This is a genomic window from Microcoleus sp. PH2017_09_SFU_O_A (assembly GCF_020738625.1).
GTDB lineage: Bacteria > Cyanobacteriota > Cyanobacteriia > Cyanobacteriales > Microcoleaceae > Microcoleus.
Genome location: NZ_JAEQCF010000068.1, coordinates 447 through 49605 on the forward strand (window position 1 = coordinate 447; position 49159 = coordinate 49605).

Annotated in this window: 40 protein-coding genes; 15 read left to right on the top strand and 25 right to left on the bottom strand. The window is 46.1% G+C overall.

From position 1 onward, the window contains the following. The 4 genes from JGK16_RS23315 to JGK16_RS23330 all read right to left on the bottom strand — a co-directional run. A partial coding sequence (locus JGK16_RS23315; RefSeq protein ID WP_293203430.1) for a DUF4347 domain-containing protein occupies positions 1-2322 on the bottom strand: 2322 nt, incomplete at its 3' end. 999 nt (positions 2323-3321) lie between these two features. Then, positions 3322-3861, bottom strand: coding sequence for a hypothetical protein (locus tag JGK16_RS23320; RefSeq protein ID WP_293190475.1), 540 nt, complete (start codon positions 3859-3861; stop codon positions 3322-3324). Positions 3862-3874: 13 nt separating this feature from the next. Further along, on the bottom strand, positions 3875-4045 hold the full coding sequence (locus JGK16_RS23325; protein ID WP_293179102.1) for a hypothetical protein: 171 nt from the start codon (positions 4043-4045) through the stop codon (positions 3875-3877). Between the two features lie 216 nt (positions 4046-4261). After that, positions 4262-5758, bottom strand: coding sequence for a hypothetical protein (locus tag JGK16_RS23330; RefSeq protein WP_293190476.1), 1497 nt, complete (start codon positions 5756-5758; stop codon positions 4262-4264). A 74-nt stretch (positions 5759-5832) separates the two neighbouring features. On the opposite strand from JGK16_RS23330, the gene JGK16_RS23335 reads away from it, so the two are divergent. From JGK16_RS23335 to JGK16_RS23355, 5 genes are all read left to right on the top strand, one after another. After that, positions 5833-7494, top strand: coding sequence for a glycosyltransferase family 39 protein (locus JGK16_RS23335; RefSeq protein WP_293190477.1), 1662 nt, complete (start codon positions 5833-5835; stop codon positions 7492-7494). A gap of 516 nt (positions 7495-8010) precedes the next feature. Continuing rightward, positions 8011-8622, top strand: a complete 612-nt coding sequence (locus JGK16_RS23340) for a Uma2 family endonuclease (RefSeq protein ID WP_293179094.1) — start codon at positions 8011-8013, stop codon at positions 8620-8622. A gap of 170 nt (positions 8623-8792) precedes the next feature. Then, positions 8793-8993, top strand: a complete 201-nt coding sequence (locus JGK16_RS23345; protein ID WP_106148181.1) for a hypothetical protein — start codon at positions 8793-8795, stop codon at positions 8991-8993. Positions 8994-9095: 102 nt separating this feature from the next. Next, positions 9096-9371: a type II toxin-antitoxin system HigB family toxin gene (locus JGK16_RS23350; RefSeq protein ID WP_293203431.1), complete on the top strand. Its 276-nt coding sequence runs from the start codon at positions 9096-9098 to the stop codon at positions 9369-9371. Beyond that, positions 9355-9759 (top strand): transcriptional regulator, encoded by a 405-nt coding sequence (locus JGK16_RS23355; protein ID WP_293179086.1) that lies wholly within the window; start codon positions 9355-9357, stop codon positions 9757-9759. The genes JGK16_RS23350 and JGK16_RS23355 overlap by 17 nt, the downstream gene beginning before the upstream one ends. 131 nt (positions 9760-9890) lie before the next feature. Here JGK16_RS23355 and JGK16_RS23360 read toward each other — a convergent pair whose 3' ends face one another. The 5 genes from JGK16_RS23360 to JGK16_RS23380 all read right to left on the bottom strand — a co-directional run bounded on the left by JGK16_RS23360 (position 9891) and on the right by JGK16_RS23380 (position 12265). Then, positions 9891-10289, bottom strand: a complete 399-nt coding sequence (locus JGK16_RS23360) for an HNH endonuclease signature motif containing protein (protein WP_293179079.1) — start codon at positions 10287-10289, stop codon at positions 9891-9893. A 3-nt stretch (positions 10290-10292) separates the two neighbouring features. Beyond that, positions 10293-10769, bottom strand: a complete 477-nt coding sequence (locus JGK16_RS23365; RefSeq protein ID WP_293179076.1) for a hypothetical protein — start codon at positions 10767-10769, stop codon at positions 10293-10295. Continuing rightward, complete coding sequence (locus tag JGK16_RS23370; protein ID WP_293190478.1) at positions 10766-11062, bottom strand: hypothetical protein; 297 nt, start codon at positions 11060-11062, stop codon at positions 10766-10768. The genes JGK16_RS23365 and JGK16_RS23370 overlap by 4 nt, the downstream gene beginning before the upstream one ends. Further along, on the bottom strand, positions 11062-11472 hold the full coding sequence (locus tag JGK16_RS23375; protein ID WP_293190479.1) for a hypothetical protein: 411 nt from the start codon (positions 11470-11472) through the stop codon (positions 11062-11064). Before JGK16_RS23375 ends, JGK16_RS23370 begins: the two co-directional genes overlap by 1 nt. Positions 11473-11731: 259 nt before the next feature. Continuing rightward, a complete protein-coding gene (locus JGK16_RS23380) occupies positions 11732-12265 on the bottom strand; it encodes a hypothetical protein (RefSeq protein WP_293190480.1) in 534 nt (177 codons plus the stop codon). A 12-nt stretch (positions 12266-12277) separates the two neighbouring features. Here JGK16_RS23380 and JGK16_RS23385 point away from each other — a divergent pair, with 12 nt between their 5' ends. After that, positions 12278-12433 carry a hypothetical protein gene (locus tag JGK16_RS23385; protein ID WP_293190481.1) on the top strand — a complete coding sequence of 52 codons (156 nt, stop codon included), beginning with the start codon at positions 12278-12280 and terminating at the stop codon, positions 12431-12433. Here JGK16_RS23385 and JGK16_RS23390 read toward each other — a convergent pair. Then, a complete protein-coding gene (locus JGK16_RS23390) occupies positions 12392-16852 on the bottom strand; it encodes a hypothetical protein (protein WP_293190482.1) in 4461 nt (1486 codons plus the stop codon). The genes JGK16_RS23385 and JGK16_RS23390 overlap by 42 nt on opposite strands. A gap of 376 nt (positions 16853-17228) precedes the next feature. On the opposite strand from JGK16_RS23390, the gene JGK16_RS23395 reads away from it, so the two are divergent. Beyond that, positions 17229-18893, top strand: coding sequence for an AAA family ATPase (locus JGK16_RS23395; protein ID WP_293190483.1), 1665 nt, complete (start codon positions 17229-17231; stop codon positions 18891-18893). 395 nt (positions 18894-19288) lie between these two features. On the opposite strand, the gene JGK16_RS23400 is transcribed toward JGK16_RS23395, so the two are convergent. The 3 genes from JGK16_RS23400 to JGK16_RS23405 form a co-directional block, all read right to left on the bottom strand. Continuing rightward, complete coding sequence (locus tag JGK16_RS23400) at positions 19289-22255, bottom strand: response regulator (RefSeq protein ID WP_366517173.1); 2967 nt, start codon at positions 22253-22255, stop codon at positions 19289-19291. Position 22256: 1 nt separating this feature from the next. Continuing rightward, positions 22257-23804: a CHASE4 domain-containing protein gene (locus JGK16_RS32815; protein WP_366517174.1), complete on the bottom strand. Its 1548-nt coding sequence runs from the start codon at positions 23802-23804 to the stop codon at positions 22257-22259. 844 nt (positions 23805-24648) lie between these two features. Then, on the bottom strand, positions 24649-27750 hold the full coding sequence (locus tag JGK16_RS23405) for an MFS transporter (RefSeq protein ID WP_293190485.1): 3102 nt from the start codon (positions 27748-27750) through the stop codon (positions 24649-24651). A gap of 440 nt (positions 27751-28190) precedes the next feature. On the opposite strand from JGK16_RS23405, the gene JGK16_RS23410 reads away from it, so the two are divergent. Beyond that, on the top strand, positions 28191-29564 hold the full coding sequence (locus JGK16_RS23410; RefSeq protein ID WP_293190486.1) for a 2-polyprenyl-6-methoxyphenol hydroxylase-like oxidoreductase: 1374 nt from the start codon (positions 28191-28193) through the stop codon (positions 29562-29564). 16 nt (positions 29565-29580) lie between these two features. Here JGK16_RS23410 and JGK16_RS23415 read toward each other — a convergent pair whose 3' ends face one another. Together JGK16_RS23415 and JGK16_RS23420 are read right to left on the bottom strand one after the other, a co-directional pair. Then, complete coding sequence (locus tag JGK16_RS23415) at positions 29581-30435, bottom strand: glycerol acyltransferase (RefSeq protein WP_293190487.1); 855 nt, start codon at positions 30433-30435, stop codon at positions 29581-29583. A gap of 207 nt (positions 30436-30642) precedes the next feature. Then, positions 30643-32025: an NB-ARC domain-containing protein gene (locus JGK16_RS23420; protein ID WP_293190488.1), complete on the bottom strand. Its 1383-nt coding sequence runs from the start codon at positions 32023-32025 to the stop codon at positions 30643-30645. Between the two features lie 289 nt (positions 32026-32314). Between JGK16_RS23420 and JGK16_RS23425 the strand changes: the two genes are divergently transcribed. Then, positions 32315-34591 (top strand): VWA domain-containing protein, encoded by a 2277-nt coding sequence (locus tag JGK16_RS23425; RefSeq protein WP_293190489.1) that lies wholly within the window; start codon positions 32315-32317, stop codon positions 34589-34591. Between the two features lie 209 nt (positions 34592-34800). On the opposite strand, the gene JGK16_RS23430 is transcribed toward JGK16_RS23425, so the two are convergent. The 3 genes from JGK16_RS23430 to JGK16_RS23440 all read right to left on the bottom strand — a co-directional run bounded on the left by JGK16_RS23430 (position 34801) and on the right by JGK16_RS23440 (position 35734). Beyond that, positions 34801-35103: a PIN domain-containing protein gene (locus JGK16_RS23430; RefSeq protein ID WP_366517175.1), complete on the bottom strand. Its 303-nt coding sequence runs from the start codon at positions 35101-35103 to the stop codon at positions 34801-34803. A gap of 84 nt (positions 35104-35187) precedes the next feature. Then, positions 35188-35418, bottom strand: a complete 231-nt coding sequence (locus tag JGK16_RS23435) for a type II toxin-antitoxin system Phd/YefM family antitoxin (protein WP_293179028.1) — start codon at positions 35416-35418, stop codon at positions 35188-35190. A gap of 73 nt (positions 35419-35491) precedes the next feature. Beyond that, a complete protein-coding gene (locus tag JGK16_RS23440) occupies positions 35492-35734 on the bottom strand; it encodes a type II toxin-antitoxin system prevent-host-death family antitoxin (RefSeq protein WP_293190490.1) in 243 nt (80 codons plus the stop codon). Between the two features lie 58 nt (positions 35735-35792). Here JGK16_RS23440 and JGK16_RS23445 point away from each other — a divergent pair, with 58 nt between their 5' ends. Beyond that, on the top strand, positions 35793-35939 hold the full coding sequence (locus tag JGK16_RS23445) for a hypothetical protein (protein ID WP_293190491.1): 147 nt from the start codon (positions 35793-35795) through the stop codon (positions 35937-35939). Positions 35940-36011: 72 nt separating this feature from the next. Here the strand turns inward: JGK16_RS23445 and JGK16_RS23450 are convergent, their stop codons facing one another. Then, positions 36012-39530: a response regulator gene (locus JGK16_RS23450; RefSeq protein WP_293190492.1), complete on the bottom strand. Its 3519-nt coding sequence runs from the start codon at positions 39528-39530 to the stop codon at positions 36012-36014. Positions 39531-40347: 817 nt separating this feature from the next. On the opposite strand from JGK16_RS23450, the gene JGK16_RS23455 reads away from it, so the two are divergent. After that, a complete protein-coding gene (locus JGK16_RS23455; protein ID WP_293179016.1) occupies positions 40348-40554 on the top strand; it encodes a hypothetical protein in 207 nt (68 codons plus the stop codon). Between the two features lie 576 nt (positions 40555-41130). Beyond that, complete coding sequence (locus JGK16_RS23460; RefSeq protein ID WP_293179013.1) at positions 41131-41769, top strand: GNAT family N-acetyltransferase; 639 nt, start codon at positions 41131-41133, stop codon at positions 41767-41769. Positions 41770-41934: 165 nt separating this feature from the next. Here the strand turns inward: JGK16_RS23460 and JGK16_RS23465 are convergent, their stop codons facing one another. Further along, positions 41935-42594: a glutathione S-transferase family protein gene (locus tag JGK16_RS23465; protein ID WP_293179010.1), complete on the bottom strand. Its 660-nt coding sequence runs from the start codon at positions 42592-42594 to the stop codon at positions 41935-41937. Positions 42595-42831: 237 nt separating this feature from the next. Between JGK16_RS23465 and JGK16_RS23470 the strand changes: the two genes are divergently transcribed. Then, on the top strand, positions 42832-43308 hold the full coding sequence (locus JGK16_RS23470) for a GNAT family N-acetyltransferase (protein WP_293179007.1): 477 nt from the start codon (positions 42832-42834) through the stop codon (positions 43306-43308). A gap of 28 nt (positions 43309-43336) precedes the next feature. Here JGK16_RS23470 and JGK16_RS23475 read toward each other — a convergent pair whose 3' ends face one another. The 5 genes from JGK16_RS23475 to groES all read right to left on the bottom strand — a co-directional run bounded on the left by JGK16_RS23475 (position 43337) and on the right by groES (position 46916). Further along, positions 43337-43714, bottom strand: coding sequence for a hypothetical protein (locus JGK16_RS23475; protein WP_293179004.1), 378 nt, complete (start codon positions 43712-43714; stop codon positions 43337-43339). A gap of 5 nt (positions 43715-43719) precedes the next feature. Further along, a complete protein-coding gene (locus JGK16_RS23480) occupies positions 43720-44220 on the bottom strand; it encodes a hypothetical protein (RefSeq protein ID WP_293179001.1) in 501 nt (166 codons plus the stop codon). After that, positions 44174-44668, bottom strand: coding sequence for a hypothetical protein (locus tag JGK16_RS23485; protein ID WP_293178998.1), 495 nt, complete (start codon positions 44666-44668; stop codon positions 44174-44176). The genes JGK16_RS23480 and JGK16_RS23485 overlap by 47 nt, the downstream gene beginning before the upstream one ends. A gap of 152 nt (positions 44669-44820) precedes the next feature. Next, the gene (groL, locus tag JGK16_RS23490) at positions 44821-46461 is read right to left on the bottom strand and encodes a chaperonin GroEL (protein WP_293178995.1); all 1641 of its coding nucleotides are present in this window, start codon (positions 46459-46461) and stop codon (positions 44821-44823) included. Positions 46462-46604: 143 nt separating this feature from the next. Then, complete coding sequence (groES, locus tag JGK16_RS23495; RefSeq protein ID WP_194008182.1) at positions 46605-46916, bottom strand: co-chaperone GroES; 312 nt, start codon at positions 46914-46916, stop codon at positions 46605-46607. 296 nt (positions 46917-47212) lie between these two features. Here groES and JGK16_RS23500 point away from each other — a divergent pair, with 296 nt between their 5' ends. Both JGK16_RS23500 and JGK16_RS23505 read left to right on the top strand, forming a co-directional pair. After that, positions 47213-47650, top strand: coding sequence for a ferredoxin (locus JGK16_RS23500; RefSeq protein ID WP_293178992.1), 438 nt, complete (start codon positions 47213-47215; stop codon positions 47648-47650). A gap of 650 nt (positions 47651-48300) precedes the next feature. Continuing rightward, positions 48301-48948 (top strand): response regulator transcription factor, encoded by a 648-nt coding sequence (locus JGK16_RS23505; RefSeq protein WP_293125294.1) that lies wholly within the window; start codon positions 48301-48303, stop codon positions 48946-48948. Positions 48949-49159: the final 211 nt, after the last annotated feature.

Here is a 49159-nt window from a genome sequence, read left to right on the forward strand (position 1 = left end):
GGGTGTTGGTGTCGGCGCCGGAGTTGGTGTGGGAGTGGGAGTCGGCGCGGGTGTTGGTGTCGGCGCCGGAGTTGGTGTGGGAGTGGGAGTCGGCGCGGGCGTTGGTGTCGGCGCCGGAGTTGGTGTGGGAGTTGGAGTTGGCGCGGGTGTTGGTGTCGGCGCCGGAGTTGGTGTGGGAGTTGGAGTTGGCACGACTCCATTGGTGTATTCAAAAGAGCCGCTGTCAACGATCGCCCCTGGAATAGTATCGCCATCTTGAGGGCGAGTCACGCCGCGTTGATCCAAAGCGGGTGCGCCACTTGCAACCCCTTTATCAATTGCTGGACTTCCTAATAGCAGAGGCCTTACGAAAGCGCCGTTGATGTTTTGCAGGGGGCCGAGTTTGGGATCTGCGAGAGTCACACTTGCCGTAGCATTGACATCGCTGCCGTCATTGGGGTTTTTGGGCGGCCACTGAAAATTCCCTCCTTGATCGCTATATTGGGCGGTGACGTGTTGCTGAATTCCCCAAGGGTTTCCTCCGTTAGCCGCTGTATTGTTGGAAAGAACCGTGTTTTTGAGGGTGACATTATTGGCATCGGCGAAGATACCTCCACCAACCCAACCGGCACTATTATCGGCGATCGTCGTGTTGACAATAGTTGTGCGTGCACCAAGAGTCATGGCACCGCCCAGTTTGTTGAAATCACCAGCAGCAAACGCGGTGGAGTTGCCAGAAAACGTGCTGTTAGTAATCGTAGCAGGGGCATTTCGCATCCACAGGCCACCACCTTGATTGTTGGCTTTGTTGCCAGCAAAGCTAGTGTTGGTAATAGTCAATCCCTGGTTGGTGCTGTCGCTCAAAACCGTTACCGCACCACCGTTTCCAGGATTTCCACCGCCGGGACTGCCTGTTAGCGCCATAACTTCGTTATTTTGGAAGGTGGTGTTTTCCAAAATTACATTGTCTTGGCTGCCCGTGAACAGATAAGCTGCACCTCCTTCACCTCGACCTTTATTGTTCTGAAATACGCTATTGGTAATCTTGATTGTGCCGGAAGCTTCATTTAGACCGCTGGCTCTGTCTGTGTAAATAGCGCCACCGTTACCCCTTAAACCAGGATTACCTTGACCTGTTGCGTAAGAGGCTGCGCTGGTGTCGTTGCCGATGAATCGCGAATTGTCAATTGTTAACTTGCCCTGAAGGCTGTTAATTGCCCCACCGTTAATTCCCTTGTTGTTGGTGAAGTCGCTGTTGGTGACAGTAAAAGCTTTGGAGCTCAAAAAGCCGATCGCACCTGCACCGCGTTCGTCATTACCCCCCGTCGCGATGTTGCCGTTGAATTTACTGTTCGATACTGTCAGGGTATTGTTGAAATTGCCGAAAATTGCCCCACCACCTTTATCGGCAACGTTGTTATTAAACTGAACGTTGTCTACTGTGAGCCTTACTTCGTCCGTTGTGCCGATCGCCCCACCTGTCCCAGTCGTTTTACCGTTGGCAAGAGTGAGATTTTTGACCGCAAAATTCGTCGCAGTCACAACGTTTGCATTGACAAAAAAGGCACGGGATGAGTTGTTACCGCTGATGGTTAAACCCGCTGCACCGGCGCCGTCAATGGTGAGGTTTTTGCCAACGGGAATATCGATTTGACCGCTGGTAAGGGCGATGGTTTGACCAGCTAGACCAGGAGCGAAGGTAATTGTGTCCCCGGCAACAGCGGAGGCGATCGCAGCTCTCAAGGAACCTGCTCCGCTATCGCTATTACTCGTGACGACGATAGTAGCTAAATCACCTTGGTAATTTGCCATCACATCGGAGTTCAAGGCTAAGTCCGATTCAATTTGACCCTTAGAAAATTCTAAATTCCAGTCGCCGTCTTTACCAGTAATGTTGGTGGATGCGGCAACGTCAGCCCCCGTTAATTGGCTTAACTTGTCAACGAAATTAGCGCCTGTACCTGCTGCTACATCGCAGCCGTACAGCATGATGTCGGCTTCTGGAGCTAGTGAAGTCTGCCACTTTTCCAACTGGCTTTTGTATTGATCGATGTTATCTGAACCCAGAGCGGTATTACCGAGTTGCAGGCTGCCAGAACTGCCGTGAGAAATAATGTGTACCGAGTCGATCGCCCCGTTGGTAGAGGCGTAGTTTTCAATTTCAGACGTAATTTGTTGGATGCCATTTTTGGTGCTATCGAGGATTACTACCTGCTGCCCAGGTAGCACTCCCGCTGCAATTGACTCGTAATCTTCCACCCCGGAATCAATGAATACTAAGGAACGTGGGTGCAATTTCTCCAAAGAAGATTGTGAGTTAGTTTGAGCGAATGTAGAACTCATTTGTGATACTCCATTAAGGGCGTTATTGGTAGATACAGCCCAGGAGTGTTCTTATCAGTCTTATTTGAATTCATATTAACACCTATTTTGAAAATAGTGCAACATTTACTAATCAATTATTTAAATGTTTTATTTTCCGGATTGTACTTACTTCCGCTTGTAGTTACTCAATTTTTTGGTGAGAATTGTTGAAATATCTAACAAATATGTGGCGCATATTCAAAAAAATCCAGCTTTTTTGAAGCCGGACTTTTTCAGCATTATTGGCTGCAAATACCGATAATTATAGGCATTAAAAAATGGGTGCAACGGTAATTACTTACTGAGTAACCCCTCTAAATTAGATTTACTATTGTTGATTTTACTCAGATAATTTGCGTAGATAGACACGGTTTAGTCGTGTCCATACCTGTATTAGGTCAAATTTTAAAATGAATTATATAATACATTTTGAATAATTCAGCCAATTAAAACAAAGAATGCAACTTTAGGCGCGATCGAAATTACCAGAAAGAATTGGTTGAAAGCCGGAGTCCCGGGAGTAATTAAAAGAAGACTATTCATTACTCCAATCCTCGGACTTCCCGGTAGAGGTCGCCCTCAACCCAACGACCGGCTTTTCGGGCAAGCTGTCAACTGTCAACTGTCAACTGTCAACTGTCAACTGAAGAGCGACCTCAGTCATCCCCACTTTGAAAATCTAAAATTGTACGAGATAGGCTGCGTGGCTGGCTAGATTTTTGAGACACCAGAATACTGATACCAAGTAGGTTTGGTGGCATTTACTAAGCATCAAAACAGTCTGAGATTAAGTGCCGATTAATCATCGCACTTAAGTTGTTTGCGCGCGGGCACAGGAACTTTGCGGAGTTGGGCCGTCACTACACTACAAAGGCTATGAGAATTATTCAACGGGAGTTGATACGATCGATCGCAGATTCAGTCAGATCGCATCCTCGCGCCCCGTCAGGCGGTTAATGACAATTCCATTGTGGCCAATCACCGTGTTTTACGCTCCACAGCCTCAATTACATTACTCTCCTTAGCAAACAACCGATCGCGCGCGCGGCCGTTGCTGAGTGTGTCGCTATCTCGATCGGCATAACACGAACCCAGTCCGTTTTTGTCACTCAGGGAACTGTGCCATTTTAGCAATTGGCTGTCATCTGGTTCGAGGCAATCTGAACTGCCGCCAAAAATTGTGCAAACTTTGTCAATCTCTCTAATCAGGATAGAGGCATATTTTTGAAGTGCCGAGATAACTTGCTGGATCCCGTCAGACATAGACTTGACTAAAATTACTGCAAGCGTCGCGAAAATCCCAGAGACAAAATATCCGCCGTCAATGATGCTGGAGTCATTAAATGCAAAACTTCTGGATCCGGGATTTTGGTATTCCGAGGCGGGATTGGTTTCCGTCAAAGAAGTGAACATATTCCTTCCTCCAAAAGGGTGTTGGCTGGTAGATGTACCCTTGGAGTCAGAGCGTTGGAAACAGGCAGGAACTAGGTTGGTTTGGCTCGCGGCTATTGCACTCATCTATCAGTTTCGCCTATTTCTCTGGTGCTGCCATCCGCGATCGCACGGAATTTATATTTTCTGTATTTTCCCCAATTGGCGATCGGTCAGTAATTACCGATCTAATCGAGTATCCTGTAGGTGACCGCTTCAACAAAGAGTCCTCCAAACCCCCCGATTCCGATCGATCGACCCCATCTAACATCTCAAACCTCAAATGCTCGCTCGCAAGTTAGGTACGTAGTTGCGCTTCAGCGCTCTTTCAATATATAAGAGCGCCCAAGCGCAACTACATACCTTAATTACGTAGTTGCGCTTCAGCGCTCTTTCAATATATAAGAGCGCCCAAGCGCAACTACGTACCTTATGAAGTACCTTATATTTAATGTCAAAGTTGCCTCCGGCCCGACAACACCACCGTTCACGAGTCTGTAGTAGAGGGCGGTTTCTTCCCAGCATTCCGGATGTTAATAATCTTGTTGAGCGCCTCGAACCAAAAACCAGCTCCCATAGAAATCGCTACGCCACTCAACATCCAACCAAACAATTTTGCCATCAAAGCCGGCAACAATACATTCCCCTGGGCGTCTAGTTCTAACCTGTTCGGTTCGCTCCAGCCAAAAGGTAGAGCTACATTATCCAAAGCTCGATCGACCTGATTTTGAACTTTTGTGAGATTGGTTAAATTATCCAATTTTGTGTTAGCATTTTTTTCAACCAACTGCTTAGCGTACAAATTAACAGTCGATCGCAACATCGAATCCTTCGACAACCGATTAACAATATTAATGCTATCAGCGTTAGCAGCCAGGGCGATCGTAGTTCCGAGCAAAATCGCCACCCCTCTAGAATTCCGCTTGTAAACCCCCGAAGCACGCTCCATCGATCGATCGAACCAATTTTCAATTTCTTTCTGAAACCGCTGCAACTGCTCTTGAGTATCTCCACCGCCTGTTTCAGCGCGCTGCGCCAAAATATAAAGACTGCGTTTCAAAGATTCTGGCATACTGTCCAAGGTTTCTTGAATTTGTTTGTAAATCGGACTCTCCTCTTTCTCATCCATAATTTGTGCTACCGTATCCTGACTTTTCCTAACTTTCCTCACCGTATTTAACAAATTGCTCAAACTCGGTTGCAGTTGCGCCCGCAACGCCGCCCGCTCAAACTCGCTATCAAAACTCGCCTTAATAAAAGCCATCTGTCTCTGAAATTCTCTTCCTCCCTGCTCGGTTTCCGGCAGATAAACCTGAGAATCATTAATATAAAATCCCAACTTTTCCGACATTCGATCCAAACTGTTGTTCAAACTTCCCAAATCGTTTTTATAATCTTCAACAACTCTATTGAACTCCGCAGTCAGCCAGCCAAATTCTTGCTCAATAATTGGTTTAGTAGACTCCGGCAGATTCAGACCCTCTCCAATCACTTGAATTTGTGCCAACTGTAAATCTTTAAATCTTTCCAGTCTGCTTTTAGACAGCGATTCCACCAAAGGAGAAATTTTTAAAGTATCCAAAAGACTCGCAGCAAAACTATCGGCTGGAATATAAGACGGCCCTGTTGATTTATTGCCAAAAACATTCTTAGTACCAGTCATTCGGCGGTATAAATCTCCCATGCGGTGGGTAAACGAACGAAATCCCTGTGATAGAAGACCTTTCGCTCCTTGATTCAAATCCTTGATAATCGGATTGGCATAAATTGAATTTGCCAACAGTCCGACTCGCTGCAATTGCAGCGGATCTTTGGTGGCTTCGCTGCCTCCAGAAATCAGCACCTCGATCGACTTCTTTAAATGTTCCGCCCGCCACTGCAAAACAGTAGCAATCAGTTCCTGAATTTCGGAAGCTAGCAAGCTTAAAGTCAGGTAGATAAACACTAAGCCAATTATAATATCTATGATTACAGGTAAGTTCATGGTATTGCCCCGATCGCAAATAACTGCTGTATAAGTTTACCTTCTCTTTGGGACGCTAAAAACTCTCTTAAGTTATGTCAGAAATCTTTCGATTCCTAAGCCGCAAACCGAAAACTCGCTTCAATGACAGCTTGACAGACAAACTGTGGATGCTGGCTTTTCTGTTGGCTGCGGTGCTGATTTTCGCGCTGAATCTGGGCGGCGTGGCGTTGCGGGATTGGGATGAAGGGATTGCAGCCCAGGTAAGCCGCGAAATTTGGCGCGGTAATTTAAATTGGCTGTATCCGACGATCGGCTCTATGCCTTATTTAAACAAGCCGCCGCTGGTACACTGGCTGATCGGGCTGTGTTTTCGCGTCGGTGGTGTCAGCGAATTGACGGCGAGGTTGGTACCGGCAATGCTGACAGCTTCTTCTGTGCCACTTCTTTACGCCATTGGCAGGGAGTTGTTTCCCAGACGCTCGATCGCCATTTTTTCGGCTCTCGTTTATCTGACGCTGCTTCCGGTACTGCGGCACGGACGTTTGGCGATGTTAGACGGAGCAGTTTTGTGTTTTTTGCTGGCATCGATGTGGTGTTTGCTGCGATCGCGCCGCGACTTGCGCTACGCTTTGGGCGCGGGGATTGGCTTCGGACTCATTTGCTTGACTAAAGGCGTGATGTTGGGGCTGCTACTGTGCGCGATCGGCTTTGTTTTCCTGGTTTGGGATACCCCGCGACTGCTAACTTCTGGGTATCTTTGGGGCGGATTGGCGATCGGAACTTTGCCAGTAGCTGCTTGGTATTTTGCCCAATGGCTGCACTACGGCCAAGATTTCATCAACGCTAATTTATTTAACCAATCTTTCCGGCGCATTTGGGAACCCGTAGGCAATCACAAAGGCCCGCCCTGGTATTATCTGTTAGAAATTTTAGAATCAGCATGGCCGTGGCAGTTATTTTGGCTGCAAGGGCTGCGCTTGAGTTGGGAAAATCGCAATTTTCCCGGTGCAAAATTAGTATTAGTTTGGACGGGAGTATATCTGCTGGCTATTTCTGTGATGAATACCAAATTACCTTGGTATGTTTTGCCAGTTTATCCAGCTTTTGCTTTGGCAGTTGGTAGCTATCTCGCTGAAGTTTGGGAACAAATGTCAGTCCCGGAAGAATCCGCAAAAGATGAAACAGAAGAATATTTTAATGCTATATCTCTGTTGCCTCATCCGGCAATTTTGGTAGTAATAGCCGTAGTTGGTGTCGTCGGCTGCGCGTACTTCAGTGGCTGGATACGGCTGGGCGGACAAATTGTGTCCCCCCAGGGCGATTTGCAGTTAATGCTGATGTTTGTAGCTTTGACAATGGCGCAAGCCGCCGTATTGCTCCACCGCAAAGACCGACAGTTTCTGTTAGTTTTAATTTGGGGAACTTACGTTACGCTGTTAGTATTTGTCGCTTCCGATAACTGGGTTTGGGAACTCGCGGAGGATTATCCAGTGAAGCCGATCGCCGAAATTGTCCGCCAAGGAACCCCAGCCGGCCAGCAAGTCTTTACATCTCATAAATTACCTCGTCCGTCGCTGAATTTTTATAGCGAGAGACAAGTTATTGTCGCCGACAGCCCGACGCTACAACAGAAATGGCAAACTCTTCCTCAACCTTATTTTTTGTTAGAGAAACCTGTTTTAAAACATCTAGATTTGAAGAATGCTGAGGTTGTCAAAACAGCCGATGATTGGATTTTAGTAACTAAAGAATAAGCGATCGTGTTGCCAAAAGATACCGTAGGAGCGGGTTTCACCAACCATATGTACCATTAATTGATAGAATAAATAAACCCGCCCCGCCCGACAAATAACCTCGACCGACATCATTTTTATTTGATTTTCCACAATTATTGTAGGGGCGAGCTCACCAACCATCTGTGCCGCTAACAGACAAAAACAATAAACCAGCCCTGCCCAACAAATAACCTCGATCGACATCATTTTTCTGCGATTTAAATGCGCTAATTCCGCTCTCGGTTAATGAAGATTATTCGTCTGTTTAGGGCGGGTTTATAGAGATAGTCTGTCAATTTTAAATTTGGTTGGTGAACCCGCCCCTACAGGATTTTGGTGAACAGGAATCATTAACCCGCTTCGCCCGAAAAAAAATATCGATCGCCTTTTAGAGGAATGGAATGTTCATTTTTGAAAATATTTTAGAAGTAGTAGAGTTTCCAGAAAAATGTTATACTAAACAAAAGTATTAGTTAAATGATCTGCGATCGAACTATGCAACTTACCGAACAGCGATACTACTCGACCGAGGAATATCTAGCACTAGAGGAGGCTGCTGAGTGCAAAAGCGAATATATTGACGGTGAAATATTTCCTATAGCCGGTGGCTCTACAAATCACAATCGGATTGCTGGCAATTTCTACGCGGCGTTAAATTTTGCTTTCAAGACTGAAGATTATGAAGTTTTCATGAGTGATGTCCGCTTGTGGATGCCCAAGAGGCGCATCTATACCTATCCCGATGTGATGGTAGTATGTGGCAAGCCGGAATATTATAATAACCGCACGGATATGATTACTAATCCCAGAGTTATTATTGAGGTTTTGTCAGAGTCAACTAAAGGATACGATCGCGGCAAAAAGTTTGAGGGATACCGCACGATTCCCACGGTTGAGGAATATTTGTTGCTGGATCAAAATCGGAAATATATCGAACATTTTTCTAAGACGGATAATAAGCGATGGTCGTTTGCTGAGTACAATGAATCGGATGAGTCGATCGCGCTTGCTTCAGTATCCTTTGAAATTTCTGTGGCAGATATCTATAATAAGGTGAATTTTGAAGAGGTAGATGCAGAAATCGCACCGGAAATTGGAGAAGTTTGATTCGGTGAATTTGTGGCAGATTTATTGGCGGGCGATCGCACTTTTTGTCGTAAAGGGCGATCGCCGTAGCCCGTAGCCAACTTGTGTCATTATACGATGAGCCATAATAGACAAGACCGCAACTCTTGTAGTGCGATCGATTAACCAGCAACTATTGGAGAGTTTGATTTATGCTAATTGAGAAGATCGTTCAAGAATTACAAGACATCCCCGAAGACAAACTCGCAGAAATCTATGACTTGATTCACTATTTTCGCCTTGGATTAGGACGAGAACAGCCACAGCCGCGCACCCCTGGTTTACTGACGGGAAAACTCGGTGATGCTTTTTTTGAACCGCTACCATTCGAGGAACTGGAACAATGGGAATAAGCTACCTCATTTCGCGCATACTTGACAAAAAAAATTAGCTTAGCTAAGATAAAGTTTAGTTGAAATTGCCTATAACATATGCACATAATCAGCTACCGGCAGATGCGTGAATATAGCGAAAGTCATGCTGATTGTCTGGAAGCCCTGGATAACTGGTTTAAAATTGCTAGCAAAGCTAAATGGTCAAATTTAGTTGAAGTGCAATCTGTTTTCCCTAAAGCTGAAGCCGTGGGAGGTTTTACGGTTTTCAATATCAAAGGGAACAACTATCGATTGATAGTTAGTATCGATTATGAAAGCCAGTTAATTTACATCAAATATATTCTTACTCATGCTGAATATGATAAGGAAAAATGGAAAAATGACCCTTATTTTTAATCCAGATAAATACAAAGAGTTATTGTCTCAGTATCAGCCAAAAATAATTAGAAATGAAGCTGAGAATGAAAAAGCTTTGGTGATGGTGGAAGAGTTGATGCACCGTCGCGATCGCACTCCTGAAGAAGATGAGTTATATGAGTTGTTGATTGCATTGATTGAAAAATTTGAGCAAGAATACTACGCACCGGGAGCAACGGCTACACGTCGTTCACTGTTGTTGTTTTTGATGGAACAGCGATCGCTAAAACCTGCGGATTTAGTGGGAATTATTGGCTCTGAAGAAGGAGTATATCAATTGGTTAACGGTGAGGGATATTTCAGCAAAGAGCAGGCGTTGATTCTGGGTAGTTTGTTTCATGTAGAGCCGAGTTTATTTACTAACTAACACATAGGGCCCAGAAACCGGGTTTTTGCGAAAATACTTCGCCGCAGCCAACAGATTCGGTAAAAACCCGGTTTCTTTAGTCGTAGTGCGTATCGATCGCCCTATTATGAACTAGAGAGCGTGAAGCGAAGCTATCCCGAAGGGAATCGCCTGCGTTCGGCCAGTCGCTCATCGCTGTTAAGCTGTAGCAAATTGACAGTTGTGCGCCCTTCTGGAGTTAACCCAATAATCAGGGCATCATCATCCAATGTAAAGTGTTCGGGCCAGTTCTGCGTCCGGGGGTTGAAGAGGAAACTAAAAGCGCTAGTCTGGGGATCGAAAGAACCGAGATCTGTCCCTTTATATCGGTTGCACCGCCAGCAAGCCAAGGCGAGATTATCCGCATCAGTTGTACCTCCGTGCTTCACTGCAATTATGTGGTCAATTTCGTGAGGGAAGAAACTCAAAGAAATTCCCAGCAGACAATACTCGCAGCGGTAGGAAGCGCGTTCTTCAATATATCGGCGAAGGGTGGCAGAAATATAAGTCACAAATCAAGATTGGCGAGTGAGATAAGGTAGGTTGCCCATTTTGAGCATGATTACTAGATGTTCAATCCGCTCGTATTCATCTAGTTCTAGTTGTTCTGGGGAAGTCAGTTCACCGGCTTTGCTGCGTGTTACCAATATCCGCAGGCGTTCTTGCATCTCAGGAGTGGGGCGGAAGGCTGCGATTTCTTCTGCTGTGGGCGCGCTGGCAAGAAAGTTTAAAATATAGCGGTAGGTGCGGGAGGGCAATACTGGTTGCTCGACGCACAGGCGCAAGAGTTCTGGCAGTTGTTCGCCCAAGAGTGCGAGTTGCTCTGAGAGATCGTCGGGAACTTCAATGGTGATGGTTGTCACTGGTAAAACCCTCAAAGTGGAGGAGCTATTACTTATTCTAAGGCTTTTTGTCGAAAGGGCGATCGCACTTTTTGTCGTTAAGGGCGATCGCATTTTTTTGAACCACAGACGAGCGCTGGTTTTTGTCAAGATTGCAAAATGTATTGACTGATAATATTTTTGAATTCTTGAGGAGATTCTTTGGCAATCGCCGCTCCTAAATCTGGACGCACAACCCACCACCAAACCAGTTGCTCTAAACGATCGGCAGAATCTTCATTAGGACACCATTCGATCGTACTTTCATTGACACCAATAATGTTAGCACAAAGGTCATTAGCAATGCTAACGCGATCGTCTAGTTTTTCAAACTGTACGATATCTTGCCAGCTAATTTCATTGGGAATAGAATTGAGAATTGATTGGATATCTAGAGTCAGCATTAAACTGTTCCTCCGAAAGCTATAATAACTTTAATGCCAAAGTCTTGTTGTTCTGCAAAAGATTGAGTGCTGAGCCATCCTCTCACGGTTAGAGCGTCCGAACCTGTGAGTTCAGGTTGGAGGGAGTTGTAAAAATTGGTAATTTCCTGATGAATTGACCCAGTACCGTGTTCGAGCCGCACAAGATTGCCTGTATTGTGTATTGCTTGGGCCCCGAATCTCTGTAAATTTGATGTTGTTTGCCCAACTATATGATGCCACGCTAATCCCGATCCTGCCACCCCCATTATTCTTTTAAATTCACCAAAAGTTTGAAACCCTTGTCCGGGTCTTATAGGTGAGATGACTGTTCTTGATGCTAGTTCTCTAGTTAGTCGTCTCGCTATTTCTCGTCGAGTTTCGTCTGTCATTTATATGAATTAGCTTTCACTGCTTTGATTTAACCCTATCATGGATTAAGGGCGATCGCACTTTTTAGCAAGCGCAGATGAACGGGGATGGATGATGATGGATAAAAACGCGATTTACCTATATTATGACTTACGCATAGGGCCCAGAAACCGGGTTTTTGCGAAAATACTTTGCCGAAGCCAACAGATTCGGTAAAAACCCGGTTTCTTAGTCGGAGCGCATAAGTCTTGTATTACTTAATTCTAAGACTTTAGTGCGTTACTGACATCCCCGAATATTCCTTCTAATTCCTGACCATTCATTAGCTAAATTAGATTGAGAACTAGAAATTTTTCGACCCAACATTTGAGGATTTCTTTCATAAAAAATTAGGTCGGCTTTATAGTCACATATTTTTACTTTGTCGTTGGTATTTGATGGTGTACCGTAGTTAGAAAAGTTGGCTAGTTCTTGAATAGACATCATACTATCATTCGTGCGAGCACCAATTACCCATGTAGGATAGGTAAAAACTCTGGCTCTTTGGCACTGCGAATTAAATTCACCATTTCTACCATTGGGGTAGCACTCAATGTATTGAACTTGGCTGAAGGAATCTCCGAACAATTGCGCCTGTCTTCGAGTGTAAGGACACCAAGAAGCGCCATACAGCTTAGCGCCTGCTTGTTTGAGATGATAGGCTAGAGATGCAGCGGTTTGTGCGGAGGCTGGTTTTACTAGACTGGTACAATCTATGCCAATTGCACTGATTAGGGCTAGTGTTGCTAATATTTTTAATTTCAGTTTAATCATGATTCAAGCTCTATGAGAGGGTTGGGATTTAAGGAAGGTGGTTGTGGGGAAGTCTGGGTATTGGGGATTGTTTTAGAGGGCGATCGCACTTTTGGTCGTAAGGGCGATCGCGCTAATCCGATTATCCTAAATCAGTGGCAGATTGATGGAGACAAAACTACCGCTTAGCTGAGTCGGAGTTACGCCGACAACAACACCTAAAGTTTGATTTGAACCTGCAATCTTGATGACAGTATTTCCCAGCTCAAAGTTCAAAAGTAGGTTAGATTCTGTTAATCCTTCTGTCAGTCCAATTTTATCTGCACCTAATTGGAAGTCTAAGATAGCATCTGGCAAAATGTCACCTGTGACGGCCGCATTTTTGGGTAGGACAAAGGTATCACTGCCGGGGCCGCCGATTAAGATATCTCGACCTAAATCGCCGCTGAGGGTGTCATCGCCTTCGTTTCCTTTCAGGCGATCGTTGTTAGTACCTCCTAATATCAGATCGTTGCCTCGGCCACCAAAGATATTGTCATTTCCGCTGTTGCCAGTGAGGATATCATTGCCTTTATTGCCGTAGATGATGTCATCTCCGCCAAGTCCGGCAAGGGTGTCATCGCCTGCGAAACCAGCGATGCTATCTGCTGCGTCTATGCCAACTAGATTGTCGTTTTCAGGTGTTCCTAAAACTTGACGCAGTGGAGGACGAGGTGGTGTTGGTGTTGGTGTTGCTACAACATTATCTGTCGCCGATTCAGTACCGTCATTTGTGACTGTAGTGCTGGCGAAATCGAAATCATTCGAGATGTCTGGGTCGTATGTTTTACTCGTTATGCTAGAGGTACCGGTGATGTTTCCAGTTGTCGGCGCGGTAACGGTAATGCTAACAGTTGAAATTTGACCTTTGGCTACATCGCCGAGGTCAAAAGTTAGTTCATTTCCTGACTGCTTGGTGGGGGTGATGTTAGCGGAAACAAATTTAGCACCCTCTGGCAAGGTTTCGGTGAGAATTGCACCTTTAGCGTTATCAGTGCCGTTGTTGGTGACTGCAACGGTGTAGGTGAGGTTACTTCCCGGTATTGCTGTATCGCGATCGGCTGTTTTAGTGACTGATAAATCTGCTGATTCTGTCACTTTAATCGGCAGCGGTGCGTAGCTGAAAACAGGTGCGTTGTTTTCATCCATCGCCATTGCGTAGACGTAGTAATCGCCAGTCGGTAAGCCTTGAGTGTTCCAGACGAAGTTGCCTGCACCGTCTTTTTCTTCAAGGCCACCTTTGATTAGAATGCCATCGAAACCTTTGTTGTCAGTGTCGTAGAACAGGCTAACTTTGGCAGTCGAGTCAGCATCAAAAGCGTTGTAGTTGATGGTGACGTTTTGCCCACTGACATCTTTAGATGGGGCCGTAACTTGAACAGTAGGAGCCTGAGAATCTTCAAAAGCACTGTACTCTACAGTACCTAAAGCAGCAGAATTTGTTAAGTTGATATCCCAAATACCTGGTTGTGGATTGGCTATAACAACTGCCTTCGTAGTTGTACTGGTGAGGGCATCAACAACTGCAATCTTATTCGCTGTAAAATCCGACTCTTTGAAAATAGCTCCATTGGGTGCTTTGATTTCAACAGGAGTATTAGGAGTGGCATTATCCCAGTTGGCGTTGAGAATTATCCACGGCGTGCCTGGGGCAACAGTAAAGCCTTGTATGGCGGAAGCTGTTTTATCTGCACTAGCTTCAAGCTGATTGCTAGAGGCAACTCTTTCGATTTGGCTAGAGGCAAGGAGAGAGCTATTTGTTCTTGGCACTGGTTTACCTACACTGGCCTCGGCTTTACCATCAAAAGAAACTTTGATCGTCGCTTCTGATTCTATTTTTATAGGCTCCCTAAAATTTAAAGGATTGAAAAATTCTATGGGCGGTAACTTACCATAAGCCTGAACAAAGTCGTTAGATAGATTGTTGTCATTAGAGTAGTTGAGTGCAAATTCTGCCTGTGCAAGTGGCTGACCTTTGAAGTTGATTTTTCCACCGCCTACTTCCTGTCCAAAAATTTTGCTTTTGGGGATTTCAATGGATACGTCTGGGACTTTGACGCTGGCAGCACCACCCATCATGATGTTGAAATTCTTATCGGCAGTAAATTTGCTTTTGGTGTTGATTACACCGCCAAGCATTGAGAAGTCAGCCTCAGCATTGAAAAACTTTTTATTCCAATTGAGTTCAGCCTCACCTTTGCCCTCTACCAATCCACCTGCAATTTTGATAGTACCGTTTGTCTTGAGACGATCGCGAGTGATGCTACCGCTTGCATTAAGTTCAACAGCAGTCCCAGAAACATCTCCACCAGCCCAAGAAGGTAGTGATATTGTTAATTTAGGCCCAGCAGTCACCCCAACATTAGTAAGACTGCTCTCAATGAGCTCCGGTTTAGTGAGGTTATTTACCTGCCCCGATATGCTCTGAAGAAAAGCGCCAGTAGCGCCAATAGGTTTGTTGAGCTTACTCCCTCCTATCTTGACAAAGTTTAATTTCTTATCAACAAAACCAAGACCGCCACTGAGTTCAATTCCTGTCGGGATAAGCATAGTACCTTCGCCCTTAACCTCTTTGGCTTCTGTATCCAAAGATAGTTTTGCATTTCTAATTTCCCAGACCTTTGGCACCAGCTTAATATTGTCTAAAGAAAATGACCCCTTGACATCCAGAATGGGGCTAAAGTCACGGTTGACCTTAATGTAATTGGGATCGGCAAAGTCGGCAGTAACAGTAAAAGGAGGGGTGGGAGTAGGAGTGGGACTGGGATCAAATACAACCAACTCGGCTTTCCCTTGAAGCGTAATTCCTGGTCTTTGCTGAGTAGTATATCCAAGTGCTAAACCTGTCCCTTTAACCTCCAGTAAGTCAGCGATACTAAATTTTACATCTGGAAAATCAATTTTTGCTCCGGTCAGGCTCACGCCATCCTTGCTAATCAGGATTTTATTGTTGCCCCTTATGTCTAGCTTAGTTCCGCCAAACAGTTCTGGTGGGAATTGAAGCGTCCCTTCTAATTCAATTCCTTTTTGTGTAAAACCTAAGTTTGTAAACTGAACTTCTGTTCCAGCTAGCTTGAACTGGTTTGCCACAGATTGGGTAGTTTCTTTAACTGATTTGGCAACCGCTTTTCCAACGTCAAACTCTAAATTACCTTCATACAAAGGTACTGTTAAGCCACCAATAGTCGGTGAGAATATCCCATTAGCTTTTATGGTTTGGTTGTCGTAACTAACCGAGCCATTAACACTCAACAACGGGAAAGATCCATTTTTTAACCCTATTTGAACAGTACCGGATGACTCATAGCGTTTGGTCGTATTGTTGAATACGAATTGACCGCCAACTACCTTGAGCCGCAGAGGATCTAGATCCACCTCGCTAATAGAAGGAGGAGTTGGTTTTGGAGTTGGAATAGTCAAGGGTGTTGGAGTTACAACCGTCGGAGGTGTCGGTGTTGGAGTTACAACCGTTGGAGGTGTCGGAGGTGGAGTTACAACCGTCGGAGGTGTCGGTGTTGGAGTTACAACCGTTGGAGGTATCGGAGTTGGAGGAGTTACAACCGTTGGAGGTGTTGGAGTTGGTGTCGCAGGTCGAACTAATGGTGATGCCCCCCCAATTGAACCACTAACACCCGTTACATTCTTAGAAAGCGTACCTTTTCCCGTGATGGAATCGATAAAAATGTACTTTTTATCTTCTGTGAAACCGATAAAACCACCAACGGCATATGAGATACCAAAAACATTTTTAAAGCCAATATCACCAATTTTGGTTGCTTGACCTGTAAGGGATATCGAAAACAAGGTATCACTTGTTGTCCCTGTTGATGTAGCTAGAAAACGATTAAGCTGTTCAGGATCAAATACTAAGTCACCACTACTATTAAAGTCTGAACCCAAGTTAGCGACTAAAGTTGCTGCACCGGTACTGGTATTAATGGTGTATAATTTAGAATCACCAGCAGCATAAAGTGTATTGTTGGCAAATTCTAAAGCATTCAACTCAACAGAAGAACCTAAACCAAAGTTGCCAATAAGTGAAGCAGATCCTAGATTGGGTTCGATTTTATATAAATTGCCAAACGTAATACCGAAAAGCTGACCGCTATTAGATAAGGCAATGTCAGAGAAGTCTAGGTTACTTGTTGCGATCTGTGCAAAGTTTCCCGATGTTCCATCGACTGTTCCGACTTTTCCATCCCGCGTAGCAATTATAGATGAAGAAAAACCCAATGAGGTAGTTTTCAGAGTATAATTTCCTGTTACACCAGAATTAGAACTGGTAGCCCGAATGATGTAATCAATGCCGGGGTACTTAGTGAAGCTAAGCTGTGAGTTGAGACTGCTACCTAAATCATCGTTATCGGCAATAACTTCACCTGTTGAAGCATTTACCAGTTGTAAGTAACTATCAATAGCAGTCGAGTCGAGGTTAACCTGAACTTGCTGCCAATTGGAAATCCCAGTCAAGGTATAGTCATCGGAGAAGCTACCTGGTCTTTTAGGGTTTTTAGTATCAGTGCTGCTCAAACTTCCATCAATCGTTTGCCCTAAGCTAATATTCGTCATAATCCCATCTCCCCAAAAATATAGTTGCGTCAAAACCAGCAAAGCCCGCCTAGCAAGCTTTCCTAAATATCTATCAGGGCCTTCCTCTGCTTTTTATGCAAATCGCCCTATTCTTGTAACAAAACTTTACATTGCTCCCAACAGCAGATAAGCTGTATGCCCGATCGCCCAACCGATGCACCGTCAAACCTAGCTGAAAGCCAGACTCATCATTTCACAATACTCGACAATCCTGAATCCGCATAGGCTAAACGGCTCACCATTTGGCTCAACAAAAAAGGCTCATTTAGCTCATTTGTCTCATTTGGCTCACTTCTCGGCTCACCAAATCGTGTAACATTCTTTACTAAGGCAGAGTTTCCGTAGAGGAGTACCAATGGCAGGATTGCTCAGAGCATCCGAAGAAGGATTGAAAATCATTGATATGGTAAGACGCAATCTCGGATGGAATAAAGCAGATGAGCTCTGGTGTCAGGCTGCTCTCACTTCAAAAGCAACTTTAAAGCGATTTTGGACGCAGCAACCAATTAGACGAGAGACTTTTATACACATTTGCAAAGCTGTAGGTGTGAAAAACTGGCAAGACATTGTTGCGCGAGAAATTCATGAACCAGAATTACTATTAGCCGCGATCGCAGATATCCCCCAAGACAACCAAAACGATCGCACTTTCCCCCTCCCAGAAAACTTACCCCCCGTCAGAAATTGGGTACAGCGCACCAAAGAAATCGACACCTTAAAAACCCTAATCGCTGCTCCCCCCCTTACCAATGAATCGCCCACTCTTGCTCCCCCCCTTACCAAGGGGGGGCTGGGGGGGGTTCCCATCGCCATCTCAATTGTCGGCTTACCGGGAATCGGAAAAACCACCCTCGTCAGCCAACTAATTCGCCAACTCCACACCGAAAAAACCCCCTTCACCAGCGCCGCTTGGCAATCCTTGCAATCCGCAACAGGCAAAGCACCCCCGTGCGATCGCACAATTGACTCCCTCCTATTCACCCTCTCCAACGGCGACATCACCACCGCCGTCACTCCTCAAGATGACTCTTTCCAAAAGATCGAAAAACTGATCAAAATTATCAAAGCTAAACCTTGCTTAATTGTATTCGATCGCGCCGAAACACTTTTGAAAGCAGGAGAAGCCAAAGCCGCCGGTTATTTCGCAGAAGATTGTGCAGAATATGCTTGGTTATTCAAACAACTATTAGAAACAGAACATCAAAGCAAAATCCTCTTCACCAGTCGCGAAAGCCTAGCCGAATTGCCGCCAACTGTCACCCGCGAAATCCAGCTCAACGGATTGGATCGAGATAGCGCAATTTCCCTATTGCAATCTTTTAATCTGACTGCAAATCCAGAGGAATTAGCGGAAATGGGCGATCGCTATTCAGGACATCCCAAAGCCCTACAACTCATAGCAGCCTTAATTCGAGACGATACCGAGTTTCAAGGAAATGTCGGGAATTTTTTACACCAGAGAGACTGGTTGCTGATTCGAGATATTGAGAGATTAATTGATGAAATCATCGCGCGTCTGGGCGAAGGCGAGCAAACTTGTCTCAGCCGAATTTCTGTCTATCAAACCTCAGAATATCCGCTATCTTTTGCAGGGATTAGCGCTCAAATGCCAGAAGTTAGCAAGTACGAACTTAAAGAAAATATTATTCAGGCACTCAAGCGCCGACAATTGCTATATTACGATCGCCATCTCAAATCCTATCAGTTGCATCCGCTAATTCGAGAAAAGGGTGAGCATCTCTTAAATCAAAATTCCGAAAATGTCCGTACAGCGCACAGCCAAGCTTATAATTATTATATCAGCATTCCCCTCAAGCCGGAATCGGAATGGCAAGATATCGAGGATATTCAGCCCTTAATCAGAGCGCACTATCATGCTTCTCAAGCACAAGATTTAGATGCAGCAAATGCGATTATTTCTGAAGTTTGTGAGTATCTGCGGCAGTGGAATTGTGCAGGATTAGTGTGTGGAAATATAGAGTTGCCATTGCTAATCGAAAAACCTTATTTCACAAACTAGACATCGTAGAAACAGCCATAGTTCAAGACCAGTCGATCGAACTTTACTGTCAAAGCAATTATAGCTTTTCTCAAAAAGATGAGGTATGACTGAGAGCTTGTATAATACCATTTTTCAAATATCCGATAGAGTTCGAGGACGACAAGAGATTGCAATTTATCGACTTTCCCTGTTTGCTAAAGTCTGTGATAATACCAGTTTTAAATGAAATAACAGTATTCTTGTCCCCCCTTTACAAGGGGGGGGCTAGGGGGGGTCGAAGGCTGTTGCACAATTTTATAAAAATGGTATAACTTTTAAAAAATGGTATAAGAGGGCTGAAGCCCAACAACGTACCTCATCATGTTTATCGCGTGGATTTGCCCGATTCAGGTTAATTATTATTCTGTGACTGTCTAGCTGTATTCCCGTTCTATTTTCAAGGCCGTTTCGACTCTTTGATACTCGGCCTCAACCTGTTCTAAAAGCCCGGATTCCATCCCAGATAAAGGCTTATTTGCCTCTGTCCCCATCCGGCCCATGATTTCGAGTTCCTCGCACAACTCAAACAAGTGAAAAGCACCGAGAGTACCGCTAATTGATTTCAAGGAGTGAGCAGTTCGCCGCAAAGCTAGCGGATCGGCGTTGCACAGAGCCACGGAGATGCCTTGCAGCAGTTCGGGGGCTGTTTCGAGGTAAAGGTCGATCGCCTCTTCCAAAGCTTCGACATCTCGCAGTCCCTCTATAATCTTGGCACTCAGACAATCGCCGTTTTGTGACAAAGCCCGATCGACATTTGATGCACCCCACCTGACGGCGGAGGACGAATTGGGCATAGTCACTTGTTGATTTTCCCCAACAGCAGCATTCGTTAGCGCAGCCCTCGAAGAGGATCGCACTTCTAATTCACTTGTTCCTACTGTCGGTTCAATCTGCGAGCTCACACAAAAAATCGGCTGCGGGCAATCGAATTCCCCATTTGAGCGAGATTTACACGCGCTCAAAGCTCGCACCAACTCCTCAATGGCGATCGGCTTACTCAAATAGTCGTCCATCCCCGCAGCCATGCACTCTTCGCGATCGCCCTGCATCGCATTTGCCGTCATCGCCACAATCCAAGGCCTCGTCCATTTTAGATTTTGCATTTTGGATTTTGGATTGTTAGATTGCTCATCACTAAATTCGGGATTGGGGATTTTGGATTTTGGATTGTTAGATTGCTCATCACTAAATTCGGGATTTTCGATTTGGGATTTTCCATTGTTAAATTCCTCCTCACTTATTGAAACTTCTGATTCTTCCCTGGCATTTTCTAAGTTCAAAGCCGCTGAAAATCCCTCCCGGATGCGACGGGTAGCTTCCAAACCGTCCATTTCCGGCATTTGCACGTCCATCAGCACAACATCGTAAGGCTGGCGGTGCAAAGCTTCGAGCACTTCGATACCATTTCCTGCCACATCCGCCCGATACCCCATCCGCTGCAAAATTTGCAAAGCCACCTTCTGATTCACCAAATGATCGTCAGCCAACAGAATCCGCAGCGGTAAATTCTCGGCCAGCACGGGTATGCTTTGCAATAAAGGCCCGCTGGTTCGCTGCACTCTAATTTCAGCAGTCTGTTTCCCAAAAATATTGATTAAAACATTGTAAAGCTGAGATTGTTTGATCGGCTTGTTCAAAAAGGCAGCAAAATCCACCTCAATCGTAGGGGTGTTAATTTCTTGTCTGCCGATCGAAGTTAGCATCACTAACGGCAACTTTTGGCACTCGGGATACAGGCGAATTTCCGCAGCTAAAGCCAACCCGTCCATTTGTGGCATTTGCATATCCAAAATTGCCAAGTCAAACACCTCTTTAGCCGCGATCCAATCTAAAGCCAAACGAGCCGAAGCTGAAGCCCTAGGCACCATTCCCCAAGACTGAGCTTGGAGAGTCAAAATTTGGCGGTTGGTTGCATTGTCATCGACAATTAAGACTCGCTTCCCAGTTAATTCAGGTTGAGTAGTGCTCAAATTAACTGGTAAGGAACTGTTGCAGCCTGAAACGATCGTGCTGAAATAAAAAGTAGAGCCTGCGGATTTGGGATTTTGGTCGATCGGCTCGCTGCTGAGTAAAGATTTGCTAGAGCCATATTTTTCGGCAATTTCGCAAGATTCTTCACCTGCGATCTCAAAAACTGCCACTTTAAAATCTCCCGGAGGATTGCCAGCCAGACAACCCATACTTTGCACCCACATCCTGCCGCCCATCATTTCGGCTAAACGCTTGCTAATTGCTAAGCCCAATCCCGTACCGCCGTACTGCCTGCTCGTTGAAGAATCAACCTGGCTGAAAGATTTAAACAACCGATCCATGCGATCGCACGGAATGCCGATACCAGTATCTTTAACCGCAAATTGTATTTCGTATACTTTGTGAATTGCTCGTGGTTCGCCATTAATTGCTGGCAGTTCTTGAGCGCCGATCGTGGACACTGCAAGCTTTTTGGCAGTCACCGAAACCACCACTTCTCCCCTTTCAGTAAATTTAACAGCATTGCTGAGCAAGTTGATTAAAATTTGCCTCAAGCGGGCACTGTCACCGATCGCCGTTGGTGGTACGGAGCGATCGATCAAGTAACCCAATTCCAGTTTTTTTTGTGCCGCCTTAGCAGCTACCAAATCGAGAGATTCCTCAATGCAAGTGCGGATGTCAAACGGATGTTCCTCCAAGTCCAATTTGCCCGACTCAATTTTCGAGAAATCCAGAATATCGTTGATCAGCGTCAGCAAAGCATCGCCACTGCTGCGGATAGTTTCTACAAAATCGCGCTGTTCCCGACTTAAGTGGGTATCCAGCAGCAAACCTGTCATGCCGATGACTCCATTCATCGGAGTGCGAATTTCGTGGCTCATGGTGGCTAAAAATTCGCTTTTGGCTTTCGTAGCTGCCAGTGCTTCGTCGCGAGCTTTTGCCAAATCTACGCCTGTTTGCTGGCGTTCTAGTTCGCTGCCCACCCACTGAGCCATCAGTTTCACCAACTCTCTATCTACAGCTCGGAACGGTTCTGTCAGAGGAGTCGGAGCAAAGAAGCATAGAGTGCCGTAAACTTCACCTGCCACCGTGACGGCAGTGCCCATGTAAGCTTCGATGTTGAAGGCAGGATTGGGAGTATTGAAACACAAACCCGAAAACCTCACCGACTCAAAGTACATCGGTTCTTTTGCCATTGCTGTAGCTACGCAAAAGGTTTTTTCCAGATCGTAGATTTGTGATTTGACGATCGACTCATCGGGACATTCAACAGCAATTATTTGATAGTTGTCGCCTTGAATGTGCGACAAAATTCCCACGGAAAGGCCTAAATGCCGGCATCCCATTGCCAGCAGTTCTTCGAGGCGCAAATCAAAGGTAGAAAGGCGGCCCTGCGGGTCTGTCGCTTTCTCGCAGTTCTTGTTCTGTTTGCTTGCGTACGCTAATGTCGCGCGAAACGCCGATAATTTCTTGCACCGAGCCCGTTTCGGGATCGCGGATCGTGCGGCTGGTGGTTTCAAACCAAATGTATTTGCCGTCTTTGTGGCGGATGCGGTAGCTGACGGTGTAAGTAACTGGCAGCGCCAGGACTTTCGAGTGAGCTTTGGCGACGGTTTCTAAATCGTCGGGGTGAAAATAATCGTTGGGAAGGCGCCCAATCAGTTCCGAAGGTTCGTATCCCAGCAAAGCGTGGCTGGCGGGCGAGACGTAGATAAACACGCCTTTGGGGTCGTGTCTGGTAATCATGTCGGTTGAGTTTTCGGCGATCAACCGATAGCGGTATTCGCTCTCCTTGCGTTCGACTTGAGAATTGCCCAATGCTTCTAACATTTGGTTGATGGTGTCGGCCAAGCTGGCGAGTTCATCGCCTCCTGGCATTATTTGAACGCGCAAGTCTGGATCGCCGTTGGCTGCGATGTTGCTGACGCTAGTGCTCAAGTCGGCCAATCTCGCCAAGACTAAGTTTTCTAGTAACAGCAGGGCGATCGCGCTAAATATTAAACCTACTGCCAATATCGAGAAAGTAAAGAGTTCTAGGGTAGCCTGACCTTGCCTAGAGATTACTCGGTCTACTTCTACTCGCAGCAGCAGCGCTAGCTTGCCCCGGATGTCCCGAATCAGGGCGTATCCTGCGACTACGCTGTCGCTGAGCGGCTCGATTAAAATTTCTACTGATTTGAGGTTGGAAATTTTGAGTTTGAGATTGTCCAAATCCTGCCTGGAGCGAGCCAGCACCTTAGCACCTTGTCCGGAGTAGTTCGTGGCTCCCACTTTAAAATCTAAACTCGGCAATCTAAAATCCACTGACAGGTGAGTCAGTTCCGAAAGCAAACCAATTTCGGTGTTGTCGAGGTAGCGTGCCAGGATCAGCGTCCCCCGCGGCGGGCCTTGAGCGTTGCTGTTGACGATCGGTTTTGAGGCTATCAGCAGCGTGGCTTCTGGCAGGGTGACGACGCCTGTTTTGGCGGGGTACCCCTCCTCAGAACTTGTCTGGGACTCGATCAGCGCCTCGGTCAAGTGCTGTTGCAAGCTTGCCGGAATTGGGATTTCGGTTTTGGATTTCAGGTCAAAACCTTTGCTGAAGATGGTCTTACCGTCGGAGTCCAGCAGCACCAATAAGTTTAATCTCAAGTAAACAAATGTCGAATTTACAAAATTTGACTTGACAAATTCTTGGTTCCGTGTATCGACAAAAGAGTACGTATCATCCCACTCGGCGTAATCTTGGGCGCTGGTGTCTAAATTCGACAAGTCGTCATCTAAGGCGTCCAAAGCCCGCGCGACATCCTGGCGGACGTACTGTGCCTCCAGGTTGTTAAAATCGTGCAGCAAAATGGTTGATGCAGTGGCATAGAGAACCACAATCAGGCCGATCAGAGCTGCACCGATGATTAATAGTGTTTTTTTTCGGAGTTGCATGGCGTCGCCCCCCTCACGGTGTTACTAGGCAACTAGCCTGGGGAGGTGTGAGACGTAGGTGGTTTAGCATTGGCGATCGAGCCTGGCCTGCGTGTTTTGACTGTTGTGGGCTCATTTGCAAAAGCCCTCGGTATTTCCAAGGTATCGGGTATCTAGCCCCCCACAGTCAGTGTAGTATTTTCACATCTTTAGTTCCCTTCATTATGCACAACCGATCGCCTGCGAGTCATGAGCTAACCGCGATTTTCAAAAGAAACGGGCGATCGCGCCACGAAAAAACTTCGCGTTTGATACTCGCCCCGCCCTGGGCGGGGTGCCGGTGGCGGTTGACACAACAGGCGTGCTGGATTGAGAACCGCTTTTGATTCGCCCGATCGCAATTCTGTTTTGCTTTACGGTTCGATCGTTCGGAATGCAAGTCCTTCTTCTGGAGGACTTGCATTCCGAACGATCGAACCAGTTGTATAATAGTGAATCGAGGCGACACGAACTTACCAGAAACACCTCACCGCCCTTGAGAATCCTGATAACAATTTTGTTTTGCTTTACGGTTCGTAGTGAGGACTTTAGTCCTTCCTAAATGCGGACTAAAGTCCTCACTACAAACCTGTTTTACAATGGTGAATCGATTTGCTTTACGGTTCGTAGTGAGGACTTTAGTCCTTCTTGAATGCGGACTAAAGTCCTCACTACGAACCTGTTTTACAATGGTGAATCGAGGCGAAATGCTCTTAAGCAGAAATACCTCACCGCTTTTAAGAAGGTCGATAAAAATAGTGCCTGATGTGAGTTTCTACTAACATCAGGCACTATTAGAAATCCGAGCGCACAAATTGACTCTTGTTTATCGGATAACAGCTAAAGCACCAGCACCCGCAGCCGCAGCCGCCGAGGTAAGAGCCGTGAAAAACAGCCACCAAGAGGCAACTTCCGCTGCTTTCCGAGTTTCTTCAGCTTGTTTTTCAGCTTGCAATCTGATGTTTTCGAGGCGAAGCTGCGCTTCTTGCTGCAAGCGTTCTGCTCTTTGCAAGACGCTGTTGCGGCTTCTTTCGATTTGGTCGATCAAACGGTTCGCATCTGCTTCAGAAATGTCCTCGCGCGAACTAATTAAAGCCACTAAAGTATCGCGGTTGAAATGACCGAGGCGATCGCGCAAAGCATCAAATCCGGCTTGCGGATCGTCAAATAACTTCCGCACATCCCGCGTGATACCTTCATAATTGAGTTCCGGGCGATCGAGCGAATTGAGATAATCGCGAATTTTTCCAAGAATTCCGTCAATTACCGATTGAATGCCCTCCTGAATTTTCTGGATTTGCAGTGCGAATTGGTCGCGCACCGACAAAATTTGATCGACAATCCGAGCAGCTTCTGCTTCGGAAATATCCGGCCGCTGAGACAGCAGAGAAATCATAGTAGCTCGATCGATATGCGACAGTCGTTCGCCCAAGCTGTAAGCGCCGACTTTTGGATCGTGTAGCAGCAGTTGCAAGTCCCGCTTGATGGCTTCGGGATTTAATTCATCCTTGCCCGTATTTCGCAAATAATCCTCTAAAATGCTCTGAAAATCCTGGACTTGAGTTTGCACCCGCTTCGCCAAACGGCGCGGCGCTTTCACGATCGATCCTAGAGTTTCCTGCACTTGGTCGATAATTTGATTGACTTGTTCCTCGGTCAAATCTTCTCTCTGAGAAAGCAGCTTGACCAAAGTATCGCGATCGACCTGAGATAGCCTTCCGCGCAGCGCTAAAGCCCCTTCCTTGGGATTTTCCATCAATTTGGTCAAATCCCGCTTAATCCCTTCAGGATTGAGTTCTTCCTTGCCAGTCTTCCGCAGGTAATCTGCCAGGGCGGTAGTAGTTTGGTCGTACTGATCCTTGGCTTTTTCAGCCAACTTTTGCGGTGCTTCCAGCGCGCTGTGCCAAGTTTCTTCGGCACTGTCGAGAAGCTGGTTTACTTGGTCTTCGCTGAGGTCTTTGCGCTGAGATAGCAATTTTACCAAAGTTTCGCGATCGAACCGAGAAGCTCTAGCTTTTAGCGCCCACATTCCCGCTTCCGGGTTGTCCAGCAGCGTTTTGAAATCGCGCTTGAGCCCTTCGGGATTGAGTTCTTCTTTGCCCGTAGACTTCAAGTATTCTTGTACTTTTTGCCACTGATTGTCTAGTCGGACTTGCGCTGCTTCTTGCAGACCTTTAGCATCTGCTAAAACTACATCTCGCGTCCTTTCCAACTCTTTAACAATCTGGTCTACTTCCTGGAAGCCGAAGTTTTCGCGGCCTCTGAGAATTTGCACGAAACTATCGCTGGTGAAAGGAGAAAGCCGATCGCGCAACTGTTCGTAAGTAACATCAGAATCCTCTAAGATTTTCTTAAAATCGCTCCCGATACCTGCTGCTGTCAGTTCTGCTTTGGGCGTCAGCTTCAAATAAGTTTCCACGCGCCACTGCAAATCGCGAGCTTTTTCTTGCTCCTCGGCAAAGATCGCAGTTTGTAAAACTCGCTGTCTGATTCCTTCTAATTCCTGGGAAATTTCTTTAATTTTGTCTTGGGTAAAAACGCCTCGACTTGCCAGGATTTCCGCAAACTTGGACTGATTTAGTTTTTCCAATTCGTGGCGCACAGTTCCCGGATCTGCCGTTGGATCGTAGAGCACGTCACGAAATTCGCGCTCGATCGCGGTAGGGTTCATCTGCCACGAATAAGTGTTGAGCAAGTAGTTTTCTACGTCAGCACGAATTGGGCTGTAAGTTTCTGGTTCGCCTTTGACTTGAGCGGTAATTTTATCAGCTTGTTGGCTAACTTTGTCCTTAGCTGTTTTAAGCTGACCCATTACTTTTTCGACATCTAAGTCGGAAATATCCGTGCGACCCAAAACTACTCCCATTAAAGCATTAACTGCCATTGACGTTGCTTGGGACATCATTGTGGAGTTTTGTCCAGAATTTTGCCCGCCCAGATTGCCGAGAACTTTTTCTACCCTACTTGTCAGCGTATCTGAGAGCAAATCTCCCGATTTTGCTGATTTGAGATAATCTATCAATTGGGCGATGCCGTCTGATTTTTGGTCTGGTTTTCCTACTTGTTTCCAAGCATCTTGGAGTTGGTCTACAATCCGGTTGACATCGCGTTTTGACCAGGACGATCGCGAACTGACTAAATCTACGAGAGTTTGTCGATCGAGATTCGGCAAATTTTCGCCCGCAATGCTTTTGAGTTGCGGATCGTTGAGCAATTTTTCAAACTCGCTACGCATCGCTTTGATGTCTAATTCCGGCGGTTTGAGGGCTTGGATGTAGTCTTCGACGTTTTCCCGCAAGCTTGTAGGGTCGATCGCGCTACCGAGTTCGTGGCCCACCGCTGCTGCTGCTGCTTTCGCCGTGGCGACTACTTGATTGCTAGCTGCTTTGGCGCCGAGGGCTGCGGCTGCGGTGCCGAAAATAGCTTGAACGCCAGATGTTGCGGTGTTAACCACGGAACCGATCAGGGAACCGACGGTGGTGGAGCTCACCCAGACGAGGAGTGAGAAATAGGCCGCCCACACGACTAAACCGACGATCGCACCTAAACCAGGACTGCTAATCAAACTAAGCTTAACTGCTAGCAAGCAAGCGAAGAATAGGGCGACAGTGACAGTAATTAGCGTCCAAGTACCGACTTTGCTGCCGATGTGGCGGACGGGACTACTGCTATCAGATTTGTGTCCATCGTCGTGGGATTGTCCGATGTAGGAAAGGCCTGCGGCTACTGATAAATTTGTCAGCAAGAGTTGGAAAGCACAGGCTAGTACGACTCCAGATATTAAGGCGATAAAAAATTGTGGCCCGGAATAAAGGAGTGCTGCATCTTCTACTCTGCTTGTTGTTGTTGTAGTCTGTTCTACAGGCACTTGGGCCAGCCAGAACCCGATGTTATACAGTTGTGGATTTATTGGCAAATTTTGATACATAGTATATTCCTCGTTAAAGGGTGGGTGCGCGCGTTCATTGGCGCGACTTGACCAATGTATAGTGTTAAACTCATGCCCCCAATGGCAAGCATCGCTTTATTGACGAGCTAAAGCATCCCCCTACAGTCGGAAGTGTATAAATATGTCTGCGGCCTGCTGTTGATTCAGGGATAATTGTGCTATGTCAGTTTTCTGTCCGTTGTCAAATAGACTTTGTTTAACGAACCGCAGAGGACGCAGAGAACGCTGAGGAAGAGAAGAGAGAGAAAAAAATTGTGAGTCGTAGGGTGCGGATACATCAAAAATCCCTAAATAAATATCGACAATCCGATCGCGACGCACCTATTTAATCGCTTGTAGACTGTAAACAAACGCCACACTTGTTTGGTCGAAAACTTTGTAAACATGGTATTAGTTATTAACCTTCAAAAAAATTGATTATGCAGCGAGAAAGTCACGCGATTATTATGGGCGGGAGTTTAGCAGGACTGTTGGCCGCTAGAGTATTAGCGAAACACTTCGATCGCGTAAGTATTGTTGAACGAGATTTTTTTCCCGAACAAGCTGCGCCTCGCCCCGGTATTCCTCAATCCCGACACCTGCACATCCTTTTGACTCGTGGAAAAATCATCTTAGAACAGTTGTTTGCCGGCTTAGAAAACGAACTGATAGCTGCGGGTGCTCCGAGGTTAGATCCGAAGTCGATCGCCTGGTTTAGTCCGGCTGGTTGGGCGACACATTTTACCCCCGATCCAGATGATTTAATTATGTTCAGTCGGGATTTACTCGATCGCCAAATTCGCCACCGCTTGACTGAAAATACGAACGTGCATTTCCTGGAAGGAGGGACTGTAACGGGGTTGCTGGCGAATACTCAGGGCACGGCGATTGCTGGTGTGTCGGTGCGTTTTTGCGATCGCCAAAACCCAGGTAACATTAATGAAGAGAATTTGAATGCAGATTTAGTAGTCGATGCTAGCGGCAAAGTTTCTCAAACGCCTAAATGGTTGAAAAAACTCGGCTATGAACCGCCACCTGAAACGGTTATCAATGCTTTTGTCGGCTATGCGACGCGCATCTATGAATGCAGCGGTAAATTGTCAGATACAGCGCCTGTATTTGTGTCAACTGCACCGCCATTTCGCACTCGCGGCGGTGCAATTTTCCCGATCGAGGGGAATCGCTGGCTGGTGACTCTCGGTGGGGGCGATCGCGATTATCCGCCCGCAGACGCAGCAGGTTTTGTAGAATTTGCGCGCAGTCTGCCAACTCCGATGATTTATGATGCGATTAAAGATGCAAAGGCGATCGCACCTGTGTATAGTTATCGAGGTACAGAAAACCGTTTGCGCCACTACGAACGCCTCTCCCATTATCCTGAAAATTTGGTAATTGTCGGCCATGCAGTTTGCGCTTTCAACCCTGTTTACGGCCAAGGAATGACGGTTGCTGGATTGGATGCTCAGATGCTGGATGAATGTCTGCAAAAACAGCGGCAGCGCTATCCTGAAGGCGATTTAACAGGCTTTGGGCGACATTTTCAACAAAAACTCGCAAAATTACATACTATTCCTTGGACGTTTGCTATCAGCCAGGATTCGCGCTATCGGGGAAGTGAGGGTGCGAAACCAAACCTGGCTACGCGACTGACAATTAATTACATGGATCTGGTGTTAAAAGCGTTGACCACAGATGCGAAAGTTTGTCAAGCTTTTTTGGAAGTTCTGCACATGATTGAACCACCGACTTTACTTTTTCATCCTAAAATTGCGGTAAAGGCGATCGGGCAATTAGTCACCAGTCGGCCGAATTAATAAACTTGTGCAATGCTCAATTGCCAATCAAACAATCTAATTCCCGTTGCATTTGAGTTGTAACTAGATCGAAACAAGCATCGACATAATCGCGATCGCCCGCAGCTTCCTTACCGTACCTCTCAAATACAATTGGTTCGCACACGCGAGTCCGAATTTGCACGGGAAAAGGCAGATTTGGCAAAGGCCCAATACTCAATCCCCAAGGCAATCCCAAATACACCGGAAACACTACCGGATCGATGCCCAACAACCACGGCATCCCCAATTCATGCAATTGCTTAACTTCTTCGTACAAATCTGCCAAAACTATTAAAGTATCGTGGGCACCGTGGGATATAATTGGTACAATTGGCACTTCTTCTCGCAATGCTAACTTAATAAATCCCTTGCGTCCGGCAAAGTGGATTTTATTGCGTAAGTGATAGGGACGAAAAGTATCTTCGGCACCACCAGGATAGACTAGAACCGGGGCATTTTTTCGCAAAGCTGCGATCGCCATTTTTGGATGCGCTTTGATCGCGCCACACCGCACCGCCATGCCAGCAATATCAGCAGAAACTTCCCAAACCGTCGGGTGCATCAATCCGTAGGCCAAGCGTTCAGTGCCGTATCTGTGGAACCATTCGTATAGGAACATAAACATATCAGGAGCGGCGATTCCCCCGTTGTGAGAGCCGACAACGAGCATTTTTCCGCGTGCGGGGACGTGGTGCCAGCCGTCGCTTTGGACGCGAAAATAGTAGCGGTACAGCCATTCCCAGAGTGGCAGCATTAGTTTTATGAAGTCGGGATTGCGATCGTCCAAAGATAATCCGTCAAAGCGAGATGTTTGGCTGTTGTTTCTGGGGCTGGATGCAGAATATTTCATTGATTGGTGCTTAAGTGCGATCGGCGGGAAAAAAGTATTGTTTTAGTATTGCAAATTCTGGCGAATTGACATATACTTTATTTATAATGGGAATTGGCGCATTAAAAATAAAAAACTCACTATTTCCATTATTATATATACATTCTCATAGTACAGCAAAAGACCGAGAAAAGTCAACACCAGATCAGGCAATTTTTAACAGTTAAATCATAATTCTTGGACATACTGCCTCAAGACAGGTGGCAAAGTATAAAAACTTCCTGTTTTGTCAATGAAGCAACGCCGCGATAAAGATTGCAGGGCATTGAGCAAATCTGGCGATCGCACAGTGCCATATTCGAGTAATTTTGTCAAGTTGACTGGTTCGCTTTCCCTACAAAACAAGGAGAGGACTTGTTTTTCTATTTCCGATAAGCGACTAAACTGCTGCTGTAAAACATCTTTCAAATCTTCGGGTAACAATACGGTATCATTTAATAATAACTCAGTCGCGCCAATTCCCAACTCTTGCATCAAAGTCGCCACGCTTTTTAACCATAAGGGATTACCTTGGTAGCGGTGAATGAGTGTTTCCCAGTTCTCGATTTCTGTTAATCCTTTATCTCGGAGTATTTCCCGCGCGGCCGCACTGTCTAAGCCTGTGAGTTGTAAAATACGAATGGGAGTATTTTCGCTGGTGAGTTGAGGAACTTCTTTGGGTGGTTCCCAACCGATTAGCAGGAAGCAACTTTGATGGGATAATTTTTCTATTTGTTTAAATAAAGAGCGATATTCTTCGTATCCTGGTTTATATTTTCCTGCTAATTCGCCGCTGCTGAACAAATTGTGAATGTCATCTAAGACTACTAAACACCGATGTTTTTGTAAATATTTAATTAGGGGTAATGCTTTCTGGTTAGTTGTGGGTGAATCTTGCTTTGCTGACTGGGAGAAAAACTGGATTAAGTTAGCTTCAAATTCCGAGAGAGTCGGGGATGTGTCGAGATTGCACCAAATGACGTATTCAAAGTCGTCTTTTATTTGTTGTACGAGTTGTATTGCTAGGGATGTTTTGCCGATGCCGAGTCCGCCGGTGATGGTTATGAGGCGGCTGTTTTGTTGTAGAATCGAGGTTGTGAGGGTTTTGAGTTCGAGGGTGCGATCGTAGAAAGCACCTAATTCCGGCATCTCGCTTAACTCTTGATGCGATGTTTCTTGATTTGGTGGGTGTGAGTTTGGTATGTTTGGTGCGTGTCTAGATTCTCCACAGATGTTAACGCTACCAATTGCTACAACGTCCTTTTCAAAACTACCTATCGCCCCAACCTCTTTTTCAAAATTCGATACATTTGAATATATAAATCTTCCAATTGTAGATCGTAAATTTGATTTCCTGACTTCTTCGCCTAATTCCTCTGAAAGTGTTTGCCATAACTTTGAGCCAACATCCCTAAGATAACTTTCGTTACAGTGAATCTCCTCGGCAATTTTGGTGTATTTCTCACCTTGTATGCTTCCGCGCAGAATCGCCTCCTGTAAGTCATCGAGATGCTTACCAGTTTTGGCAAACATGAGATCATCAGCCATTTTTAACACTTCCTCAAGATTCATGCAGCATCGCAGATGTTGTGATTTTTATTATTATACCTAACTTTTTCCAACATTTTCTGGCATTATTCAACATTTTTCAACCAGCGAGTTTGAATAGCCGACAAAAATGCCAACAAAATTGAGCATTTTTGAGTGGGAAAATTTTTGATTCACAAGGAAAATAGGAGAATTATTTAAAGCGTAAATTTAGGTATAAAACGACAAACGTTTTATACCTTGTAATGATGCTTGATAAAACAGTTAGAGACTATAAAGCGAGCAGTAAATTTACCACAAAGAGGTATTAACAATGGCAGGTACAATTTATGACCCGATTGAAATAACCAGGAAATTTGTATTTGGAACGGATACACCGTCACCTGATAACTATAACAAGCATATCAGACCTAGTAATGATAAACCAGCATCCATTGGCTACGATATGGCCACATACATGAATAGCGGAGGCGGACGCTTCGCGTATCCATCGCTGTTTCCTGCTGTGGAAAGATTTTTCAGTGGGGAGATTCCCGACAGGGAGAATGGGTATACCGCTGGAGAGATAGGAGGCATTCTGGGTTTGACTTCTAACGATTTGCGGATTAATATTTCCCAGTACGGAACAGGTATCGGCACTGAAGACCATGCTGAGCGATCTTGGATATTTGGCAACAGTCCCTTTGAACTCAACGTTACTAATGCAACTTTCTATGTCAATAATGGCATCAAAAAGATCGAGGGTCTTGAAGTCAGAGCCCGTCCGGATAATTTTGACTTCCAGAGCGTGGGACGCGCCCAACTTCTTAACAATTTTGTCTTCACCCCAATTTTGGACCGTTATAGGCTAAATCGTGGGGAGGTCACCATCAATTTTACTGGTTCGTCGGGAAAGCCTTACCCGACTTACACTGAGGAGGATTTCCTGGCGAATCAGAAGCTTGAAGCTGATGTAAATGGCTCTAACGAGGTGGGGTATGCGGTACTAGGCGTGACGGGATTAGGATACTTTAAAAACATTGCTTCAGACCCGTTTCTATCCTATAGACGCGGTTTTTTCAACGTAATATACGGTAGTCCTGGTAATGACAGTATTTCATCAGCAGGCGTGACACAACTATTTGGGCCAGGTCTTGTAGTTGGTGGTGCTGGCAACGATGAACTTAGAGGAGGAACTTTCGACGATGAGCTTGATGGAGGCGAGGGAATTGACAAAGCAGTTTATAAGGGCAACAAGGGCGAATATGACATAGAGAATTTGGGTGATGGCTCCGTCCGAATCACTGATAAGGTTCCATCTCGTGACGGTTCCGATATCCTTAAGAATATAGAGGATATAGTTTTTGGTAAACAAATCCTAGCACAGGATATTGCCTTCGTCATTGATACGACCGACAGTATGTCTGACGACATTGATGAAGTCAAAGCCCGTGCCAGCGACATTATAAACGCAATATTTGGTGAAGAGAGTTCTGTGAGTGCTGACAAGAAAGACACTCGTGGCTCTCGAATTGCTGTGGTTGGGTACAATGATCCTGCGACAAATACCTTTCTACCCTTTACCGATCAACCTGACATTCAACAACGGAAAACCGCAGCTCTCAACGCAATCAATAGCATTTCTGTCGGTGGTGGTGATGACTTTCCTGAAGTAGTTAATGCTGGCCTAATCCGCGCTCTGTCTGGAGATGCCGGACAGTGGCGTGCAGACGCAGATGTCCGTCGAATCATTCTTTTCGGTGATGCTCCTCCGAAAGACACGGAACTTCGCGCACAGGTACTTGCACTTGCATCTAATGTCGGAAATTCAGTCTCTGCTAGCAATCTCGGTAGCTCGAAGTCAATTGCAGGCGATATTAAGACCAGCAATATTGCAAGTAACCTTGCTGTTACACGCTTCGCTTTACAAACCGATGATCGAGTAAAAATCCCAGTTGAAATCTTCACTATTCTGATTGGCAATGATCGGAAGACTGCCACCGATTTTGAAAGCCTTGCTACTGCAACCGATGGTAAAGCTTTCAAAGCAGCCGATGCCTCTGAGATTGTTGACGTAATAATTGCAGCCCTCGGAACATCCGCAGATGATCAGATACCCCCAGCAAAAAATCAAACAGTCTCGATTACCACACCTACGCAAAATATTATTAATGGTAGTCCCAGTGACGATCGACTACTTGGTTACAGGGGCAATAATATCTTGATAGGATTAGAGGGTAATGACACATTGTATGGTGGCAAAGAGAACGATATTTTAGATGGTGGTATTGGTGACGATCGACTATGGGGAGATTTAGGTCAAGATCTTCTTATCGGTGGCCCAGGTAGTGATACATTTTTCATTACAGGGAACTCGGCTTTGGGTTTGCCAGAGCAAGCAGATGTCATTACAGACTTTCAGCCTGGAGACACAATAGGTTTAGCGAGTGGGTTGTTACTAAATCAGCTTGTGTTTGAACCAATTACCTTACAGTTAAATGGGGGACTTCCCACAGTTTCTACTGCAATTAGACTTGACAAAAATTATCTAGCAATAGTCCAAGGAGTAGAAAAAAGTACACTGACTCCAAATGTTTTCATAGGCGTGTGATTGCAACTGTAAAAAAGTCACGGAGTTTACTTTACATTCATCGGCGTTTAGTTTGGCTTTGGTGAAGGGCAATCTTTCTTAAGAAACCGGGTTTCTGAGATAACTAAAGCATCTGTGCCGAGATTTTGTCCAGAAACCCGGTTTCTCACCCCCACGCGATCGCCCCACCAAACAAAAGGGCGATCGCCCACAGAAATATAGAATATTGCCTAACTGAGTGTTTGTACCACCGAATTACCTGTAAGGTGGGCATCAACTGTAGCTAATCTTAACCCATAGTAAATGGCTGTGGCTGCAATAAATCGGTCTCCGGGGTCTTGATGGGGTAGTGCAATCTCGCGACTTAAAATGGCAATGGCGTGATTCATTGGGGCTTCACGAGTTTCCAGGGTTTTTAAAGCTAAGTTAACCCATGTAACCGGATCTGGCTGTAAAGATATCCGTCCTTTTTCTGCAAGGATGAGCGTCTCCCAAATGCTAATTGGACGAGCGCCAAAGTTCAGTATTAGGATCGGCGATTACCGTTTGAAGTTGAAGCGATAGTCGTTCGTTACCAAGTAAATACCAAAGCCAAATGTGGGTATCGAGTAAAAGTTTCATTCTAAAACTTCCCAGGGTTGGGCGACAGGAGCAATTAAATCTCCTAATATTTCACCGCTTCCTTTCATTGTGCCAAACGTGGGGCGTGGGGTTTGGGTAGTGGCAGGATAGATAATCACTAATGGTTTCCCTTCATGGATGATGGTGAGGGGGGTTTTAGTACGTTCAACCTCTATAAATAGAGTCTGGAGGGTTTGGGGTAATTCAGTCGTGGTAATTTGTATCATTTTTCGACCGTAAATAGTTTTTGATAGTTGATATCTGAGCCTGAGCAATCAGCAAGCGTTTTTATAAAGCATTTCAATCTCCGATCTCGAATGCTGCCAAAATCTCTTTTGGCAAAGGAGCGTTAAAGTCTTCTGGTACAATAAATCTCCCTCGATCTTGCCCTAAACTAGCTCGTCGATTCGATGAATTACGAAACGGAACTAACTTCGCTATTGGGATAGATCCGTTTGAAATAATAATTTCTTCTCCAAGCTCCACGCGCAACAATAGTTCTGAGAGATTTTTCTTAGCTCGATCGATATTTACAGTTTCCATAATCTTAAAAAACTAAGTCCATAAACTAAGTTTACTCCGATTGTGATAGTTATGCCAGTTGGTAGCTTACCCCTTGAGCGATCGCCCTAGCAAAAAAGGGCGATCGCCCTTCTTATTCTTTCCGCTCGGAGCGATCGCCAATTCCCTACTCATAGCGATCGAGACTCGTATTGAACAGGCAGGATGCCTGCTCCACAATTATTAGAGATGGCTATTAGAGATTGGGCATTAGTAGCAAATAACAAACAACTAATAACCAATAACAAACAACCAATAACTAATCACAATTCAGCATAAAAGTCAACACTGTTTCATCAATTCCCTTGAGTTGCAGCGGCTTATATTTAACAATTCGATCCTCCTCAACATAATCTGCAACCGCAGCCGAAATCAGCACAGAGTTTGGTTCCGCCACCTCTTGCAAACGAGCAGCAATATTCACGCTCGGCCCGATCGCAGTATAATCCGATCGATCGGGGCCGCCAAACATCCCCACCACCGCAGTACCCTGGTGAATACCGCAGCGAAACCGCACCGGAGGCACCCCATTTTCCCCCACAATTCCCTGCTCCAACCAGCGCTCGTTAAGTTGCTTCAGAGCTCGCAGCATAAGCCTTGCAGCAGCTATAGCGCGGCGCACTTGCTCGTTTGGCGTTAGTTCCTCCGGCGCGCCAAAGAGAGCCATTACCGCATCTCCCACAAACTTGTCCACCGTACCGCCGCTGTCAAAAATAGCCTTAGTCATTGCCGCCAAATATTCATTCAACAGCTCAGCTACCCGGCGCGATCGCAGCGTATTTGCCATTTGAGTAAAACCGACAATATCGCTAAACAAAATAGTAATCAATCGCGGTTCCGGGCGCAAATCCAAGGCCAAATCTCCAGCCGCAGCGGCTTTCACCATCGACGGCGGCAAAAATCGGCGCAGCACCGACTCAGTTAAATAATTGTTCAACTGCTGCACTCGCCGCTCGTTTTGCTTGAGGGCGATTAAATTCCGCACTTCTGCCAACAATTCGCGATCGTTAAAAGGCTTCGATAAATAAGCATCAGCACCCCGTTCTACTCCTTCAATCCGAGTATCTGCGTCGGCTTTAGCAGTTAGCAAAATTGCCGGAGTTCCCCGCAAGTCTTCATCCTGTCGAATCATCCGAATCAAATCCAAACCCGAGATCACAGGCATCATCAAATCCGTGACAATTAAATCCGGACGGCGGTTTTTTGCCACGGCAAATCCTTCTTCTCCGTTGCGGGCGAGCAAAACTGCAAAGCCAGACTCTCGCAGAATTCCCGACACATAAAAGCGCAAATCTGGATTGTCGTCAACCACCAAAACCGTGCCAGCTACTGTTTCGGAATTTATCGGTTCTAGAGCCTCAAAGTTATGATTTTCTGCTTCATCTTCCGACAAGTCAGCTTCCACATCTGCCAGTTCCACCGCAGCTTTGGATGCGTGAAACTCGGCGGGGATTTCCAGTACCCGTTCTGGGGGCAAATGAGTCGAACCGAAGTGCAGCCAAACGGTAAAAGTAGTACCTTCGCCGTAAACAGAATCGACGGAAATTTGACCGCCGTGGAGTTCGACTAATTCTTTGACAAGTGCCAAACCTAAACCGCTGCCTTCGTAGGAACGGCTGGCGGAACCTTCGGCTTGGTGAAAGCGCTCGAATAAATAGGGAATTTGTTCGGTGCGAATGCCGATGCCGGTGTCTTTTACTTGCAACAAACAGTGAGCGCCGGCTGGTTCAACTGTCAGGGTGATTGTTCCCCCTTCTGGGGTGAATTTGACAGCATTTGATAGCAGGTTGTAAATAACTTTGTCAAATCTTTCAATATCTAAATAAAGTAAAGGACAGTCTTGCAGTTGGGTAATTAAGTGCAGTCCTTTTTTGTCGCAGTAGGCGCGGAAAGACTCTGCCGTAGAGTAACAAAAACCGACTAAATCGCACGGGCGAAAACTCGGCTGCATCCGTCCTGCATCGAGGCGCTGCAAGTCCAGCAGTTGATTTACCAACCGCAGGAGGCGGCGGGAATTACGCAAGGCGATGACGGCTTGTTCGTAGGGTAAGTCTTCTTTGCGGCCGCAAGCTGATTCTAGAGGGCCGATAGTTAGGGTGAGAGGGGTGCGGAATTCGTGGGAGATATTTTGGAAAAATTCGGTTTTGAGTCGATCGGCTTCCAAAAGCCGTTCCGCCTGCTGTCTGGTAGTCTGGTAGAGGCGCGACTGCTGCACCGCCAAAGCAGCTTGAGTTGCCACTATTTGAGCCAGGTCAATGTCTGAGAGGTTCCAGCGGCGGGTGCTGCAATTTTGGCGCAGCGAAATGCTGCCGATGATTTTGCCTTCGGAGATTAAGGGCACGACTAACAGGGCGCGGGCTGGCGATCGCACTTGCAGTTCTGTAACATTTAAATCGGGGCGTTCGTTGAGGTCTTCAATCGCCACGGGCTCTTTTGATACCATAACTTGCAGCAACACCGGATTGCCGCGAATCGGCACCAAAGACTGCGGCAGGGAAGGATGGGCAAAAACCCAGCCGGGAGGGTTCGCAGCAGCACTCTCAGCAGCAGTTTGAGGGCTTGGAGGATTCGCAACTACCTCTGAATTGTTAAAACCCTGTTTTACAGCCACCGTATCCCTATTTGTGTCGTAGAGACCAACGCACTGGACATATTCATCATCTTCTGTCCACAGAGATAGGGCGCAGCCGTCAACTTGCAAAGCTTGGCCGAGTTGTTGAGTAATCGCTGCAAAAATATTTTGGGGGTCGAGGCTCGATCGAATTGCCGTAGTAATAGTATTGACTAAGGTCTCGCGCTTTGCCAGCGCCCGTACCTGTTCGTAAGCCCGGGCCTGAGAAAGGGCCAAAGCCGCTTGGTCGGCCACCGTAATTACTAACTGTACCTCGTGGTCTTCCCACTGGCGCGGTCGATCGAACTGGTGCAGCGCCAAGACTGCCATCAGTTCCATTTGGTAAAACAGCGGTACGATTAAGCTCGATCGAATATTCGCAGCTTGGTAAGCCTGCAATCGCTGCTCATTGTCCCAGCTTAAAACTCGATCGTCAGTTTGAGCATCTTGAATCACCTCCACATCCAGAGTTTCCCAAACCAAATCCGGCAGCAAATCCGGCGAAAGTCGGGCGCTAGAAGCATCTCGTCTAGCTTCAGAATCGCCCCGCAACCCTTTACTTTCGGCCTTCTGGTAAACGAACCACTCATCAGCCACCCGGCCGTCTTGGAACGGCCGCAGCAAACAGCAACTCACCTCAAACATCTGCCCGACAGTTTCCACAATTCTTTGCAGCATTTGCTGGTAATTGGGAGCCGATCGAATAGTATTGGTAACGGCATAAAGCAGCGATTCTTGCGAGAGAGCCCTACGCAGTTCATTCGTGCGGGCTTTCAGGACATTGTGAGTATCAACAGCTTGACTGACAAGAGCTCTGAGTTCTTCAGCATCCCAAGGCTTAGTAACGAATTTGAATACTTTGCCAGCATTAATAGCTTCAACTAAATCTTCAACATCCGTATAGCCAGTTAAAATAATTCGGATCACATCGGGATATTGAGCCGCAGTCAGGCTGAGAAACTCCGTACCGCTCATTTTTGGCATTCGCTGATCGGAAATAATCACAGCAACCTCTCCCTCTTTTGCCAAAATTTCGAGGGCGGCGGGGCCAGATTCGGCTCTGAGCACTTTATAGTCTCGATGGAAGGTGCGGTAAAGCAAATCGAGGTTATCCGGTTCGTCATCGACGATTAGAAGTTTGAGCTTAGGATTTGATTGGGAATTCATGCACCGTTCTCCTGTGCCCCGGGGCAGTTCGATTTAATAAGTCTGTTGAAAAAAAGAATTCGCAGGTTTCAATTGCACGAGTCATACGACAGTTGACAGTTGACAGTTGACAGTTGACAGTTGTTACCTACTACTAATGACTGATGACTGATGACTGATGACTGATGACTGATGACTGATGACTGATGACATAAGGGTTTGGAGTTTGCCGGCAGTTGCATTATTTTTTGAAACTGGTGTCACACAAATTCGTGAATCTGAAGTTGTTGTGAGTGGGTCGAGGCAAGAATCAACCTTGATTTTTAATTTATGGGTTTTCAATTCCGAATTCTTCGATCGCCACAGTTGCCTGTAGTGCACCCCAATTTTATTATTTAATGATATTCACAAAAATCTCGTCTTGCGGGAAGTGTCCTTAACCCCTCACCTCTATGTTGAGCGTGAAAATAGGAATCCGCAACTTTTAACTGCCCTCTGGATATCTCATAATACATAGGAATAATCGTCCTGATTGTGAGTGGATTTGCCTTTCTTTATGTGTTATTATCGCTCATCTTCCTGTTTTATTTGGTGTGTAAAAACTGTCTGTAGCAGGATACAATAGACAACCAACATCTTCCCCTGTGTTTTTGCTGCCTAGGTGACAGCAACTTTCACATTCTGCCAAGGATATGGCTTTCCTCTCCGGCCCCTGTGTCCCTGACTGATATTCGGGGGGGGAGACAGACAGACAACACAGGCGGGGAAGTGCGAGTGACGCAATTGCTGTACCATTTTAGTGAGACTGGCACTTTTTGGGCAGAGCGCGGCATTTTTTATGCCTCGTCCAGACCAACGCCCAAGGCAATTACTGCGGCGAAACACCGCTATCTTGAGCATCCATCTGTTAATCTTAGCTAGGGATGTACTCTGTGGAAACCGATCGAGCCGCTCGATCGAAGTTTTGAAGCTCTCGATCGCCCGCAGCACAGTATCGCAGCACAATATCGCTGGACAATATCTAGCCCTCCGGCGCAACAGGTAAGGCCTGTTCGCGAGGGGACGGGCTTCCTGATTGCCCAGCACTGCTGAAAGCTGGGTTGTCGGGTTCTGGGACAGGCAGCCAACATCCGACTTGCGATCGCGCCCGGTATTAGTCTAGTAGATACTTGATATTGTCAATTACCGCTAGACGGATAAATTATATTCGATCGGGTATTTCTGCAAGCAGAGAGCGGTACGCTTCCGGGAACCAGACGTTAAAACCTTTTTGATTGTTTTTAATAACTTTCCCGCTACCCACAAATCTAGTATTAAGGGATGGGTTTTCATTGGAAATAAATTTAGTCTAAAATACTGAATATCTCCAATTTACATCAGATAATAGTTAGAGGAAAGTACAAAAAGAATGTGACTGAATCGCATTCATAAACTCTGAGTATAAGTCATACAATTTAATCTCTTAAATTTAAGATTCTCGATGACAAATATTATGATTGGGAGTTGGTCTAAAGTTACATTCTTTTTTTAAAAGTGATATTACATTATCACCAGAAGTGAAATTTCTCAGATGGGCAGATCGGTAACCCGCGTAGAAAAATTAATATAGTGACCTGGAATTGTGAATCCTTCCTTTTTTTCCTCAGCTTCTCACCAACAACAAACTCCCGGACTTTCTGGCTTTTCGATCCGGGTGGCTGCATCAAATGACTTGACGCAACTAGCGGATATTTTGGCCATGAGCTTTCACTCCCGCGAGGGGTTTGTAGAATGGGTGTATCCAGTGTTGCGTTTAGGCATTTACGAAGATTTAAAAAATCGACTCCGTTCTAAAGCAGAACACTATATTTGTCTCGTTGCTGAGCTAGTCTCGCGGGAGTCAGGAATGCAGAATTATCGATCGCACCAAACTCAGTCTATAGCAGGAACAATAGAAATGGCTCTGCGTTCTCGATTCCCTTGGCAAATACCGAATTCCGACTATCCTTACTTGTCAAATTTAGCAGTTCACCCGGAGTATCGGCGGCAGGGAATTGCTCAACAACTGCTCGACAACTGCGAGAATACAGCCCGAGAATGGGGATTTTCGGAGATTTACCTCCACGTTTTGGAAAACAATCACGGGGCGCGACAATTGTACTATCAAGCAGGCTACCGCTTGCAACAAGTGGATTGGCATTGGACTTATTGGCTATTCGGCCAGCCGCGCCGGCTATTTTTACGCAAGCAGATTTCCCTCTCATCAACTAAGTATGGGTAGTGGTGCATAAGCGCCTGCTTTTCGCACGCTCAATCGTTATGGAGAAAGGCTTGTATCAATTGCATCATTCAAGAAAGCAGCACTACCCAATTTCTACCTCCTGCTTCACTTCTAGTTGAACTTGAGCCTCAACAAATAGCGATTCCTTGATAATGAATTGGTTCATCAGGCTTGAGATTGTTCGAGAAATTTTTGTCTCCGAGAGGCGTAAACTGCCAAATCTGCCTCGGTGAATCGGGTTTTTTGCCATGAGGGACGAGACATTAGCCGATCGCACCAAGCTTGAATTTTGGGATATCCGTCTGTGGATACATCAACCCAAGATAGCAGAGGGACGACCGTACCAGCAACGCATTCAGCATATGTTAAGGTGTTGCTACCGAAAAAAGGGCGATCGTCCAACAAACCTTCAAAAAATGTCAGCACAGTATCGACTTTTTCCTTAGCCTTTGCGATTACCTGCGCTTCAGGAATTCCCCAGCCCATTTTTTCACTGCTGAGGGGGTAAAGTGCCGGCCCAAGTTCGTTAATCGTGACCAATTGTACCATTTTCACAATTGCCAAATCTTTCGCATCTTTGGGTAGCATGGCCGGTTCGGGATACTTCGCTTCTAGATAGTCAAGAATTGCCAGAGACTCGACGACGGTGAAACCATCATCGACCAAAACAGGGACGCGATGAAAAGGATTCATTGCGACAAATTCAGGCTCTAAATGATCGCCGTCCAAGTAGATTGTTATTAATTCAAAGTCGAGGTTTTTTTCGATGAGGGCAACCCACACGCGGCTGGAGTTGGTGGAAATGGGAGTATGGTAAAGTTTCATAAATTTTGTGCCTGTTTGTTGAGAGAGTCAGCTTTTGAGGATTGAGTTGCCGATCGGGCTACTGAAAATATTTAGATTTTAGTCAATTTTACACGCACAGGGGGCGATCGTACTTCTGGCACAATCGGACATCATTACCTGTAGTGCGATCGAGCTTGGATAGCATTTGATAACTTACGCTGCTAAACTGGTACAGCACACAGCGGTTGATCGCTTGTCAAGTTTCGAGGCTGTATTATGACCGTTAACTACCGAGTTGCAGCGATCGCTGATATTACGCTTCTTTTAGAACTTGTTAAAGAGTTTCATAAAAAAGAACAATTGGAATTCGACGAAAAAGTCGATCGTGATGTTTTAGCAAATCTTTTGGCTGATGCGTCTTTGGGACAAGTGTGGCTGATTCAGCAAGAAGATGAGGCGATCGGCTATATTATTTTGACGCTGGGTTACAGTTTAGAATACCGAGGCAGGGATGCCTTTATTGACGAGTTTTATATCCGACCCAACTATCGCGGACAAGGCATTGGAACTCAGACTTTAGCATTTGCAGAGGATACCTGCCGAGTTTTGGGAGTCCAAGCTCTTCATCTGGAAGTAGATTTTGAAAATCCCGATGCACAGCGTCTTTATCACAGAGTAGGTTATCAAAGTCATAACCGTTTTCTGATGACTAAAAATTTGGCAGTCTCTGAAGACAAGGATTTGGGCAATTAAGAATGTTCTCACACTCTTGATGGGCTGATTATTGATTGATAGTGACTTCCTGGCGCACAGACGAGGTAATCGCCTCTACTAGAAATAATCGCTCGCTAAGTGACAAATTAAGCGTTAATTTCATTAATTCTTGAAAAGATAATTCTTCTTTTGCATATTCGGAAGAATTATCATTCCGATCTGGCGAAAAAACCTCATCAGAACTTAAAGGCTTGACTGAAGTATTATGCTCTAAACTTTTCTTCATATCTGCGAGTAGAAGCTCTAAAAATTTAATATCGTTCCCTAGATCCGCAGCCTCATCCTCTTCTATATCTTCAATTACCTGCAAACGTTCTTGATAGGCATTGATTTGATGTTCGATCGCTTCTATAATAAACCTTAAATCTTTAAATGATAAATTCATATTGCTTAGCTGTCATTTGATTTATTTTCTCCAAGTTTATCCTCGACCGTTTCACCGTCTCCACTATCGGCTAAATTGTTACTTTCATCTGAAACTTCATAATTATCCATAATTTCAAGCAATAAATGCTTTAAATTCTTATCCGGTGGTCGTTTCTCAAATTCTGCGTGTGTGTAAATCCAAATTAACACAACTTCTTTTTTTGTAATATCTAACAAATAGATAAGTCGCCCCTGTTCAGCGGCTCCCCGAAGCTGAGGCATTTTAAACTCAAGCTTCCAAAATTCCAACCCCTCACGGCTACAGCCTTTGGGCCAAGGTTCTAAATGTCCCAACGGTGGACGGGGACGGGGGTCAACACTCAAAATTCTGAGGAATTTTTGGATTAATTCGACAAATTTCACTAATCCTACCTGATTTTTACGATAGTGATCGCGGATTAGTTTTTGCTGAGTTTTATCAAAGTTCTTCGAGAGCTTGATATGAAATTGCTCTGATTCGTTCACAGGCCTCCTCCGCTGTCATCGCCTCGATAGTTTCTAACTCTTCAAAAGTCTGTTCCAGGGCTTCAGATAGTGCTTTTTGATAAGCAATATCTTCCCGTTCTACTCCACTCAAGATCGCATTAAGAAGACGTTGAAATGCTGCACCGTAAGCTATAAAAGCGTCTTGCTCACCTTTGATTGCAATTGAAAATAAAGAAAAAGCCAAATAAAAACGCCCTAAAAATTCACTAAAAACTCCCTTAATTCCTTGAGGGGGTTCAATTAAGGCATAGGCAAAAATTTTGAGTAATTCTCTAGTCTCAGGGGGAATCTGCTCCCAACGAGCGTCAATTATGACAGCTAAATTGTTTGCTTTTTGAGCCAGTTCCCAAAACCTTGAAGCGCTGGATGTGCGCGGCTGAAATATCTGCCGAATTTCGCTGGGGCTAATTGTAATAGTGGCTGACATTGGCCTGACCTCTTGCGATGCGATCGCTTTACGGATACTCAATCATTCTTAGTATATCAGTCAGGCCATACAAAAATTTAGCTGTCCCCTGGGAGCGACAGCTATTTCTATGAAAAAGGCGGACCCGAAAGCCCGCCCTCTCAAACTATCGATTAATAATCGAAGTCGCCGCCGCCCATGCCGCCGCCGCCGCCAGAAGCAGCGCCTTCTTTGGGTTCAGGCTTGTCAACGACGATGCACTCGGTTGTCAGCACCATGCCGGCAATAGATGCGGCATTTTGTAGAGCAGAACGAGTTACCTTCGCAGGGTCAACGATACCAGCTTCAAACATATCGACAAACTCATTTGTCGCTGCATTGAAACCAACGTTAAACGGCTTTTCTTTGACGCGCTCAGCGATGACAGCGCCATTCAAACCAGCATTTTCAGCAATCCGCTTCAGGGGAGCAGCCAGAGCCCGTGCCACAATCAAAGCACCGGTTAACTCTTCGCCCTTCAGATTGGCATTCGCCCACTCTTCCAATTGAGGAGTTAGGTGAGCCAAAGTTGTACCGCCACCAGGAACGATGCCTTCTTCGACAGCAGCTTTGGTTGCGTTGATCGCATCTTCAAGACGCAGTTTGCGATCCTTCATTTCGGTTTCAGTCGCAGCGCCGACTTTGATGACTGCGACGCCGCCGGCCAATTTAGCCAAACGTTCTTGCAGCTTTTCTTTGTCGTAGGAAGATTCGGTTTCGTCCATTTGACGGCGAATTTGTTCGCAGCGAGATTTGACTGCGACTTCGTTACCTTCGGCAACAATTGTCGTGCTGTCTTTGGTGATGGTGATGCGGCGGGCTTTGCCGATCATGTCCAGCTTGGTGTTTTCCAGTTTCAAACCGGCGTCTTCGGTGATTAGTTGACCGCCGGTCAATACGGCGATATCTTCTAACATGGCTTTGCGTCGATCGCCAAAACCAGGTGCTTTAACAGCAGTTACATTCAACACACCGCGCAGTTTGTTGACAACGAGAGTAGCTAAAGCTTCTTTCTCAATGTCTTCTGCAATGATCAACAGCGGGCGGCCGGAACGAGCTACTTGTTCGAGCACTGGTACTAAGTCTTGTACCAAGCCGATTTTCTTGTCTGTCAGCAAGATGAAGGGTTCTTCTAGAATCGCTTCCATCCGTTCGGTGTCGGTGACGAAGTAGGGAGAAATGTAGCCTTTGTCGAAGCGCATCCCTTCGGTGATTTCGAGTTCGGTGGTCATAGACTTCCCTTCTTCCAGGGAAATTACGCCTTCCTTGCCCACTTTGTCCATTGCATTGGCAATCATTTGGCCGACTTCATCGTCGTTACCAGCAGAGATTGAGCCGACTTGAGCGATGGATTTGGAATCTTCTACTTGTTTGGCGTGTTCGGCAATCTTTTCGACCAAGAAGCCGGTTGCTTTGTCAACACCGCGCTTGAGGGCGATCGCATTTGCACCAGCAGCTACGTTACGCAGACCTTCTTTGACCATTGCGTGAGCCAGAACGGTAGCAGTTGTGGTGCCGTCGCCTGCTGCGTCGTTGGTTTTGGAAGCAGCTTGACGGATCAAGGCAACGCCTGTATTTTCTACGTGGTCTTCGAGTTCGATTTCTTTGGCGATGGTTACGCCGTCATTGACGATTTGAGGAGCTCCGAATTTCTTTTCGAGAACGACGTTACGACCTTTGGGGCCGAGGGTAACGGCGACTGCTTCGGCGAGAATGTCCATACCGCGTTCGAGGGCGCGACGTGCATTTTCGTTGTAGATTATACGCTTAGCCATAGTTTTTGGGGATGAGAGGGTTTGAGATTTTAGATTGGGGATGGATGGCGAGTCATTTGTCTTGTGTCATTAGTTTTTTGGCGGCGTTCGCTTTAAACTAATGACTAATGACTGATGACTGATGACTGATGACTAATGATTAATTAGTTGACGATCGCCAGAATATCTTTTTCGGCCAACAAGACGTATTCGTCAGTGCCGAGTTTGATGTCGGTACCGGCATACTTCGAGTAGAGAACTTTGTCGCCGACTTTGACTTCCATTTCAACGCGCTTGCCGTCGTCGTTGCGCTTGCCGGGGCCCACGGCCGCGACTTCGCCTACTTGGGGCTTTTCCTTAGCTGTGTCGGGTAGAAGGATGCCGCCGGCGGTTTTTTCTTCGCTAGCGCTTACTTTCACGAACACGCGCTCGCCTAGCGGTTTAACGGTAGAAACACTCAGTGATACTGCTGCCATAAATAAATCTCCAGATTACAGATCCTAGTCAGTTAGCCGTCAGTGGTCGCGATGAAAGCAACGGCTGACTGCTTACACTGACATATTAGCACTCTCGACTCCTGAGTGCTAATTTAGCTTTAGTAAGGGGCGATCGCAACTTATCTGTCTGTACGGGTTCCCGAACCGAGGATGAGTGGGGGAATGGGAGAGTGGGAGAGTGGGAGAGTGGGAGAGTGGGAGAGTGGGAGAGTGGGAGAGTGGGAGAGTGGGAGAGTGGTGATGAGTTTCGATCGCTAATTAATTATTATTAACGAATGAATAAAATATCTGAAAATAACAACGATGAATCTTGCAGCCAAGGCTTGAGCGCTTGCGTCCAAAGCCTGGGAATAGAGCGAATTGAACGGCATATTTTTATCTGTGCCGACCAAACCGTGCCCAAGTGTTGCGATCGAGAAAGCAGTCTGGTGGCTTGGAATTACTTAAAAAAACGCTTGCAAGAATTGGGGTTGGACAAGCCAAAAGCCGATCGGCAAACCTGCATTTTTCGGACTAAAGCTAACTGCCTGCAAGTGTGCGCGTCTGGCCCGATTATGGTAGTCTACCCAGACGGAGTGTGGTATCGCGATGTTACTCCCCTCGTCATGGAGAGAATTATTCAGGAACATCTGATCGGCTCACAGGTGGTTGAAGAATACGCTTTTTTGACTCATCCTTTGCCGGAGCCTGCTGAGGCGAAAGCAGATATTTAACTATAGCGCGGTGAAAAAGCACAGCAGGATAAGTAAGGTGTTAGGTTTAAGACGGTAAAGTAGAGAGCGTGAGCGCGTTGGGCGATCGCACCTGTGGATCGATCGAACAACTGTACTCTCCTACCTGTTTCTGGTAGTCTTGCTTGTCGCTGTGTGTTTTTTTAAGAGGTGTATCGAAGCAGTTCGATCGCCCTCTGGCGAGAGTTTGCCGAAAAGTTTCTCAGTAGCAGACATCCGGCAGTTTGCCAAACTACACTAGAAATAGTTAAATACGTAAGTAGGGAGCCTGCTTAAATTTCTCTATATCAGAAGTATCATTTAAAACCGGGGCATCAACTTGCAATTGAACCGATCGAGATTAAATATTTAACTTGGGCTAGGGAGCGTGAGTCTTCCATCAATCAAGGCCGATCGTGACAGGCGATCGTCCATTACAGGTTTTGGCTCCGTTCCACGTCGCAAGACATTCACAAACGGGCATCGAACACTGGGAGAGGAAGCGGTAATACCCGCCCCGCTTTCCCCTCACCGCCATCCCTTCACCCCACCGCCGTCCTCAACCCCCAACTTTCCCGGGCTGACACTGGACTGACGGAAAAAACAGGAGTGAAAAACAAGGAATTGTGCGGGATACTCTAGCGGGAAGAAACATGAAGGACAATAATTCAGGAGAGCAAAAACGGCTGATGCTGGTTGACGACGACCCGAACTTGATCTTGCTAGTCAAGGATTACTTAGAGTTTCGGGGCTACAACGTCATCACAGCAGAAAACGGCAGACACGCTCTAGAAAAACTCGAACAAGAAGTCCCCGATTTGATCATCTGTGATGTGATGATGCCAGAAATGGACGGGTACACTTTAGTCAAACACATCAGAGAAGACCCGCGCACGAGCTGGATTCCGGTTCTTTTCTTGTCCGCCAAAGGTCAAAGTTCCGATCGAGTAAAAGGGTTGAGCACTGGAGCTGATGTTTATATAGTTAAGCCTTTTGAGCCCGAAGAACTGGTAGCCCAAGTAGAATCTTCTCTGAAAGCAGCATCGCGCTTGATTCGTCACTCAAATCCAGGTATAGAGAGCGGCCCCAAAATTAAGGCGCGCCGCAATGTCGAATTGACTCCTACTGAGTTAAAGGTGGTACAGTTGCTAGCGCAGGGTATGGCAAACCGCCAGATCGCAGACGTGATGAATGTCAGCCAGCGCACTATAGAGAGCCACGTTAGCAATATGCTGGGCAAAACAGGTCTGCACAACCGGACAGAGCTAGCTCGCTGGGCCCTGGAAAGCAAAAAGGCTTGAGTTTAGGCTCTAGCGCTGTGAAATTAGGGGAGAAAAAGATACTGCAATCCGATTCGGTATGCTTGCTGGGCGATAGGGTGGTTGGCGTGGTAGTTTCGATCCCCATTAAGCTTGACCGAAAAACGAGGCGCAAGCCCCGTCCTTTTAAGGCTGGGGTCTAGCCGATTAGCGACTTCAGTCGCCTTGGAGCGAGTGCGCGGCTTCAGCCACA

Excerpts from the sequence above, each read along its gene's own strand:
- JGK16_RS23320 (WP_293190475.1), bottom strand. The coding sequence starts at position 3,861 with ATGAGTGCAATAGCCGCGAGCCAAACCAACCTAGTTCCTGCCTGTTTC.
- JGK16_RS23325 (WP_293179102.1), bottom strand. The coding sequence starts at position 4,045 with ATGTTAGATGGGGTCGATCGATCGGAATCGGGGGGTTTGGAGGACTCT.
- JGK16_RS23330 (WP_293190476.1), bottom strand. The coding sequence starts at position 5,758 with ATGAACTTACCTGTAATCATAGATATTATAATTGGCTTAGTGTTTATC.
- JGK16_RS23335 (WP_293190477.1), top strand. The coding sequence starts at position 5,833 with ATGTCAGAAATCTTTCGATTCCTAAGCCGCAAACCGAAAACTCGCTTC.
- JGK16_RS23340 (WP_293179094.1), top strand. The coding sequence starts at position 8,011 with ATGCAACTTACCGAACAGCGATACTACTCGACCGAGGAATATCTAGCA.
- JGK16_RS23345 (WP_106148181.1), top strand. The coding sequence starts at position 8,793 with ATGCTAATTGAGAAGATCGTTCAAGAATTACAAGACATCCCCGAAGAC.
- JGK16_RS23350 (WP_293203431.1), top strand. The coding sequence starts at position 9,096 with ATGCGTGAATATAGCGAAAGTCATGCTGATTGTCTGGAAGCCCTGGAT.
- JGK16_RS23355 (WP_293179086.1), top strand. The coding sequence starts at position 9,355 with ATGACCCTTATTTTTAATCCAGATAAATACAAAGAGTTATTGTCTCAG.
- JGK16_RS23370 (WP_293190478.1), bottom strand. The coding sequence starts at position 11,062 with ATGCTGACTCTAGATATCCAATCAATTCTCAATTCTATTCCCAATGAA.
- JGK16_RS23375 (WP_293190479.1), bottom strand. The coding sequence starts at position 11,472 with ATGACAGACGAAACTCGACGAGAAATAGCGAGACGACTAACTAGAGAA.
- JGK16_RS23380 (WP_293190480.1), bottom strand. The coding sequence starts at position 12,265 with ATGATTAAACTGAAATTAAAAATATTAGCAACACTAGCCCTAATCAGT.
- JGK16_RS23385 (WP_293190481.1), top strand. The coding sequence starts at position 12,278 with ATGAGAGGGTTGGGATTTAAGGAAGGTGGTTGTGGGGAAGTCTGGGTA.
- JGK16_RS23390 (WP_293190482.1), bottom strand. The coding sequence starts at position 16,852 with ATGACGAATATTAGCTTAGGGCAAACGATTGATGGAAGTTTGAGCAGC.
- JGK16_RS23395 (WP_293190483.1), top strand. The coding sequence starts at position 17,229 with ATGGCAGGATTGCTCAGAGCATCCGAAGAAGGATTGAAAATCATTGAT.
- JGK16_RS32815 (WP_366517174.1), bottom strand. The coding sequence starts at position 23,804 with ATGCAACTCCGAAAAAAAACACTATTAATCATCGGTGCAGCTCTGATC.
- JGK16_RS23405 (WP_293190485.1), bottom strand. The coding sequence starts at position 27,750 with ATGTATCAAAATTTGCCAATAAATCCACAACTGTATAACATCGGGTTC.
- JGK16_RS23410 (WP_293190486.1), top strand. The coding sequence starts at position 28,191 with ATGCAGCGAGAAAGTCACGCGATTATTATGGGCGGGAGTTTAGCAGGA.
- JGK16_RS23415 (WP_293190487.1), bottom strand. The coding sequence starts at position 30,435 with ATGAAATATTCTGCATCCAGCCCCAGAAACAACAGCCAAACATCTCGC.
- JGK16_RS23420 (WP_293190488.1), bottom strand. The coding sequence starts at position 32,025 with ATGAATCTTGAGGAAGTGTTAAAAATGGCTGATGATCTCATGTTTGCC.
- JGK16_RS23425 (WP_293190489.1), top strand. The coding sequence starts at position 32,315 with ATGGCAGGTACAATTTATGACCCGATTGAAATAACCAGGAAATTTGTA.
- JGK16_RS23435 (WP_293179028.1), bottom strand. The coding sequence starts at position 35,418 with ATGATACAAATTACCACGACTGAATTACCCCAAACCCTCCAGACTCTA.
- JGK16_RS23440 (WP_293190490.1), bottom strand. The coding sequence starts at position 35,734 with ATGGAAACTGTAAATATCGATCGAGCTAAGAAAAATCTCTCAGAACTA.
- JGK16_RS23450 (WP_293190492.1), bottom strand. The coding sequence starts at position 39,530 with ATGAATTCCCAATCAAATCCTAAGCTCAAACTTCTAATCGTCGATGAC.
- JGK16_RS23455 (WP_293179016.1), top strand. The coding sequence starts at position 40,348 with ATGCCTCGTCCAGACCAACGCCCAAGGCAATTACTGCGGCGAAACACC.
- JGK16_RS23465 (WP_293179010.1), bottom strand. The coding sequence starts at position 42,594 with ATGAAACTTTACCATACTCCCATTTCCACCAACTCCAGCCGCGTGTGG.
- JGK16_RS23470 (WP_293179007.1), top strand. The coding sequence starts at position 42,832 with ATGACCGTTAACTACCGAGTTGCAGCGATCGCTGATATTACGCTTCTT.
- JGK16_RS23475 (WP_293179004.1), bottom strand. The coding sequence starts at position 43,714 with ATGAATTTATCATTTAAAGATTTAAGGTTTATTATAGAAGCGATCGAA.
- JGK16_RS23485 (WP_293178998.1), bottom strand. The coding sequence starts at position 44,668 with ATGTCAGCCACTATTACAATTAGCCCCAGCGAAATTCGGCAGATATTT.
- groL (WP_293178995.1), bottom strand. The coding sequence starts at position 46,461 with ATGGCTAAGCGTATAATCTACAACGAAAATGCACGTCGCGCCCTCGAA.
- groES (WP_194008182.1), bottom strand. The coding sequence starts at position 46,916 with ATGGCAGCAGTATCACTGAGTGTTTCTACCGTTAAACCGCTAGGCGAG.
- JGK16_RS23500 (WP_293178992.1), top strand. The coding sequence starts at position 47,213 with ATGAATAAAATATCTGAAAATAACAACGATGAATCTTGCAGCCAAGGC.
- JGK16_RS23505 (WP_293125294.1), top strand. The coding sequence starts at position 48,301 with ATGAAGGACAATAATTCAGGAGAGCAAAAACGGCTGATGCTGGTTGAC.